This window comes from Idiomarina loihiensis L2TR (assembly GCF_000008465.1).
Lineage (GTDB): Bacteria > Pseudomonadota > Gammaproteobacteria > Enterobacterales > Alteromonadaceae > Idiomarina > Idiomarina loihiensis.
Map to the genome: position 1 here is coordinate 288358 of NC_006512.1, position 56175 is coordinate 344532.

63 protein-coding genes (2 of these 63 cut by a window edge) are annotated in these 56175 nt (G+C 46.9%); 49 read left to right on the forward strand and 14 right to left on the reverse strand.

Annotated features, from left to right (window positions below; translation table 11 throughout):
- Positions 1-588, forward strand: partial view of an ABC transporter ATP-binding protein gene (locus IL_RS01385; protein ID WP_011233536.1) — the 3' portion only. Its footprint begins 357 nt before the window's first position; 588 of the gene's 945 nt are visible here — the last part of the coding sequence; its start codon lies off the left edge, out of view; the stop codon is at positions 586-588.
- Entirely contained in the window at positions 585-1790 is a 1206-nt protein-coding gene (locus tag IL_RS01390; protein WP_011233537.1) for an ABC transporter permease, read from the forward strand. The genes IL_RS01385 and IL_RS01390 overlap by 4 nt, the downstream gene beginning before the upstream one ends.
- Before the next feature lie 69 nt (positions 1791-1859).
- On the opposite strand, the gene IL_RS01395 is transcribed toward IL_RS01390, so the two are convergent.
- Positions 1860-3878, reverse strand: a complete 2019-nt coding sequence (locus IL_RS01395) for a S9 family peptidase (RefSeq protein ID WP_011233538.1) — start codon at positions 3876-3878, stop codon at positions 1860-1862.
- 39 nt (positions 3879-3917) lie between these two features.
- Positions 3918-4538 carry an HTH-type transcriptional repressor FabR gene (gene fabR, locus IL_RS01400; RefSeq protein ID WP_011233539.1) on the reverse strand — a complete coding sequence of 207 codons (621 nt, stop codon included), beginning with the start codon at positions 4536-4538 and terminating at the stop codon, positions 3918-3920.
- A 153-nt stretch (positions 4539-4691) separates the two neighbouring features.
- Here fabR and IL_RS01405 point away from each other — a divergent pair, with 153 nt between their 5' ends.
- From IL_RS01405 to IL_RS01415, 3 genes are all read left to right on the forward strand, one after another.
- On the forward strand, positions 4692-5831 hold the full coding sequence (locus IL_RS01405) for a fatty acid desaturase (protein ID WP_011233540.1): 1140 nt from the start codon (positions 4692-4694) through the stop codon (positions 5829-5831).
- Between the two features lie 114 nt (positions 5832-5945).
- Positions 5946-6263: a flagellar basal body rod C-terminal domain-containing protein gene (locus IL_RS01410; RefSeq protein ID WP_011233541.1), complete on the forward strand. Its 318-nt coding sequence runs from the start codon at positions 5946-5948 to the stop codon at positions 6261-6263.
- Positions 6264-6332: 69 nt separating this feature from the next.
- Complete coding sequence (locus IL_RS01415; protein WP_011233542.1) at positions 6333-7112, forward strand: putative metalloprotease CJM1_0395 family protein; 780 nt, start codon at positions 6333-6335, stop codon at positions 7110-7112.
- A gap of 10 nt (positions 7113-7122) precedes the next feature.
- On the opposite strand, the gene IL_RS01420 is transcribed toward IL_RS01415, so the two are convergent.
- Both IL_RS01420 and greB read right to left on the reverse strand, forming a co-directional pair.
- Positions 7123-9453 carry a Tex family protein gene (locus tag IL_RS01420; protein ID WP_011233543.1) on the reverse strand — a complete coding sequence of 777 codons (2331 nt, stop codon included), beginning with the start codon at positions 9451-9453 and terminating at the stop codon, positions 7123-7125.
- Between the two features lie 63 nt (positions 9454-9516).
- A complete protein-coding gene (gene greB, locus IL_RS01425) occupies positions 9517-9996 on the reverse strand; it encodes a transcription elongation factor GreB (RefSeq protein WP_011233544.1) in 480 nt (159 codons plus the stop codon).
- 181 nt (positions 9997-10177) lie between these two features.
- Between greB and IL_RS01430 the strand changes: the two genes are divergently transcribed.
- Positions 10178-10393, forward strand: a complete 216-nt coding sequence (locus IL_RS01430) for a TIGR02450 family Trp-rich protein (protein ID WP_011233545.1) — start codon at positions 10178-10180, stop codon at positions 10391-10393.
- Positions 10394-10551: 158 nt separating this feature from the next.
- Here the strand turns inward: IL_RS01430 and IL_RS01435 are convergent, their stop codons facing one another.
- Positions 10552-12180, reverse strand: coding sequence for a hypothetical protein (locus tag IL_RS01435; protein WP_011233546.1), 1629 nt, complete (start codon positions 12178-12180; stop codon positions 10552-10554).
- A 274-nt stretch (positions 12181-12454) separates the two neighbouring features.
- On the opposite strand from IL_RS01435, the gene IL_RS01440 reads away from it, so the two are divergent.
- From IL_RS01440 to IL_RS01465, 6 genes are all read left to right on the forward strand, one after another.
- Positions 12455-12709, forward strand: coding sequence for a type II toxin-antitoxin system Phd/YefM family antitoxin (locus IL_RS01440; protein WP_011233547.1), 255 nt, complete (start codon positions 12455-12457; stop codon positions 12707-12709).
- Complete coding sequence (locus tag IL_RS01445; protein WP_011233548.1) at positions 12702-12965, forward strand: Txe/YoeB family addiction module toxin; 264 nt, start codon at positions 12702-12704, stop codon at positions 12963-12965. The genes IL_RS01440 and IL_RS01445 overlap by 8 nt, the downstream gene beginning before the upstream one ends.
- 195 nt (positions 12966-13160) lie before the next feature.
- A complete protein-coding gene (locus tag IL_RS01450) occupies positions 13161-13652 on the forward strand; it encodes a DUF6985 domain-containing protein (RefSeq protein WP_011233549.1) in 492 nt (163 codons plus the stop codon).
- 110 nt (positions 13653-13762) lie between these two features.
- Positions 13763-14317 carry a hypothetical protein gene (locus IL_RS01455; protein WP_011233550.1) on the forward strand — a complete coding sequence of 185 codons (555 nt, stop codon included), beginning with the start codon at positions 13763-13765 and terminating at the stop codon, positions 14315-14317.
- Positions 14318-14372: 55 nt separating this feature from the next.
- Positions 14373-14753 carry a hypothetical protein gene (locus IL_RS01460; RefSeq protein ID WP_011233551.1) on the forward strand — a complete coding sequence of 127 codons (381 nt, stop codon included), beginning with the start codon at positions 14373-14375 and terminating at the stop codon, positions 14751-14753.
- Positions 14754-14803: 50 nt separating this feature from the next.
- Positions 14804-15358 carry a YaeQ family protein gene (locus tag IL_RS01465; protein ID WP_011233552.1) on the forward strand — a complete coding sequence of 185 codons (555 nt, stop codon included), beginning with the start codon at positions 14804-14806 and terminating at the stop codon, positions 15356-15358.
- Positions 15359-15441: 83 nt separating this feature from the next.
- Here the strand turns inward: IL_RS01465 and IL_RS01470 are convergent, their stop codons facing one another.
- Positions 15442-16266: a hypothetical protein gene (locus tag IL_RS01470; protein ID WP_011233553.1), complete on the reverse strand. Its 825-nt coding sequence runs from the start codon at positions 16264-16266 to the stop codon at positions 15442-15444.
- Positions 16267-16383: 117 nt separating this feature from the next.
- On the opposite strand from IL_RS01470, the gene IL_RS01475 reads away from it, so the two are divergent.
- The 15 genes from IL_RS01475 to IL_RS01540 all read left to right on the forward strand — a co-directional run bounded on the left by IL_RS01475 (position 16384) and on the right by IL_RS01540 (position 28524).
- Entirely contained in the window at positions 16384-17496 is a 1113-nt protein-coding gene (locus IL_RS01475) for a DUF4241 domain-containing protein (protein WP_011233554.1), read from the forward strand.
- Positions 17497-17574: 78 nt separating this feature from the next.
- Complete coding sequence (locus IL_RS01480; protein WP_011233555.1) at positions 17575-18474, forward strand: lipid kinase; 900 nt, start codon at positions 17575-17577, stop codon at positions 18472-18474.
- A gap of 1 nt (position 18475) precedes the next feature.
- The gene (locus tag IL_RS01485) at positions 18476-18916 is read left to right on the forward strand and encodes a hypothetical protein (RefSeq protein WP_011233556.1); all 441 of its coding nucleotides are present in this window, start codon (positions 18476-18478) and stop codon (positions 18914-18916) included.
- A gap of 144 nt (positions 18917-19060) precedes the next feature.
- A complete protein-coding gene (locus IL_RS01490) occupies positions 19061-20065 on the forward strand; it encodes a sensor histidine kinase (RefSeq protein WP_011233557.1) in 1005 nt (334 codons plus the stop codon).
- A complete protein-coding gene (locus IL_RS01495; protein ID WP_011233558.1) occupies positions 20029-20751 on the forward strand; it encodes a LytR/AlgR family response regulator transcription factor in 723 nt (240 codons plus the stop codon). Before IL_RS01490 ends, IL_RS01495 begins: the two co-directional genes overlap by 37 nt.
- Before the next feature lie 12 nt (positions 20752-20763).
- A complete protein-coding gene (locus IL_RS01500; RefSeq protein WP_011233559.1) occupies positions 20764-22125 on the forward strand; it encodes an amidohydrolase family protein in 1362 nt (453 codons plus the stop codon).
- 93 nt (positions 22126-22218) lie between these two features.
- Positions 22219-23421: a GGDEF domain-containing protein gene (locus IL_RS01505; protein ID WP_011233560.1), complete on the forward strand. Its 1203-nt coding sequence runs from the start codon at positions 22219-22221 to the stop codon at positions 23419-23421.
- A 10-nt stretch (positions 23422-23431) separates the two neighbouring features.
- Positions 23432-24088, forward strand: a complete 657-nt coding sequence (locus IL_RS01510) for a YoaK family protein (RefSeq protein ID WP_011233561.1) — start codon at positions 23432-23434, stop codon at positions 24086-24088.
- Between the two features lie 77 nt (positions 24089-24165).
- Positions 24166-25215: a lipoate--protein ligase family protein gene (locus tag IL_RS01515; RefSeq protein WP_011233562.1), complete on the forward strand. Its 1050-nt coding sequence runs from the start codon at positions 24166-24168 to the stop codon at positions 25213-25215.
- A gap of 181 nt (positions 25216-25396) precedes the next feature.
- Positions 25397-25777: a type II toxin-antitoxin system RelE/ParE family toxin gene (locus IL_RS01520; RefSeq protein ID WP_081423213.1), complete on the forward strand. Its 381-nt coding sequence runs from the start codon at positions 25397-25399 to the stop codon at positions 25775-25777.
- Entirely contained in the window at positions 25774-26076 is a 303-nt protein-coding gene (locus tag IL_RS01525; RefSeq protein WP_011233564.1) for a helix-turn-helix domain-containing protein, read from the forward strand. The genes IL_RS01520 and IL_RS01525 overlap by 4 nt, the downstream gene beginning before the upstream one ends.
- 20 nt (positions 26077-26096) lie before the next feature.
- Complete coding sequence (locus IL_RS01530) at positions 26097-26723, forward strand: FMN-binding negative transcriptional regulator (RefSeq protein WP_011233565.1); 627 nt, start codon at positions 26097-26099, stop codon at positions 26721-26723.
- Between the two features lie 173 nt (positions 26724-26896).
- Positions 26897-27742: a metallophosphoesterase family protein gene (locus tag IL_RS01535; protein ID WP_231378616.1), complete on the forward strand. Its 846-nt coding sequence runs from the start codon at positions 26897-26899 to the stop codon at positions 27740-27742.
- 171 nt (positions 27743-27913) lie between these two features.
- The gene (locus IL_RS13730) at positions 27914-28075 is read left to right on the forward strand and encodes a hypothetical protein (RefSeq protein WP_155826281.1); all 162 of its coding nucleotides are present in this window, start codon (positions 27914-27916) and stop codon (positions 28073-28075) included.
- A 38-nt stretch (positions 28076-28113) separates the two neighbouring features.
- Complete coding sequence (locus IL_RS01540; protein ID WP_011233567.1) at positions 28114-28524, forward strand: nucleotide triphosphate diphosphatase NUDT15; 411 nt, start codon at positions 28114-28116, stop codon at positions 28522-28524.
- 164 nt (positions 28525-28688) lie between these two features.
- Here the strand turns inward: IL_RS01540 and IL_RS01545 are convergent, their stop codons facing one another.
- Positions 28689-29420 carry a FadR/GntR family transcriptional regulator gene (locus IL_RS01545; protein ID WP_011233568.1) on the reverse strand — a complete coding sequence of 244 codons (732 nt, stop codon included), beginning with the start codon at positions 29418-29420 and terminating at the stop codon, positions 28689-28691.
- Positions 29421-29627: 207 nt separating this feature from the next.
- On the opposite strand from IL_RS01545, the gene IL_RS01550 reads away from it, so the two are divergent.
- Genes IL_RS01550 through IL_RS01560 form a run of 3 tightly spaced genes read left to right on the forward strand, consistent with a single transcriptional unit; the run spans position 29628 to position 30866 of the window.
- Positions 29628-30050 (forward strand): DUF3617 domain-containing protein, encoded by a 423-nt coding sequence (locus tag IL_RS01550; protein WP_011233569.1) that lies wholly within the window; start codon positions 29628-29630, stop codon positions 30048-30050.
- Between the two features lie 9 nt (positions 30051-30059).
- Positions 30060-30524, forward strand: a complete 465-nt coding sequence (gene ybaK / locus IL_RS01555) for a Cys-tRNA(Pro) deacylase (RefSeq protein ID WP_011233570.1) — start codon at positions 30060-30062, stop codon at positions 30522-30524.
- Positions 30525-30533: 9 nt separating this feature from the next.
- Entirely contained in the window at positions 30534-30866 is a 333-nt protein-coding gene (locus IL_RS01560) for a hypothetical protein (RefSeq protein WP_011233571.1), read from the forward strand.
- Positions 30867-30949: 83 nt separating this feature from the next.
- On the opposite strand, the gene IL_RS01565 is transcribed toward IL_RS01560, so the two are convergent.
- Genes IL_RS01565 through IL_RS01575 form a run of 3 tightly spaced genes read right to left on the reverse strand, consistent with a single transcriptional unit; the run spans position 30950 to position 33711 of the window.
- A complete protein-coding gene (locus tag IL_RS01565) occupies positions 30950-32242 on the reverse strand; it encodes an amidohydrolase family protein (RefSeq protein WP_011233572.1) in 1293 nt (430 codons plus the stop codon).
- 13 nt (positions 32243-32255) lie between these two features.
- Positions 32256-32993 (reverse strand): ABC transporter permease, encoded by a 738-nt coding sequence (locus IL_RS01570; RefSeq protein ID WP_011233573.1) that lies wholly within the window; start codon positions 32991-32993, stop codon positions 32256-32258.
- Positions 32986-33711, reverse strand: a complete 726-nt coding sequence (locus IL_RS01575; RefSeq protein ID WP_011233574.1) for an ABC transporter ATP-binding protein — start codon at positions 33709-33711, stop codon at positions 32986-32988. Before IL_RS01575 ends, IL_RS01570 begins: the two co-directional genes overlap by 8 nt.
- Before the next feature lie 156 nt (positions 33712-33867).
- Here IL_RS01575 and IL_RS01580 point away from each other — a divergent pair, with 156 nt between their 5' ends.
- Positions 33868-34950: a sensor histidine kinase gene (locus tag IL_RS01580; RefSeq protein WP_011233575.1), complete on the forward strand. Its 1083-nt coding sequence runs from the start codon at positions 33868-33870 to the stop codon at positions 34948-34950.
- Positions 34947-35543 (forward strand): response regulator transcription factor, encoded by a 597-nt coding sequence (locus IL_RS01585; protein ID WP_011233576.1) that lies wholly within the window; start codon positions 34947-34949, stop codon positions 35541-35543. Before IL_RS01580 ends, IL_RS01585 begins: the two co-directional genes overlap by 4 nt.
- 26 nt (positions 35544-35569) lie before the next feature.
- Here the strand turns inward: IL_RS01585 and IL_RS01590 are convergent, their stop codons facing one another.
- Positions 35570-36568, reverse strand: a complete 999-nt coding sequence (locus IL_RS01590) for an NADP-dependent oxidoreductase (RefSeq protein ID WP_011233577.1) — start codon at positions 36566-36568, stop codon at positions 35570-35572.
- A 159-nt stretch (positions 36569-36727) separates the two neighbouring features.
- Here IL_RS01590 and IL_RS01595 point away from each other — a divergent pair, with 159 nt between their 5' ends.
- The 6 genes from IL_RS01595 to envZ all read left to right on the forward strand — a co-directional run bounded on the left by IL_RS01595 (position 36728) and on the right by envZ (position 43042).
- Positions 36728-37207 carry a hypothetical protein gene (locus IL_RS01595; protein WP_011233578.1) on the forward strand — a complete coding sequence of 160 codons (480 nt, stop codon included), beginning with the start codon at positions 36728-36730 and terminating at the stop codon, positions 37205-37207.
- 317 nt (positions 37208-37524) lie between these two features.
- Positions 37525-37779 (forward strand): DUF4282 domain-containing protein, encoded by a 255-nt coding sequence (locus tag IL_RS01600; protein ID WP_011233579.1) that lies wholly within the window; start codon positions 37525-37527, stop codon positions 37777-37779.
- 156 nt (positions 37780-37935) lie between these two features.
- Positions 37936-40488: an EAL domain-containing protein gene (locus tag IL_RS01605; RefSeq protein ID WP_011233580.1), complete on the forward strand. Its 2553-nt coding sequence runs from the start codon at positions 37936-37938 to the stop codon at positions 40486-40488.
- Positions 40489-40491: 3 nt separating this feature from the next.
- Positions 40492-40914, forward strand: a complete 423-nt coding sequence (locus tag IL_RS01610) for a potassium channel family protein (protein ID WP_011233581.1) — start codon at positions 40492-40494, stop codon at positions 40912-40914.
- Positions 40915-41006: 92 nt separating this feature from the next.
- Positions 41007-41732, forward strand: coding sequence for an osmolarity response regulator transcription factor OmpR (ompR, locus tag IL_RS01615; RefSeq protein ID WP_011233582.1), 726 nt, complete (start codon positions 41007-41009; stop codon positions 41730-41732).
- Positions 41732-43042 (forward strand): two-component system sensor histidine kinase EnvZ, encoded by a 1311-nt coding sequence (gene envZ, locus IL_RS01620; RefSeq protein ID WP_011233583.1) that lies wholly within the window; start codon positions 41732-41734, stop codon positions 43040-43042. The genes ompR and envZ overlap by 1 nt, the downstream gene beginning before the upstream one ends.
- Positions 43043-43048: 6 nt before the next feature.
- On the opposite strand, the gene sthA is transcribed toward envZ, so the two are convergent.
- On the reverse strand, positions 43049-44467 hold the full coding sequence (gene sthA, locus IL_RS01625; RefSeq protein WP_011233584.1) for a Si-specific NAD(P)(+) transhydrogenase: 1419 nt from the start codon (positions 44465-44467) through the stop codon (positions 43049-43051).
- A gap of 127 nt (positions 44468-44594) precedes the next feature.
- On the opposite strand from sthA, the gene nudE reads away from it, so the two are divergent.
- Positions 44595-45152: an ADP compounds hydrolase NudE gene (nudE, locus tag IL_RS01630; RefSeq protein ID WP_016341264.1), complete on the forward strand. Its 558-nt coding sequence runs from the start codon at positions 44595-44597 to the stop codon at positions 45150-45152.
- Positions 45153-45163: 11 nt separating this feature from the next.
- Entirely contained in the window at positions 45164-45976 is an 813-nt protein-coding gene (gene cysQ / locus IL_RS01635) for a 3'(2'),5'-bisphosphate nucleotidase CysQ (RefSeq protein WP_193330465.1), read from the forward strand.
- On the opposite strand, the gene IL_RS01640 is transcribed toward cysQ, so the two are convergent.
- Entirely contained in the window at positions 45948-46184 is a 237-nt protein-coding gene (locus IL_RS01640; protein ID WP_011233587.1) for a YheU family protein, read from the reverse strand. The two genes, cysQ and IL_RS01640, sit on opposite strands and share 29 nt — an antisense overlap.
- Positions 46181-48094, reverse strand: coding sequence for an ATP-binding cassette domain-containing protein (locus IL_RS01645; protein ID WP_011233588.1), 1914 nt, complete (start codon positions 48092-48094; stop codon positions 46181-46183). The genes IL_RS01640 and IL_RS01645 overlap by 4 nt, the downstream gene beginning before the upstream one ends.
- Before the next feature lie 81 nt (positions 48095-48175).
- Between IL_RS01645 and IL_RS01650 the strand changes: the two genes are divergently transcribed.
- The 9 genes from IL_RS01650 to hflK form a co-directional block, all read left to right on the forward strand.
- Complete coding sequence (locus IL_RS01650) at positions 48176-48379, forward strand: YheV family putative zinc ribbon protein (RefSeq protein WP_011233589.1); 204 nt, start codon at positions 48176-48178, stop codon at positions 48377-48379.
- Between the two features lie 20 nt (positions 48380-48399).
- Positions 48400-49920, forward strand: coding sequence for a bifunctional ADP-dependent NAD(P)H-hydrate dehydratase/NAD(P)H-hydrate epimerase (locus tag IL_RS01655; RefSeq protein WP_011233590.1), 1521 nt, complete (start codon positions 48400-48402; stop codon positions 49918-49920).
- Positions 49913-50371, forward strand: coding sequence for a tRNA (adenosine(37)-N6)-threonylcarbamoyltransferase complex ATPase subunit type 1 TsaE (gene tsaE, locus IL_RS01660; protein ID WP_011233591.1), 459 nt, complete (start codon positions 49913-49915; stop codon positions 50369-50371). The genes IL_RS01655 and tsaE overlap by 8 nt, the downstream gene beginning before the upstream one ends.
- A complete protein-coding gene (locus IL_RS01665; RefSeq protein ID WP_011233592.1) occupies positions 50368-51678 on the forward strand; it encodes an N-acetylmuramoyl-L-alanine amidase in 1311 nt (436 codons plus the stop codon). Before tsaE ends, IL_RS01665 begins: the two co-directional genes overlap by 4 nt.
- The gene (gene mutL, locus IL_RS01670; protein WP_011233593.1) at positions 51678-53411 is read left to right on the forward strand and encodes a DNA mismatch repair endonuclease MutL; all 1734 of its coding nucleotides are present in this window, start codon (positions 51678-51680) and stop codon (positions 53409-53411) included. The genes IL_RS01665 and mutL overlap by 1 nt, the downstream gene beginning before the upstream one ends.
- Complete coding sequence (gene miaA, locus IL_RS01675; protein ID WP_011233594.1) at positions 53404-54354, forward strand: tRNA (adenosine(37)-N6)-dimethylallyltransferase MiaA; 951 nt, start codon at positions 53404-53406, stop codon at positions 54352-54354. Before mutL ends, miaA begins: the two co-directional genes overlap by 8 nt.
- A 177-nt stretch (positions 54355-54531) precedes the next feature.
- Complete coding sequence (gene hfq, locus IL_RS01680; protein ID WP_011233595.1) at positions 54532-54789, forward strand: RNA chaperone Hfq; 258 nt, start codon at positions 54532-54534, stop codon at positions 54787-54789.
- A gap of 24 nt (positions 54790-54813) precedes the next feature.
- Complete coding sequence (gene hflX / locus IL_RS01685; protein WP_011233596.1) at positions 54814-56100, forward strand: ribosome rescue GTPase HflX; 1287 nt, start codon at positions 54814-54816, stop codon at positions 56098-56100.
- 46 nt (positions 56101-56146) lie between these two features.
- A protein-coding gene (hflK, locus tag IL_RS01690; RefSeq protein WP_011233597.1) for an FtsH protease activity modulator HflK crosses the window boundary here: on the forward strand, positions 56147-56175 show its start. Its footprint extends 1126 nt past the window's final position; 29 of the gene's 1155 nt are visible here — the first part of the coding sequence; the start codon lies at positions 56147-56149; its stop codon lies off the right edge, out of view.

The window sequence follows — 56175 nt, forward strand, 5'->3', positions numbered from 1 at the left end:
GAACTGACTGATCGTAAAGACGAGCCTTTGCGTCAGATGTCTAAGGGAAACCAGCAAAAAGTACAACTTATTGCCACGCTGCTGCACGACCCTCAACTGGTGATTCTGGATGAGCCCTTTTCGGGTTTAGACCCGGTAAACCAGGAGCATGTACTGACGGTATTAAACGAGTTGCGCGAACGCGGCAAAACGGTGGTGTTAAGTGCACACCAAATGGAGCTGGTTGAGCGTTTAGCCGACACCATGTTGTTAATGAATAAAGGACGCGCGGTAGCTCAGGGCAGCTTGCAGGAAATACGCGATACCTTGCTGCCTAAGCCGGTTTACCGGGTAACAACCAATGCTCAGCTTGCGTTAGATAGCTGGCAGGGCGTGGAGCAAATAGAGTCCATGCGTAAAGTGAATGATGAGCAAGTGGAGATAACTTTTGATGCGGATGCCGGTATAGATCAGTTGTGGCCACAACTGGCGCAGCAGGTTCCGATTAAAGCCTTTGCGCCTATTCAGCCCGGATTACACGATTTGTATCTGAATACGATTCGTCGGCAAGCGAGTGATGAGAAAAGCAGCGAGGAGGCGCAGTCATGAAACAGACGAGTCCGGGTTACTTTAAGCAGTTAAAAGCTATTTCGTGGTGGGAGTTTAAGCGCTTTTTTAAATGGAAGCAGGAACTTTTGTCTATTGTCATTTTGGTCGCCATTTTTGTCGTGAGCACTGGCTGGGGCGCAATAGCTCAACTTTTGTCGGATGAATATCACGGAGCTATTTTCTATGAAGAAGGCAAACCCCAGTCTTGGGAGTTTGAGGCCCCAAAAGACTTAAACCTTCGCAGTGCTGGCACCATGGAAGTAAAAAAGTGGAAAGCACAATTACCAGAAGAGCTAGATACATTAATTGTCATAACACCTGAATTAACCGCAAAAGTCTGGGTTAAGAAGTCTCAGACCTGGCAACAGGAATTGCGTAGCGAATTACAGGATCAACTGCAGGATCTGCGTATTCAGCAGTTACCACTGGCTCCGGAAGAAAAAGCGGTTATTGATGAAAAGCCGGATATAGCGTTTTCTATTGAAGAGAGCGAAGAAGCTTCTATTGATGATGCTACTGACAGCTCAGCCAGCATGTTATTGGTGGTTATAATGGTTGGCGTTTTTACCGGCTTCGGTTTGATGATGATGTCGATAACGGCAGAGAAACAACAGCGTGTAACTGAGCAGTTGCTGACTATCGTGACACCGACTCAGTGGATGGATGGCAAAATTATCGGCATTACCTTGCACAGCCTGAAATCGATGCTCTTTATTGGTTTAATGATTTTGGGCGTAAGCCTGGTGGTTGCGGCACTGTCCGATAAGAGCGGTTCAGGTCTGGACTGGGGTATTGGCACGGGTCTGTTGAGTCTTATCTTTGTTTTATTGGGCACGGTCTTAATTAACGCCTTACTAGCGGGCTTTTCCGCAACCATCGATGACCCTAACCACTCCTCCCGCAGTACGGTGATGCTGGTACCTATGTTGCCAATATTTCTCAGCTTTAGTGTGGTAAGTGCGCCTGACTCGACCTTAGCTACGGTGATGAGCATTCTGCCTATTAGCTCCTTTGCGATGATGCCCGCACGCTTACTGCAGACTGACGTTGCGGTATGGGAATGGTTGCTGAGCCTGGTGTTACTAGCGGCCTTTGTCTACTGGATGCGCAATGTAGCGGGGCGATTGTTCGCTATGGGTATTCAGTACTACGGAAAAGAACCGGGCTGGAAGGAAATTTGGCGAGCCGTGTCTGGTAAATAAGGAAGTTTAGGATAAAAAAAGCCGGGAGCTTCAAAATGAAGTATCCCGGCTTTTTATTCGGAGTCTGCTTTACTTAAGCTGTTCAGCGTGCGGCAGCTCAAACGATGGCTTCTCTTCTGCTTTTTCTACCAGGAAGGTATCCATCCAGCGCATAAAGCGCATGCTGTAGTCCAGCTGTGCCGCCACTTTGCGGTTACCATGGCCTTCGCCGGGGTATAACACCAAACGAACCGGTACCTTGCCGTGAGTTTTCAGATAACGGTACAATTCCATGGACTGTGATGGATGAACGCGGGTGTCCTCTTTACCATGCATAATAAGAATTGGCGTACGCGCCTTTTCTGCGTGATAAATTGGGCTGCGCTCTAAGTACCATTCCCACTTGTCCCACGGATAGCTACGGGCATGTACGGCATGCATTTCCTTGGCAATGTCGGTGGTACCAAACTTAGATAAGTTGTCGCTGATACCTACAAACATAACGCTGGCAGCGAAATGCTCGGTCTGTGCTGTTGCGCCCCAGGCCGACGCGTAACCACCGTAAGACCCGCCGGTAATACCCACGCTCGACTCATCGGCTAAACCGATTTCGACCAAGTGTTTCTTGGCATCGACAATGTCGTCAAACTCTTTACCGGCGTAGTCGTTCTGACCCAGCTTAGAGAACTCAACACCACGACCGGTACTGCCACGGTAATTCGGGAAGAGCAGGGCATAACCTTTGGCTGCAGCATGTTTAACCGGCGACGCATAGCGATCTAACCAGCCGTTGCTGTAATGCGACTCAGGACCACCGTGAATCACCATCATGGTCGGGTAGGTCTTGCCTTCTTCGTAGTTGGTTGGGTAAACCACAATACCTTCCAGCTTAAGCCCGTCGCGTGCTTTATAAGTCATGGTTTCCTGACGAGGCATATCGATCTCGGCCAGCCAGGGGTTAGAGTCGGTTAAACGCTCCAGACGACCATTGCTGTATTTGAATGCTTCGCTCGGGTGGCTAGGACGGTGACCGGTTAAAACAAATTCAGATTTGCCGGCTTCGCCGTCCAGGCTGGTGAAAATGGCTTCACCCAACTCTAACAGGCTGCGGCTTTCTAAAAACTTAAGCGTTAATGCCTGAACTTCGGTTTCGGTGCCACGATGACCCAGCCAGATAATTTCTTCATCGGTACGCCAGCTAAAGTCTTTGACTGCGCCTTTGTAGTCAGGCAACACGTTGCGGTGCTCTTGCTCGCGAGTGTCGTAAACAAATAAAGAACCAGCAGAAGGATCGTTGTAGTCAGCAGCGCGGATCATGGCCAAATAACGACCGTCCGGTGAAAATTCTGCACGACCAAGCTTGCTTTCACTTTCAAACGAAGTGACTACTTCGCCGTCCAGACTAATAAGCTGATATTGGCTGCTCATGTAATTGTCATCGATAAGCGAAGTTGGTGCGGTACGAACCAGTAGCTGTTCGTTATTCGGGTGGAAGCTAACCGAAAGCGCGTGCTGGTCGTCGGCGGTAACCGCTTTGGCTTCTGCGTCTTCCTCCCCCAATGAAACATGGTAAACCTGAGTATAGGTTAAGTCTTCTTCGTAGACTTCGGCTTTAAAGCCTTTCTTTTCAAGTTTTTCTTCATCGCTGTCTTTCGCGCCTGAAGACAAAAAGACCAGTTGCTCGCTGTCATCACTCAACGCGTAGCTGCCAATATTGCCGTCAAATTCAAACACCGACTGAATACCGCCGCCGTGCACAGGCATGCGGTAAAGCTCCTGATACTCATCGCCTTCTTCTTTGGCAGTAAAGTACAGGTATTCGCTTTGCGGACCAAAGCTGACCCGGCCGAACTTTTTGTCTTTACTCAGGTAAGACGTTTCTTCGCCTTCAGCGTTAATAAGCACTAACTCACTGTAGCTGGAGCCGTCGTCATCTTCGTACGGAGTACGGGGTGTTGAGCGGATAACCGCAGTGAACTGACCATCCGGCGACAGTTGAGCCGAACGAATGGCTTTGGTGGTTACGGTTTCCATTAGCGTCATCTCGCGGGCATCAATATCTGCCGCCCAGACCGCTAATGCCATACCGCCTACAGCACGTAAAAGCATAATGTTCTCCAGTTTCTTGTTCTGATTAAGATTGTTTTTTTATGACTCTCGTTTTAGTAATCGGCGAGTCGCTTCGGCGCCCCGGGCAACTAAGCGAACTTGCAGAATCGTTTTTTCGGTAATAATTTCGCGTTCTTCTTCGTCTACGTCAAAGCAGTCGGCTCCGGCGCTGAATACAATTTTGGCAATAGTGTCCGACTGTAACTCGGCCAATTCGCGGCTAAACGACTGCTCGTTAACTAAATAGTCCTCCAGTTCCGCCTTGAAGTGATCTATTTCGCGCACTACCGCCAAACGGAAACTGCGTGAACGACCGGAACGCTCCTGCAGCAATAATCTGAAGGTGGCGGTATTGTTTGCCACAAATTGCATAAAAGTTTCTATAGATACCCGAATAATAGAGCCGCCGGATTCAATGCGCTGACGCGCCTGGCGTAATAGTTGGCGTAAAGCCAGACCGCATTCGTCCACCAAAGTAAGCCCTAACTCATCCATGTCGCGAAAATGTCGATAAAAAGAAGTAGGAGCAATACCGGCTTCACGGGCAACCTCACGCAGGCTCAAACTGGAGAAACCGTTTTCGGCGCTTAATTGGTTCATTGCCGCGTTAATTAACGCCTGTCGGGTTTTCTCTTTCTGCTTTGCGCGAATTCCGGCCATAGTCGTATAGTCATCTTTGCGTGTATATTAAGAATGATAACACAGCTTTTTACACTTTTACCGCTTGTAATTTGAACACGAAACACGTACATTCAGCGTACAGGTGTACGCTATTAGACGCCTGCCTTTATTTGAATGTTTTAGGTTATATGCATGCAAAAGATTTCTGAAAAGCCCCCCATTATCTGGTTAAACACCCTGGTGTTCTCTATTACCTTTATTGTCGCCATTGTTGGTGTACCTTTATACGCATACAGCGTTGGCATTGGTGCCGCGTTTTGGTGGGTTATGTTGGGCACGGCGTGTTTCGCCGGCTTATCTATTACTGCGGGCTATCATCGCCTGTGGGCGCATCGTACATACGATGCAAACCCGGTAATTCGTTTTATTTTTGCCATTGGCGGTGCGGTTGCGCTGCAGAACAGTGCGCTTCACTGGTCTTCTGACCACCGTGAGCACCACAAGCACGTTGATGACAACGACAAAGACCCGTATTCAGCTAAGCGAGGCTTCTGGTACTCGCATATTGGCTGGATGATCCGTGAATATCAGGCGAGCCGTTATACTGACTACGATAACGTTAAAGACCTGCAGAAAGACCCAATTGTTATGTGGCAGCACAAGTATTACTTGCCGCTAACTCTGTTTGTGAACTTTGGCTGGCCAATTGCCGCCGGTTTCATGCTGGGCGACGTGTGGGCAGGATTGTTGGTTATTGGCGTGTTGCGCCTGGTGCTAAACCACCACACCACTTTCTTTATTAACTCGCTGGCGCATATTTGGGGTAAACAGCCTTATACCGACAAAAACACTGCGCGCGACAATGGCGTGCTGGCGTTTCTGACGTTTGGCGAGGGTTACCATAATTACCACCACATTTTTGCCGCGGATTATCGTAACGGTATTCGCTGGTGGCAGTTCGACCCAACTAAATGGCTGATCGTAGCCAGTAAATGGCTGGGTCTGGCGAAAAACTTAAAGCGCAGCTCGCCGTATCAGGTCGAGCGGGCGAAACTGCAAATGCAGTTAAAACGAGCTCAGCTGAAAGCTCAGGCAGCGCCGGAATCTTTGTTTGAAAGGGCTCAGGAACATTATGACCAGATGGGCCAGCAGTTGAAGGCATATTATCAGGCTCGTAAAAAGCTTCTGGATACTAAAGCTAAAGCCTTGAAAGAACATGTGCATCACGATATTGATGCGTTGAAGCGTCAGGTTGATGAAATGAAGGCTTCGCTGGAAATGCAAAAACGCTCCTGGAAAGCGCTATTAAATCAAATTCAGCAGCACGCGTAATTATTGGTTGAAATTGCGACGAATGGCATTTGTCAGTACTTGAAAATGTTTAAAATATAAACGATACTGACAAATACATTCGTAGTAACACGCCCTAGTGTGTGGGAGGAAACGATGGAAATTGGTGCAGCAATGAACTCAGGCCTGCAGGGTATGCAACGTGCAAACCAGCAGGTATCACAAGCGAGTCAGGAAATTGCGTCTGCTTCAACATCGGGTCGTAATGATGTTCAGCAGCAAAGTAATGCCGTTGCAAATGGTGCCCAGGCCGCAACAGAGACTGCGTCTGAAACCAGTCAAAGCGTTACGGCTGCCAATACCACTGATTCTCTGGTTTCACTAAACCAGGGGCAGACCAACTTTGAGTCAAACACCCGTACGGTAGAAACTGCCGACGAGATGTTGGGCACAATGATTGATACCAGCGCTTAATGTTCTAACATGAATATCTCACCAGCGTTACCGCCTATTCCTGTAACGTCGGCACCACCTGCGGAGTCGATGAACAGGGATAATTTGCAGCGGCCGTTGGTGAACGAACCTGCCAAATCTGATCAATCCAGTAATAAAGCCGATACCCAGGCTGACAGAAAACCCGACGCGAAAGCGGATGGAAAGCCTGACAGCAAAAAAGCCACCGACAAAGCTAGCAAAGAAGTTACTGACAATGCTGAAAAGAATCAGCAGAAGCTCAGTGAAGAAGAAGTTGAAAAAGTCGATGAGCTAAAAAGCCGTGATCAGGAAGTTCGTGTACACGAACAAGCCCACGCGGCAGTTGGCGGCCAGCATGCTGGCTCGCCTTCCTATGAATACGAACGCGGGCCTGACGGTAAGTCTTATGCTGTGGGCGGCGAAGTTCAAATAGATGTCAGCCCGGTTAACGGTGATCCGCAAGCGACCATTCAAAAAATGCAGTTGGTACGTCGCGCGGCATTAGCGCCGGCACAACCTTCTGCTGCCGACCGTTCAATTGCTGCCGAAGCGGCTAATAAAGCCACGCAGGCTCGGGCGGAATTAGCCCAAATGCAAGTTGAGGCAAGCGAAAGCGGTGAGGAAGGCGAGAAACAAAACCCCGATATCAGTATTAACGCGCCGTTTAATAAAAGTCTGGAAGGTGAAAATAAAGGCGGTTCTAGTAGCCAATCCGCGTCATCAGGTGCTGTAACACCTGCCGAAGAAGGTAGAAAAACGCTTTCATCGTCCGAACGTGGCGAAATGATTTCTTCATTTTACGATAAGCGCGTTCGTCCTTCCGTGGACTCATTCAGCGCTACCGCTTAACTATTCCTGTTTAATCTTTCTTCGCTTTTGCAAAGGCGTCTGCTAATGCACTGCCCATTGCTGAGTTTTGTGGCTGTGGCGCACGACCACCATTGCCTGAAGGTTTTTTCTTAGGTCCGCTTCCGGTTTTCGCTTTAGGCTTGTCGCTGCCTGCGGTATTGGCTGGGGCTTCATCGCTCAGGCGCATGGTTAAGCCAATACGTTTACGCTCAATGTCCACTTCCAGCACTTTTACCTTCACAATGTCGCCGGCTTTAACCACTTCGCGCGGGTCGCTGACGAACTTGTCCGCCAGTGCTGAAATGTGCACCAGACCGTCCTGATGCACGCCAACATCAATAAAGGCACCAAAGTTCGCCACGTTAGTTACCACACCTTCCAGCAACATGCCGGGCTTCAGATCACTGACTTTCTCAACGCCTTCTTTAAACTCTGCCATTTTGAATTCAGGACGCGGGTCGCGGCCGGGTTTTTCCAGTTCGGACAAAATGTCGGTAACCGTTGGCAGACCAAAGCGCTCATCGGTGTAGTCTTTAGCGTTCAAGGTTTTAATCAATTGCTGATTACCAATAAGTTCCTGTACCGGAATTGAATTGGTTTTGGCAATGCGTTCAACCACAGTATAAGCCTCGGGGTGAACCGAGGAGGCGTCCAGTGGTTGTTCGCCGTTACTAATGCGTAAGAAGCCTGCTGCCTGTTCAAAGGCTTTTGGTCCCATGCGCGCAACATCCAGCAATTGCTTACGATTACGGAACGCACCATGCGCATCGCGGTGCTCAACTAAGTTCTTCGCCAAAGTTTTCGATAAGCCGGATACGCGCTGCAGCAACGCGGCAGAAGCCATATTGGCATCTACACCCACGGCGTTTACGCAGTCTTCAACCACCGCATCCAGACTTTGCGCCAGTTGTGACTGACTCACGTCGTGCTGGTATTGGCCTACACCAATAGACTTAGGCTCAATCTTCACCAGCTCTGCCAACGGATCCTGCAAGCGGCGGGCAATAGAGACTGCACCACGTAGCGACACGTCCATATTCGGGAATTCCTGCGCAGCCAGTTCAGACGCCGAGTAAACCGAAGCACCGGCTTCGTTCACTATAACCTTAGTGGCTTTAATGTCGCTGTGTTGTTTCAGCATGTCGCCGACCATTTTGTCGGTCTCGCGCGAGTGGGTGCCGTTACCAATGCTGATAAGCTCCACTTTGTACTGCTTGCACAAGGTAGCCAGCGTACGCATGGCTTTGTCCATTTGGTTCTGCGGCTGGAACGGGAATACGGTGTTAGTGGCAACCGCTTTACCGGTTTCGTCTACCACCGCAACCTTAACACCGGTACGAACACCCGGATCTAAGCCCATGGTGGTTTTAGCCCCGGCAGGTGCCGCCATCAGTAAGTCTTTTAAGTTGCTGGCAAATACCTGAATGGCCGCTTCCTCAGCACGCTCGCGTACACGGGCCATTAGCTCTGTTTCCATATGCAGTGACAATTTCACCCGCCAGGTCCATTGAATAACCTGACGCAACCAGTCGTCAGCAGCGCGGCCTTTGTGTTCAAAATTCAGGAAGTCAGCAATAATCACTTCGCAATGCGAGCCCGAGGTTGTGTCTTCACTGCCAGGATCCGCGTCCATAGAAAGCTGTAAAAAGCCTTCGTTACGGCCACGCAACAAAGCCAGCGTGCGGTGCGAGGGGATGGTTTTAAACAGCTCAGAAAACTCAAAGTAGTCGCGGAACTTAGCGCCTTCTTTCTCTTTACCCGCCGCGACTGTGCTGGTTAAGTGTGCGTTCTGCCATAAGTGCGAACGTAAGCGTTTTAGTAACTCCGCCTGCTCGGCAAAGCGCTCCATTAAAATAGCGCGGGCACCGTCTAAAACCGCTTTCGCATCGGCAAAACCTTTGTCGGCGTCAATGTATTCTGCCGCGGCCTGTTCCGGGTTCTTTGTTGGGTCTTTCCACAGCAAGTCTGCCAGCGGCTCAAGCCCTGCTTCAATGGCAATTTGACCCTTGGTGCGACGCTTCGGTTTGTAGGGCAGGTATAAATCTTCCAGCTCGGTTTTAGAGTCAGCTGTTTTAATGCTCTGAGTTAGTTCGTCGGTCAGTTTGCCTTGCTCGTCAATGGACTTGAGTATCACCTGGCGGCGGTCATCCAGCTCGCGCAGGTAGTTAAGACGCTGATGCAGCTGGCGCAATTGCGTATCGTCTAAACCGCCGGTCACTTCCTTACGGTAGCGCGCAATAAAGGGCACCGTTGAGCCTTCATCCAGCAACTGGATAACAGACGAAATCTGGCGTTCATCAACCTTCAGTTCATTAGCAAGTAATTGCGGTATCTGGCTCATAGTACATCTCTTAGTTTAAAAACTTTACGGCAAATAATGGGGACGAATGCTATCACGAATTGACTACGCGGGCTGCTGGTAACTTATCTTATTAATGAACCAGGTCCTAGTACCCTGCTGTGTCGTTACTTCAGCCTCGTCGTCTACCTGCTTTTTCAGCAGGGCACGCGCCATGGGCGAATCAATAGACACCGCGTCTTTGCGATCATAAATTTCATCCGGTCCCACAATTTGGAAGGCGCGAACGTTCTCTTCCTCGTCCTCAATTTCCACCCAGGCACCAAAAAACACCTTACCGTCCTGTTGTGGCGAATAATACACCACCTTCACCTGCTCCAGACGCTTGGTTAAGTAGCGAATGCGGCCATCAATTTTGCGTAGCTTTTGCTTGTTGTATTTGTAGTCGGCGTTCTCTGACCGGTCACCCAGGCTCGCCGCCCAGGAGACCTTCTCCACCGTTTCGCGCCGCTCCACCCGCCAAAGGTGTTCAAGTTCCTGTTGCAACTTTTCATAACCGCCAAGGGTAATTAAATTGGTTTTCATACGCTGAATAGTTGTGCCTGCGTTGAATTATAGATGGGGATTTTACTGGGTTATTACTCCGAAGGAAATGGTGGTGAATAGAGCCTAAATATGATTTCTTGTTTTTGCGGCTATGTTACTCATTCATTAGAATAAGAAGGATGGGTAAAAATAAGTAAATTCAGTTTATTACGGAGTCAATATGAATGAAATTAACCCAGCCAAACTGCGTAATAGTAAGTGGACTGCAGTAGAGCCGCTTAATCGCGAGAAGCATTTTTTGGTATCAGAAGTTGAGTATGATGAAGACGGATCAGTAATTTCATGCAAAATTGAATCAGTGCTTTCGAGAAATGAATATTCAATCGATTGGCTTGAACTTAAAAGCGAAGAGAAATGGGTTCAAGGTTGGAAGTGAGGCACTTTCTATCCTTCTCTGCTTTAAACTCCTGGTCTGGTGAGAAAATAATGTAGGCGAGCAGAGAGTCTTTGAGTAATTGTGCCAACCCCCGCTTCTTCAAATACATCAAGCCGAGGTCGGAGGCGTCCGTTGAGGTAAGGCGAAACGGTCTTAGATTAAAACGGCTTTTTCGCAAAATGAAGCTTTACTTGTCTGACTTCCGCCTCTGGTGGTTCCAGGTAGTATGTTAAAGGAAACTTGTCGCTATTACCTTTAATAACAAACTGCTGGTACCAGGCCTCGGGAGCGTCTACTCGGCTAAGTTGTAGCTCTACTGACGGTTTTAAGTCATGAAAAGCTTTGTCGCTCCAGCGTCCTGATAATCCGGGGTAGTCGGCGTATTGGTCAAGAATATAGTAAGAGCGATCACTGGCTCTTGTTGCAATAATCCAGCCGTCATCTGTTGGGGTTGCGCTCGCCCGCGCATTTCCTTGTTGAATACTAGTGACGTCTTTGGCTAGAGGAAGAGTTACAGGAATAGGCTCTACCGCAGGCATGTAGTCCATAACTGCCGTTATGCTGGATATTTTGCTCAGGTCAGTCTTCTCCCAGCCAAGCGGAACTAAGTAAATGTTCATCTCGCTAGCCCCGGAGTAATTGGGCTCTATTGATCTAAGCATCATAGGAATATTGAGCTTATTTCCTTCATTGTCCATTAGAGTCAGGGAGTTAATGGAAGTTAGCCCCCCCATAACCTTGCCTTCGGGTCCAACAAATTCAAGCTTAAGCTCTAAGCTGTTATCCTTTGGGTTAATGGCGAATGCCGTTTCGGTATGAGCAACAGGGTCACTAACAAAATCAAAATCAGGCGACTCGCCAGTAGAGCTCATAGACAGCTCATATGAACCGTTATTCTCAGCGAGGAAAGTTGCCATTTCAAAAGGAGCCAGAAAATCATCCGTGGAACCAATTACCAGTTCGCTTTTTCGCCTTAATACGAGTGTCGTATCAATTTCTTTGGCGGGGGTATCTGTGACGGTTTTCTGAGTTGTAATAAGTACTAAGTTTTCAATCCAGCCGTCATCGCGGCTAATGCGCATACGGCCGTTAACTTCCGACCATCTTACCTTCAGGTTGGGGTTGTGCCCCATCATTGGCACGGCATCTGCTGGGGCTTTGGTCTCTCTGGTAATATCAACAGTAATGCTATTCTCATCAATGCTATCAACCTTGAGAACTAACGAGGGGATCCCTTGAAAGCTATTTAGAGTAACCGATTTCCCTTCAACCATCGGCAGAGCCCAGTTCACAACCGGAGACAGGATAACTTGCTGCAATTGCTCTACTCGTTGCTTGCTCGCTTCCTGGAGGTTTCTGCTTTCTTGTTTTGCACTTACTGTTGTTTTTCCAGTTTTCCGGTTCATCGTCTGGTCGAAGCCGGACGAAATCAGTTCTCTAACCGGCTTTTCCAAATTGCGTTTAGGATTTGAGTTGCTGAACTGAACGCTCTCATTAAACGAAAATGTTAGTGCCTGGGGAACGGCGCGGACATTAATATCAGGGTTCATCTTGTCTACACGGTAATCTAATATACTATGCAGGGATGCTGTGTCTGCTATTTGCCAGGCCCGGTTGTTTATCTCTAGTATCCGCGTACGCATATCTAAACGGTATTGTTCTTCTTTACCGATATCAGTCTCAAAACGGAGAAATTTTGTTTTCTCTGGCAAAAGAGCCGCTATGCTAATTGAAACGATTATAATTCCGACAAGAGCTAGAACGATTTTGCGTGACAAAAATTGCATATGACATCCTTGTTTAATGACTATTTTTATAGAGTAAAAAATCATAACAAATAATAGAGATGGGATGTGAAACTTTGCGGTTTCGAAGTCTTTATAGAGGCGGTGCTTAGAGACTCCCCAAAAAATAGTGTAGCTATGAAGTCTTGTAAGGGTCGCTCCTAATATCGAGTATCGAACTCTTGTAGCAAGTGTTAGCTACAGTTGAACAATATTCTGTACATGTACCAATACCTGTTTTATACTTGTTCAATAAATTGAACATGTTGAGGTGTATATGAGAATAGTCTCTTTTACTGAAGCCCGAAATGGCTTAAAAGCAGTGTTGGACAGCGTAATCAACGATGCTGATACAACGGTTATTACCCGTCGTGACTCGGAAGATGCCGTGGTTATGTCTTTAGATTACTACAATAGCCTAATGGAAACGGTTCATTTGCTCCGTTCGCCGGCAAATGCTGAGCATTTGAATAAATCTATTGCTCAATACAAAGAAGGGAAAGCCAAAAAGAGAGAGTTATTAGATGAGTAAGAGGTTGCTGTCATGGACTGATGAGGCCTGGAAAGACTATTTATATTGGCAGACTCAAGATAAAAAGACACTTAAACGTATCAACAGATTAGTTGCCGATGTTAAAAGATCGCCGTTCGAAGGTATTGGTAAACCTGAGCCGTTAAAAGAAAACCTGGCGGGTTTCTGGTCGCGGCGAATCGATGATACGAATAGACTGGTATACGCAGCCGACGACAGTGCAATTACAATTATTTCTTGTCGTTATCACTACTAATTAAGCATGCCAAAGCTAGGACGATGTGCAAGAGAGTCGGAAGGCGAAAAAGTGACTGTTAGCAATTGTCAACGAAATTGAGTTTAGAGCTAAGTCGCTTGTAAAGAGTTAGCAAAGCCAGGCTCGGCGATGGCTTTTCCGTTGCGGCTTCGCTACTATTCCAAGGCTGCGATCTGAACAGAAAGAGGATTGGCTGTGCAGTTAGAAAACCTTGCTGAGTGGCTTGAAGGACTTCGGAAGGAAGACGACCTTCTTGTTGGTGAGCTGCATGTGCCCTTCTTGCAACAAAAAGAATCTATAGAAGTCTGCTTTGTGGGCCAGAAGAGGGCAGTCACGGAGAGTCAGCAGAAGACGCTGCTGGGTTATCTTGAGCAACTTGATACCATTCATCAGCAGGCCGTGGAACGAATCTTTACTGACTACCAGACAAATGTCGACATCTATCGGAGAGCTTTTCAAGAGTGGGGTGAAGATCCCGATGAGCATGCTCCTCTCGTCAATTCTGCTGAAGACTTAGCCCCAGTTATGTTGTATCAGAGCTTATTTATTCCTTCCTGGAAGGATGTAGGGACTTTCGGCATGGGGTTTTGGGCTAAGTGGGAAGTTGAGCATGGCGTCGGAATAAAATTTGAGAGCTGGCGCCTACTTGAAGCAGGCGAAAACTCTGTTCATTTTTGTTTTGAATAAACAAGCCGTTAATAACCTCAGTCACATCGACATCTTTTTTCAAGGCAGCTTTATCTTTCGTTCTAAATTAACTTATGCAGCGGGCGTTCTGACTTTAGAGGTAATAAATCATGAAAAAAACAATAGTAATGTGTTTCCTTATTTTCAGCGGGCTGTTACAGGCTGATGAAAAAGTCACTAATTTTGAAGCAGTTGGTAATTTAGAGTCAAAGCATGATGTTGGCTGCATCAAATACATTGAGGCAAAAAATATTTATACCCCAGCTGATTTATTTAAATCATCGGCAGCTTGTGCTAACCAAAATAATGTAAAAGATGCGGCCAGATTATTTCTGCTTGCGAGAATTTATGGTTCCTACGACATAAAGCGAGTCAGTGACAGTAGTGCTCACCAAGGTATTATGGTTTTAGTTCAAAATACGTTTGCAGATATGGGCAAGAATGCAAATTCAGTTGAACAAGAGATTAACGAAAATCTGATAGGTAAAGATAAAGAATTTTCGGAGTTCTGTCGGGTAGTCAAAAGTATAGGTAAACCAAGCTACCACCCTCAGTATATGATAAGTCATGGCATGGGGGCATTTACTGACAGCAAAGGTAATGGGTTGGTTGAAAATTTTAATGAAGATCAAGCTTGGCTCGAAACATTGTCCCATTGCGGGTAAACCGTTATGTAACTGGCAATTGCCTTGTATGGCGGGCGTTAGGAGAGTTTAAAAAATGATAGAGCTGTACTTCTTAGTAAGCGTCTTTGTAGGAATAGCGGTAATTGTTGATGGTGTTGTTTTATATAAAGCCAAAGGCGTTTGCTGGACGAACAAAATACAGTCGTTCACAACCACTATTGAATTTTTATGGGTTATTGTTTCTATCATTACCTTTTTTACGCTAGAGTTATCACACTTCCAGATATTAATTCCTTCTCTTTACGTCGTGCATAATATTTTTGGCTGGGCGTACGGCTCTTATCTTGTGTCAAAGTCACCTGAAGTGAAGAATGGTACAAAAGCGTTGGTTGTACCTTACTGGTATCTTATTTTTGGCATGACCGTTGGTATCGTATTCAGTATAAGCAGTTTATGTGCACTCATACTCTTATAACCAATGGCTTAAATGGTTAATATGAACACGAAAACACTTAGGTACCAAAAATGGCATTACAAGCAACTCCTTATAAAATTTCACTGGATATATCAGATACTGATCGCGGTGTTTACGAGAGTGTGAAATTTACTGTTGCACGCCATCCATCTGAGACAGAGCTGCGTTTAGCCTCACGAGTACTGGCTTATGCGATGTTCTATCATCCGCATTTAGCCTTTGGCCGGGGGTTATCCGATACCGATGAAGCGGCACTTTGGGAAATAGATCTCACCGGTGAAATTCAGCATTGGATTGATGTTGGCCTACCGGATGCTGCGCGGGTTATTAAAGCCAGTCGACGTGCACCGAAGATGTCCGTAGTTGTGTATGGCAATGCGCGTTTGTGGCGAGAAAAAGTGCTACCGAAGTTTGCCCATTTAAACAACGTGAATGTGTTTGTTTTACCGCAAAATGAGCTAGCGGAAATTGCTGAAAAATTACATCGCTCAACACACTGGGGCGTAATGATAAGCGATGGTCAGCTGTATATCAGTGATGGTGATGAGCAGGTGATTGTTGCGCTTGAGTGTTGGCATGGTGAAATGCCCGAGGCATCGCTGTAGGTTAATGGGCATTACAAATAAGTGGTGCAGTGGTTCTTCGTTGCGGCTTTGAATGCACTCCAAAGCCGCGCAGCGTCATTTCGTTAACTTTTAGTCAGGTAGCCGAGTTCAATCAGTGTTTCGCGGACTCGCTTTTTGATGTATTTGGAATTCCGTATAAAGTACCGCTGAACAGAGGTGTTTTCTGCGTCGACTTTATCCAGCATCTCGTCTTTAAGCTTACGCGCTACATGAGCTGGCGCTAAAGGGTCTGTGACTATGCCGATAGTGTGACTGCTAAGCCTGTTTTGTATCGCCATTGTGTCGGCGTACCGGCCTGATTCAGCTACTTTGGTATAAACTTCGTCAGCTGGCAAATCATAGATGTCGGCATAAATTTCACGTAATTCGTCGAGGCCTTCCTGCTGTTCCTGATCGGTGTAATCTCGCATGCTCATCGCGTGCTCTACTGAAAGTTCCGCTGTGGTCAGCGGATTGATAACACCGTCGTAGATGTCGCGCGCTCCAATGGTTACGGTTTCCCAATACGGAGCCAGCGTTACTGTAATTTTAGGCAGAGGATTTTTTCTAGGCCAGGATGCAACTAAATTGTAACCTAGGTGAGGAGCTTCGGACTCCCAACTGAGCTCGTAACTGCCGTCGGGGTTGGTTGTGGTTTTAGGATCTTTTGAGTTGCATCTGAAGGTTTTTTTTAAATCGGCGCAGACTTCCACATTGCTAACTCCTTCTTCAAATATAACTTTGCCGGATACTTTAATGGTGCGGGTTTCTGGCTCGGCACTCGCCTGTTCAGTCGGGCTTTCATTGCTCTGAACCTGAGTCTCTTTAACTTCGGTTTCTGAATCGGAGTCGTTGCAACCGATTAAAACCGTACTCATTAAAATAAGACCAAAAAGTTTTGTTGGCATTTCAAAATCCTTTCGAAACAAAATGTAAGTATGTATATTCACATAGCGTAGTGGAAAGTAAAAGTTAAGAAAGCGTTAAGACAAGATGCCAGATGAAATTGGAGTTCAAAATCAAACATGCAAAATTCAAATAATGTTGTCGGCAAGCAGAGTAGTTACGACGAGCCAATGAATTTACCTGAAGAGAGGGTTAAGTCGTTTATTTCCCATTGGTATGAACAATGGTTGCAAGCCGAGGCAAAAAGCGAGACTGAAAAGAATAACGATCAGGGGTTTGATTTTGGCTACTGGCGTGATCTTATGTCCGCTGTCGATAAAGCTCACTTTGTTGCCGGCAGTGGTTCAGGGTCTGACAATTCGTTTGGGCCCGCCGACTACGACCCGAATAACGAAAAAATCATTGAATGTGATATTCAAGGCGACTTGGCTCAACTGCTTACCGAGCTGCATCAAGATGAGGGTAGGCCTTCAAATTATCATGCCTACGAGCTCAAGTTAGATGCAGAAAAAGACTGGAAAATAACGCGGATACATACTCTTTTTCATCCTCCCAAAAGCCCGGTTATTGCCCCTGAACAACATGCTGATATTCTTGCTATGTCGAGCTCCGCTGCTCCCCTTATGAATAAACAAGAGAATTTAAACCTTAATGAACAGACTCTTTTTCAGAAAAACCGGCGTGTCACAATCCCGCATTTAGATGAAGGAGAGACAAAACTGGAAGAGGTTGGAAAGCTCCAAATTAGCTCAGGTATTCTCGGGATTCTAGATTTTGGCTATGATATTTACCGGTTTGAACCGCTGCAACGGAGGGTAACGCCGGGCGAGTATCTTGTTGAAACGGTAACCACTCATGATCGAGTCGCTGGCATTCGGGTAAAGCTAAGTGAAAGCGAGCAGGCAGTAAAATGGTACGCGGCGAATACACCGAGCGGTAATGGAGTTTATGGTGTCGACGCTGGAAACTTGGCTATATTCGATGTTGCGAACCTTGTGGAACTAAGCCATTTCAGAAAAGAAAAACTCTTTAACGAATGGAGCCTGGAGGGGAAAACAGAGCTGTTATCAATGACCGGGCAAGATGACTGCGTTATTTGCACCAGCGGTTTCGGCGATGGCGCTTATCCCGCATTTTGGGGCGTTAATGAGCAAGATGAAGTGGTCTCGCTGTACATTGATTTCATGATCCTTGTACAAGAAACTGAAAACGGCTCATATGAGTCGATTTAAAATATTCTGTCAGCACTTTGCAGCCTTTGAACAAACCGCTTATATTGGAAGCAGCGCTTAATAGGAAGAGGTAAGTCATTGCAACATGCATTGTTAGTGGTGAATCCGAAGAGTCGGAATGGTCACTCTGAGGTGCTAACAGAAGCTATCGATTTGCTCAGAAACTCCGGCATTGAGGTAGAGGTTTGCGTCACTGAAAGCGCATCTCACATGGCTTCCTGCATCGAAAATTACCGTGAGCAAGATGGTGTAGTTATTGTTGCCGGTGGCGATGGAACTATCAGCTCCGCGTTAGAGTCAATCTATAAAAGTAACCAAACCTTAGCCATTTTACCTATGGGTACGGCGAATGATTTCGCGCGGTCGCTGGGGCTGCCACAGGACGTTGTCCCGGCCGCACAGGCTATTATTGACGACGAGCGGGAACGCATAAACCTGGCAAAGGTGAACGGTAATTACTTTGTGAATGTTGCTCATGTTGGCTTAGGCGTAGAGGTGACCCGCGAGCTGACATCAGAAATGAAGAAGTATTTCGGAGTATTTGCTTATCTGGGGGCCTTTACCAGCGTAATTAAACGCAATAAAAGTTTTAAAGTTGCTATAAAAGCCGATGACTGGGAAGACTCTGTAATAGCTATTCACCTAGCGGTTGGTAATGGCCGTTTTTACGGTGGCGGAAATATTGTTGATGAAGACTCCACATTGCTGGATGGACAACTGAACTTATTTTGTTTGAAGCCAATACGTTGGTGGCGGTTGCTATTGCTGGGGGTAAATTTCCGTCATGGTAATTTAGAAAAGGCAGAACGTGTGGTCTGTAAAAAAGCCCGGAAAATTAGCGTTAAAACTTCCAGGCCTAAGCGGATTCAGGCCGACGGTGAGTTTAAAACAGAGACACCGGCTGAGTTTGAAGTGATCCCAAAGGCGATTGAAGTTATTGTTGGCGATATGCCAGTGCCAAATAAAAACAAGGAATAATATGTCGATATTACGCACAGATAATCAGGCCGATAGCATGGAAATTCTGAAGCTCGTCATTGAGACAAAGGATTACTACCGTGAAATAGCGAAGGTGGTCGAGGATGATAGCCTTGCCAACGAGCTTGATAGTATTGCCAGTAAAAGAGCCTCCTTTATTGAGCCGTTTGAAAATATCGTTAAGGACTTCGGCGAGCTGCCGGCTAAACCCGACCCTGATAAAGAGCTGATGCAAATAATTGAAGGGGAGCTCACTCAATTTTTCTCTGCGGATTCTAAAACCGCTATTTTGGATAAGTGCCTGCAGGAAGATGAAGAGCTGGCATCTGTGGTAAATAGTACCAAACTGGGCGAAAAGTCGGCGGAGTCTCAGAAGCTACTCGACGCGTTGGCTGAGAACCTTAGTGACACAAAAAAATCAATTCAGGCGTTAAAAAATTAGTATGTAATACGGCGAGCGGGTAAATAACCTAACCTACGATTCAGAACCATTCACACCTGAATTCCTACCGCTCACGCATTCCTTGTTTGTATCTGCCGGGCGGCTGGGCTAGCTTAGCAGTCAGTTTCCTAACGGCACTGACACATGACTTTCAATAAAAAAGAAAAACTGTCGATAACGGCGCTGCTGATTATTCTCTACTTAATACCTGCAGGGCTAGAGTGGTTAGAGTTTGATAGCGAAAACTTACACGTTATTGCGATAAGCCTGCCAATTTGGCTGGCCTTTTTTTACCTCGGCCCGTTTTGGCTGTTCTACTGGACTCAACAGAACAAGCATGTTGCCCGCTTACACGTGGTGGCGCAGGGCGTGTTGTACGTTCTGATGATGTTTGCTGGCGCCAATATCGTCAGCAGACTGCATTCGATGGCGTTTCCGCAGTACCAGTTTCCGATAAAAGAGCAGGGGCTGTCGGCATTTCTGTGGGGTGTGTTCATCTTCTCGATGACGCACATGTACCTTTTATACCAGCGCTTTGTTCAGGAGCAACGGTTGCGTAAAGAAGCCCAGCTGGCTGATTTGACCAGCCGTTTAAATCCACATTTTCTGTTCAACTCGTTGAACACCATTTCCGCGCTTATCCACTCATCACCTGACAAAGCCGATGATGTGTTGCATAAACTATCCGACATACTGCGTTACTCCGTGGATCAGCAAAATAAGTGGGTGCCGCTGGAGCACGAGCTTGCTGTTTGTGAAACCTATCTAACGGTTGAGAAAGCTAGGTTCACCGACAACTTGAACATTAGCTGGCAAATTGCGTCTTCGGTCGATATGCGGCAATTGAAGGTGCCGCCGCTGTTACTGCAGCCGCTAATTGAAAACGTTATGAAGCACGTGAAGCGCCGACCTATTGAGTTGCTCATTAGCGTGCAAGCGGAGCAGGGCAAGCTTATATTCAAGGTAAAAGACAACGGTAAAGGTTTTTCTGAGCCGTCGTTGAATGAGCAATCGAAGGCCGGTCAGGGTCTCAATATTGTAAAACAACGTGTTGATATTGCAGGTGGTGAGCTGTCGCTTTTTAACGATACGTCAGAGCAAGGAGGTGCGGTGTGCGAAATCACCTTACCCATTCACGCCTGCGTGTAATTATTGTTGAAGACGAAGCGCCGGCGCGCTCGAAGTTAAATACGCAGCTTGCGCAAATGGAAGGCGTTGAGATTGTTGCGGAATGCGCTGATGCGCCTCAGGCAATACACGACATTAACTCGCTCAAACCAGATTTGGTTCTGTTAGACATTGAGTTGGGTGAGTTGTCAGGTTTTGACGTGCTGGAAGCAATGAAGCACCCCTGCCATGTGATATTTACCACGGCTTACAGCCAGTATGCCGTTAAAGCATTCGAGAAACAGGCGTTAGATTATCTACTGAAACCCTTTGATTTGTCTCGACTGCGTCATGCTTTAGAGCGCGTGGTATTAGCGCAGCCCCAGGCTGCAGAACCCGCCACCGTGCAATTCACCGCTAAAGTCGGCGATAAAATACGCATACTGCAATCATCCGATATTCGATTTGTGAGAGCTTCACAGGGACTGGTGGTAGCGCAATGCCTTGAGCGCGAACATCATTTGGATGACAGTCTGGAATCCCTGTTGAACCAGTTGCCAAGTTCCTTTTTGCGGGTGCACCGCAACAGCATCGTAAATACCCAACATATTCATCAAATAGAAAAGTGGCAAAACGGTGCACTTTTACTTCGTTTCGAGGGTGTAAACGACACCATTACGACCAGCAGACGTGGCGCCGCAGTGCTAAGAAAATATCTCAACCTATAACCGGAGAGCAACATGAAAAGATTATGGTTATTCGCCGCGTTGTTTATAACCACGCAGGCTTTGGCAAGTGACTTTGTAATAAACAATGTGTTGCTGCCAGACTTTCAGACACGCGAGTTAACGCCCGTTAACATTGAAGTCGCGGACGGGAAGTTCAAACAAATTGTTGATAGCTCGGTGCTCTTGTCGCATTCCGATGTGCGTGACGGTAAAGGGCAAGTAATAATGCCAGCCTTTATCGATATGCATTCCCACAGCATGGGCAATTCATCGCTGGATCGTAGCGACTATCAATACATTGGTATACGCGGCACCGCGAACGCCATGTTGTACGCAGGCGTACATGGCTGGCTAGATTTATATAGCGATGAGAATGATATTTTTGAGTATCGCGATCAGCAATTTCCACAGGAGCGCGATGAAGCCTATGTGTTTGCCGCAGGTCCCTGCTTTACCGTGCCAACCGGACACTGTGACTTTGGTGAAACGCGATTGATCAGCACACCAGAGGAGGCGGTTACAGAGCTGAGGGATTTAAGCGGTTCAAAGCCTAATGTGGTGAAAGTTGTATTTGATAATGCCGGCAGTAAACCCACCCTTGATAAGGCGACGCTTAAGGCCTTTTTGAACGAAGCAAGGCGTCTAAATATTAAGTCGGTGGTGCATATCGGTTCCTGGAGTGATATTCGCACGGCCTCAGAATTAGGCGCTGATGCTGTTACCCACTTGCCCTGGCACGCTATGCCTGACGATATTCCCGAACTATTGGTAAAACAGGGTACCGTCATTATTCCTACGGTGAGTGTTATAAACGAGCTACTGTATTTGCACGACTCAGGCTCTGATGAGATTGCAGCCTCTGTACTTTCCGTTCCAATGACGAACGCATTAGTCGAGAAAGATCTGTTGAGCGACTACCCGATAACCGCAGAAAACAAACTGTATTTCGACTGGATTGCAGGGTTAAAGGCAGATGGCGCTCTCGAAAACCGGAACGATGCGATTAAGCGTTTAGATGCCGCTGGAGTCAATATACTGGTGGGCTCCGACGGTGGAAATTTCGCCGTATTTCAAGGCGTAGGTTTCCATCGAGAAATGTACTTTCTGCAGCAAATGGGCATGTCACCCTGGGATATTGTGTTGGGCTCCACCCTAAAGGCCTACGAGTTCCTCGGCGTAGACTGGGGAATTGAAGAAGGCCGTCCTGCGCATTTCACGTTGCACGACAAGCACATTTTTGAAGACTTAAGTCTTTCAACTGAGGTGGAACAGATTTATCTGCATGGACGAAAAGTGAGTCGAGAACCTTTGCAGGATTACGCCAATCCTGGGTTCTTTCAGTACATGAAGTTGTTTTTTGGGTTTGAGGTGTAGGAGAGCGTAAAAAAGTACTGCAAAACGGTGCATAAAAGGTCAGAATTAGAAGATACCGGATGTACAAAATTACCGTTTAGGCAGGGAAAGACGTTGTCACAACAACAAAAACAATACGACATACATTGGCTGACGGGGCAGTTTTTCGATTCCAGCAAAGAGTCCCGGTATCGCGACTCCATTAAAGCGCGGGTACGTTTCGAGTCCCGTCTTGCATTGCCTCTGGTGTCGGTGGTTGTTGCCATGTTTGGCATTACCGATTACAACTTGCTGGGGTTAACCCGCGAGTTTTATTGGTTGCTTACTATGCGTATAGCCGTGGTGAGCTCTTGTCTTGTGCTGGCTTTCGCTATCGGGCGCTGGGGTGGTTATTCCCGTAACGCCTGGCTGCATAGTTTGCCGCTATGGATTCTGGCAACGGGCATTATTCTCATTGTTCCGTTGCGCCCGGAAAGTATTTCCACCCAGATAACCGCAGTGGTGGTTGCGATAATGGCTTTCTATCTTCTCATTCCAAACCTGCTCACAGTGGCAGCGTTAGCGAGCCTCTATTTAACCGTCGGATTTTTGTCTGCAGCGGCAGTTTATGCCGGAATTCCTTCAGAGAATGTGCTTCGCGTTAGTCTTTTGCTGATTATGGCCAATATTGTGGGCTACTGTGCTTTATTACGTATAGAGTTTCTGCAGCGCAAGCAATTTGCACTACTTCAGGATGAGCGTGATCAAAACCGTGATCTGCTCAAGGAAATAAAGCATCGAAAATCATTGGAAGCGCAATTGCGCATGGTGGCTGAGCGGGACGCTCTGACGGGGCTGGATAGCCGAAGCCATTTTATGAAGCGGGCCGAAGCTTTATTGCAACGAGCTCAGTTGGAAAAAACGCCGTTTTGCCTCTTTATGATCGACGTAGACCATTTTAAGCGCATTAATGATACCTGGGGTCATACTCGCGGAGATTTAATTTTGACCAAAATAGCCGAGGTTTGCGAACAGTCGCTGCGACCCACTGATGTTATAGGGCGCTTTGGTGGTGAAGAGTTCGTCGTAGGCCTGCCGCATACCAGCCCCAGCGAAGCGCAAACCATAGCCGAGCGTCTGAAAGAGAACGTTGAAGCACTGCCATTAACCGCTGAATTAAGTGAGCTGTGCCTGAGCGTGACCATAGGTATTGCGGCAGCACATGGTGAAGAGGATGACCTCGACGTCCTCATAACACGCGCGGATAACATGTTGTATGAAGGTAAGCGCGAAGGCAGAAACAGGGTGGTGATGTTTGGAGAGGGGATGGATTCTTGAGTAATCAGCATTGATATCTAAATTACCTAAATGGATTGAGTATGGGGCGTTTGTCGCCGGCTGTATAAACGCTATTGGCTTGCTTGGTTTTGAACACCAGGCGGTTTCTCATGTTTCAGGTACTGCCACTTTGTTTGGTACCAGTATGCTATCGGGCTCTTTCGATGAGGTGCTGCATTTGGCCGGTGTGTTGTTCTCGTTTTTTGTCGGTGCCGGTCTGTCTGGATATCTATTGCACGGCACACAGCTAAAGTTAAGCCGTCGTTACGACATTGCTCTCGCAGCTGAATCACTGCTGATATTTGCTTCGTTTTACTTACTGTCTGAAGGATCATTTTACGGTCATTTCACCGCATCATTAGCCTGCGGTATGCAGAATGCCCTGGCAACGACGTACAGCGGTGCCATTGTACGGACTACGCACCTCACCGGTATTTTTACTGACTTAGGCATTATGTTTGGGTCGGTTATGCGCGGCAAAGCTTTCGATAAAAGAAAAGCGGTATTGTTTGGATTAATCATTGCCGGCTTTGTTACCGGAGGAACATCCGGCGCCTATCTGTTCATGTTATTACAGTTCCAGGCGTTGTTAGTACCAGCCGTTATTTGTCTGGCGCTCGCGATCTTGTATCGTGTGCATTATAGAAGATCAGGCCAGCATAAATAAACTCGCCTAAAAGGTGGCTATGTGTCGTTAGAGCTTGGGTGGGTTAAAATTCTGAGATGAATTAATTGGGAGAAGTCATGCACGGAGAATATAAAGTACCAGGCGGTAAGCTAGTCGTTGCTGATGTTAATTTAGAAGAGGGCTGCTTGAGTGAGGTCAGTATTTCAGGCGACTTTTTCTTAGAACCTGACTCTGCGCTAAACCTAATCAATGAGGCTTTAACCGGACTACCCGAGACATCAAGCCATAAAACGCTGGCTGCCGCAATTGATGAAGCACTTGATGAAGACGTAATGATGTTTGGTTTTTCCGCCGAAGCTGTTGCTACAGCTGTACGACGTGCCTTAGGTAAGGCGAGCAGCTGGTTAGATCATCAATTTACTCTTATTCCACCAGTAACACTGCCCGCAGCAGAGCATGCCGCGTTAGACGAAGTGATAGCCGATTCAGTTGCCAAAGGTTTACGAGGCCCAACATTAAGATTTTGGGACTGGGACGATTCTGTGGTGGTGATTGGTTCTTTCCAGTCAGTAAAAAATGAAGTGGATATGGCCGCCGCGAAAGAGGCTAATGTACAAGTTGTACGCCGGGCGACAGGTGGCGGTGCTATGTTCATGGAGCCCGGTAATTGCATTACTTATTCATTAACGGTACCCACTTCATTAGTCGATGGTATGAGCATTGAAAAGTCTTATGAGTTTTTAGATGCCTGGGTTTTGGCTGCGTTAGCTGAGGTTGGTATCAAAGCCTACTATAAACCGCTAAATGATATAGCTTCTGCGCAAGGCAAAATAGGCGGAGCAGCACAAAAACGCTTTGCCAATGGTGTTGTCGTGCATCATGCGACTCTCGCTTATGATATCGACGCCAATAAAATGCTACAGGTATTACGTACTGGCCGTGAGAAACTCTCGGATAAAGGCATTACCAGTGCCAATAAACGAGTTGACCCTATGCGTAGCCAGACAGGCTTAACCAGAACCGCCATTATTGATGCTTTTATGAATCAGTTTACCCAGGCTTATCAAACCCAGGTCGACGACTATTTACCGCAAGAATTATCCGCGGCAAGAGCTCTGGTAGAAACAAAATATTTGACGGAAGAATGGTTATACAAGGTAACTTAAACATGGGAAGTTATTATAATTACCTTCCGTCCAGCTAAGAACCTGACTAGCGCTGCAGAGCTGACCCTTGCCAATACGTACACAAAAAAACTCTCTTTACAGACATAAAACTCCGCGCTCCATACTGTCTAGATTGCTATGTTTAGTTTAGAGTATTTGCACGCTTTTAAAATATACCCTAATGGAGTATACTTTGGTTTATAAGACAAAGGAATTTGCTTCTTTAATGAAAAAAGAAGCAATGTCTGACGAAGATCTGATTAATGCTTGCAAGGAAATGAGTAAAGGTCTTATTGATGCAGACTTAGGCGGTAATGTTTATAAAAAGCGTATTGCCTATAGCAATAAAGGAAAACGCGGCGGATATAGAACAATTGTTGGTGCTGTTATAGGTAACAAGTACTTTTTTCTCTATGTATTTGCGAAAAATAAAAAGACTAATATCAGTTCTAAAGAGAAGGTTGCTTTAAAAGAGCTAGCTAGAATGTTCATCAGCTTTGATGAAAAGCGGTTATGTAAGCTTGTCAATGAGGGTGAGCTTATTGAGGTAGGTGATTTATGAGTGATATTTTAAAGTCTGTTCATAAAACGGCTAAGGGTTTGAAAAACTCGGGTGTGATAGATAAGACAACGATGCGCAAGTTTGATGCGTTGTGCTTGACCACTGTCCATGAGTTTTCCGCTGAACAGGTTAGAGCTCTTAGACTGAAATATAAGTTATCACAGCCCGTATTCGCACAATATTTGAATGTCAGCGATAAACTGGTTAAGAAGTGGGAGCAGGGCGACAGTAAGCCACGCGGAGCGGCGCTTAAAATGCTTTCTATTGCTGAAAAAAAAGGTTTAGAAGTTATTGCTTAAACTAATTTGGAACCCTAAGAATGTACGTACCAAAGCATTTCGAGGAAGATGACAACGCAAAGTTGCACCAATATATTCGCGATTACGGTTTTGGCATATTAATTGTTGCCGATGAAGATGGCATTGAGGCAAACCACCTTCCTTTTCATTTAAGTCGCGAAGAAGGCGAATCTCTAGGAACGCTTCAGTGTCACGTGGCACGTAATAACTCGGTATGGCAGCGCCTTAAAAATGGTGGTCGCGTGTTAGCCGTTTTTCAGGGACCGGACGGTTACGTTTCTCCTTCGTGGTATCCCTCTAAAGCAGAATCAGGGCGAGTTGTACCAACTTGGAATTATCTGGCTGTGCATGCGGCAGGTAAAGCGAGAATCGTTGAAGATGCAACTTGGCTAAAGCAGCATTTAATGAAACTAACAGATCAGCACGAGTCAGGAATGAAAGAGCCCTGGCAGGTAAATGATGCCCCTGAGGACTTCACCGACCGCTTAGTTAAGGCTATTGTTGGTATAGAGATAGAAATTGAAACCCTGACCGGTAAATTGAAAGCGAGCCAAAACTTGCCAGAACGAAATAGAGCAGGAGTTAAAGCAGGTCTTGAAGGCAGTGATCAACCGCAGAGCTGCGCGATGTCTAAATTCGTTAGTTAGTAAAAGCTGATTTTAGCGATTCGACTGCGGTATCAGTGTACTCTCTGTCATTAAATCGTCATGCCATTGACACATTCATTCGATAGCATCCGGCCTCGTGATTAAACACCAACACAGAGCGTTGCTATATGTCCGTAACCCGAGTCTTATCTGTTATTTCCTTGCTAGTATGCATGACCTTAACCAGCGTTTTTGCTAATGGTGCTGAGGCTTCTCGTTCTGACGACAGTCTGGTATTGAAGTTTGCTGTACTGGGTGATGCTGAGCCTAAACCCAAAGCAGAATTCCCGGGTGTGTCAGCGGCCGTTGATGATGTAAACAAATTGGCGGAAGACGGCACTATGGATTTTGTTGTCGGGGTAGGTGACATTGCGCATAAAGGCACGGTGATTCAATACGAAAACGTGACACCGGTACTGCAGCGCCTGAGCCTGCCGTTCTATCCTATTATGGGCAACGAGGAGCATGGCTCTACTGTAGAGCGCTACCTGAAATATGCGAACTTGTGGAATGACGGTAAAATTTCCATAGAGAAACCAAGCTATGTTCTGGAGCGCGACTCTGTTGCTTTGGTGTTCGCTTCTCCGGATTTCGGTCGGGATTTTGGCGACGAGGGCATTGCCTGGATGAAGGAGCAAATAGAGCGTTTGGCTCCGAAACCTGTACTGCTTGTTGTTCACGGTGCACAAACGGGTGTGTACCCTGAAAATGCAGATAAAGGCGTGACGCATGAAGGGTTTAAAGACATTGTTGCGCAACCGAATTTAGCAGCAGTGCTGTCAGGCGACTTGCATATGGATATGGAGCGGGTTAATCACTCTAAACAGATTGACGGTGTTCATTATTTACATATGCCAGCACTGGAACGTACAAAAATACCGGACGAAACTCGTCACACACCGATGTTTCGTGTGTTCAGTATTTTTGATGACGGACAGGTACTGGTAGAAACCTACCAGGTAGACGTTGAAAAGCCGCTGGCGCGTCATGAATATCGGTTTGAACTCTCTGGTAAATAATGTTTTCAAAAGCCTGTCGGAATAACTACCGGCAGGTTTTCCTCTTTGTTTCTGCCCATCAACTAGCGTTTCTGATAAGTTGTAAAGATAAAGCAAACCTTCCCAAAAGTGCTTGAGGTATCGATAATATAAATAACTTCAACTATCTCATTAAACGCACAAGGGATTGTAATGACACACTTCAAAATGGATGAAAAACTACCCAACTCTTTGCGATGGTTTATGAGCCAAAACTTGCATAACTTTGCTCCCTGGACTTTGTTGGACAGGAACTCCCAATACGAAATTATTACCGAAGGTGTTGAAGGAGGGGCCGGTACTGGGAAAGAATAAAGGCGAGCTAACGCATTAACTACAAGGAGGTTTTATTTATGTCTTCACCGCAGGTTGGAGTGGGTGTTCTTATCATTCGAAATGGTCGTGTACTTCTGGGTAAAAGGAAAGGCGCTCACGGCGCTGGTACCTGGTCTGCGCCAGGCGGACATCTTGAATTTGGCGAGTCGATTGAAGACTGTGCACGACGTGAAGTTCTGGAAGAAACCGGGCTGGAACTCACAACTGTTCGGAACGGGCCTTTCACCAACAACGTGTTCCAGGCAGATAATAAGCACTATGTAACCATTTTTGCGCTGGCGGAGCCTTTGAACGGAGAAGCTAAAACTCTGGAGCCTGATAAGTGCGAGGGTTGGGACTGGTTTGACTGGAATACGCTTCCGCAGCCGTTATTTCCGCCATTAAAAACGCTTATTCGTGAGGGATACACTCTTACCGACTGGCTTTGAATTTAAAAGCTGTATGCAGTTGAGCAAAAAAGCTACCAATAATTGGTAGCTTTTTTGTTGTAGTCTGACTTATTCCGTAATCTAAATTAAAACGAGTAACGCACGCCCAATGCAAATGTGCGTGAATAAATGGCGTTATTAAAATTGAACAGATTATCGTTGTCTTAAACCGGTGTTTTGTGCAGTTCCGCCAGTGTGTGCTCCAGAGCATGTCTGGCGTTGACTAAAAGCGTCTGCATTTCTTCACGGGCGACTACCGGGCTCTGCTCTTTAATGGCCATGAACACTGCTTTATGACCGGGTAGTGAATCGACATATTCTTCCGCTATAGCACTGCTTAAACGAAATGAATTTTCCAGAGCAGTTTCAATGGTTACACCTAACGACGCCATAAATTCGTTATTAGTGGCTTCCAGTAAAGCTAAGTGAAACTCTAAGTCGCTTTTGTACACAGCGTCAGTACCAATTTGAGCCTCTTCCATTGCCTGGTAAGCTTCAGTTAATGCGGCTAACTGCTCGTCAGTACGGTGCATAGCTGCCAGACTGGCTGCATTAGGCTCAATAATTTCCCGCATTTCATACAGCGACATGTAAAACTTCGTGTCTGGGTTGCTGCTAAAACACCAGCGCAAAACTTCCGCGTCAAACATATTCCAGTTTTTACGCGGACGGACTCTCGTGCCCAGTTTCGGACGGGATTCGATTAGCCCTTTAGCGGTTAACAGCTTAAAGGCTTCACGTAATGCTGTGCGCGATACACCCAGCTCTGCACCAATGTCATTTTCATTCGGGATATACTGACCAGGCAAATAGACGCCACCCACGATTCGAGAACCCAGTTCCTGAGCAACCCAGGAGTGGATACTTTGTGGTCTGCTTCGGGTTGCGCTTTTCATGTGTCTTCCCTTGCATGTGGTGATGATGCGATTTTGTTCATATTAGCGTTTTTTCTCTGTAAGCGTAACCCGAATGAAATAGTGAGTGTAAATAAATGTAATTTTTGTACCTAAAGCTGGTGTGATGCATGCAAGTTAGTCTAAATACTCTAAGCTTTATCCAAAAAATGACTAACGGGCGTGCGCGCCCACTTAAAGGAGAAAATTATGTCACGGATTTTACTATCAGGCATGCTGCTTCTAGCCTGCTCATTCTCGGTTTTGGCAAATGACCTGAAACCGGGTTTATGGGAGGTCACTTCTTCAATGGAAGGAGAGGGGATCCCTAAGCAGCTTAAGCGTGAAAAAAATTCGCAGGAGTGCCTTACCGCCGAAGAGGGTGACGACATGGTCGCTACAATGCGCAAACGCTGGAATGAAATAGGATGTCAGGATATGGATATCTCCCGGGATGGTGATAACATTAAAGTCGCAGCTTCATGCGAAGCAGGTGGGCGAACCACGCAAGTCGATGCGTTGATTACGGTACACAGCAACGAACATTATTCCAGTGAGGTTACAACCACTAACGATAGCTCAGTAACGACCTATCGTGAGGCTACCTGGGTATCGTCGGAGTGCGAGCAATAAGAGGATGCTATGACTCCTGCAATTGATGTAGCGAAAGAGAATGAAATTTCTTTTAAAGTACACGAATATTCTCATGACCCGGCCAGTGAATCTTATGGGGGCGAAGCCGCCGAGAAGTTGGGCGTTCCGCAGGAACAAGTATTCAAAACCTTAGTTGTCAGTCTTGACGGTAAAGAATTGGCTGTAGGTATCATTCCGGTTTTGTCACGGCTAAGCCTTAAATTGATAGCAAAAGCTCTGGGTGCCAAGAAGGCTGCCATGGCAACCGGAAGCGATGTCGAACGTACTACGGGTTATGTTCTGGGAGGCGTTAGTCCGCTTGGCCAGAAAAAGCAGCTCAGAACCATAATTGATACCTCTGCAACTTATAACCCCACTGTATTTATAAGCGCCGGGCGTAGGGGGGTAGATATGGAATTAACCCCTGAAGATTTAAAAACGCTGGTGAGGGGGGAATTTGTTAATATTACTTAACGGAAAAGCATGTTTAAAAGGCTCCAGCGGCAAAGTCATCAGGTGGGCGATACGCAAATATTGGTATCTTATGACCGCCTGACCAGCCGGTTTCAAATCTCTAATGGAAATACTGTGGTATACAGCCGCTCTCTGCTGCTGTTGCCATTTATCCGTTCAAGTATCGTTATTTCCAACAGCACCTATTCTTTAAAGGTGATTTCTTTTGTTTTATGGCGCGCAAAGTTAGAGCAAGGCGGGAAGGTTGTTATTTCTGAGCTACTCCGACCTCGACGCGCCAAATCCATAGCTTCAATTGCGTACGGCGCAGTAATGAGTGTATTGCGGTTTTTTGTGGGTTAATTGTAAGACAAATAAATTAGCGCGGAGTGAGTGACTTCTGCGCGAGGCGTAGCTTTAACCATAATGTATTAGTAATTATTGATTTAATGGTTACGAGCTGAATCCTTGCTAGAGACTAGATAGCCATTTTTCCATACTCTTAGTGGCTCTAATATGGTTTTCAGATCCTTATAAGGCGATTTTTGAAGCAGTAAAAAGTCAGCTTTCATTCCTTCTCTAATGCGGCCTCGATCTGCTAGTGAGAAAGCATCCGCGGGTTTTGATGTAGCTGACTTTAAAATGGCTTCAGTTGGCATGCCTGCCTCCTGGAAAAGAAGCAGTTCAACTAATAATGACCAGCCATGAGCGGTATTAGGGTTGGGAGCATCGCTGCCAGCCAAAATAGGAATACCAGTATTGTGCATACGTTTTGTATTGATGAGTAAGTTGGTATAAAAGTGTTCAGGAAATCGGCCGCTGTTAGGAAAGTTACGATTGAGTGTCGATTTTGCGCTGGCACTTATTTTCAGCGTCTCGTTATTCAGTAGAATTTCATCATTGATGGAGCCGCGCAGCATCCCCTCATAAACTGTCATTGTTGGAATTACAAACACACCGTTGATTTTTAGAAGGGCGAGCAGTTCGTCAGAAACAGGCTGGTCAAAAAAGCTGTGTACCAAGCCATCGGCTCCGGCTTCAACTGCATCTAGAGCGGAATCATGATCGGCAATATGAACAACGGCTAAATAATTCTGTTTATGCGCAGCCCTAATAGCTGCCTGCAGACCTTGCTCTGAAATTGATGGTGCGTGTGCGTAGGCTGAACCGTTGCGAGTATACACTATCTTGATGAAATCTGAGCCTGCATTAATACGTTGTTTTATCAGTTTTTCGGCCTCTTGTGGTTTGGAAAGCGTAGATACCTCAATACCGTACTGTGTCCCATGCCCATTCGGTGCGGTTATTAGTAATCCGGCACCAAAAATATCAGCCTTACGACTAAACTTCGTTGTTGCTCTCTGGGGTTGATGTTGCCGCAGGAAGTTTGGATGACCAAACATATCAATAACGGTGGTTACTCCTCGTTCAAGGCTTTGTTCTAATGCATCGCCCCAGGTATGCACATGAGCATCGATGAGACCGGGAACAAGCCAACGGTTTTGTCCATCTACTTTCCGTAACTGACTGTCCGGTTGCTCCATGTGCAAGTCTTTGATATACCCATCGAGTACTTCAACATAAGCCGCTTTTGAAATGGTTTCCCCGTCAAAAATCTTAACCGGGCCCAGAATAAAACTGTTACTGTTTTCGGCGCTTTCTTGCCGGGGTGTTGGCAGCGAAAGAATGATCAAAGCAATAGCTGCTACAAAAAGTGCTGCGACAATTTTAATCTTCATTTATCTGAACCTTTTAACGAGAAAGTCGCTGATAACGCCAATAAATTACGGCGATTAATACGCCACAAAAAGCGACAAGATAAAGCCCGTGTAGCCATAAGTTATGGCCTTGATTTGTACCGATAACGGCATGTGCCAGTTGAGAATAGTGATACGAGGGAAGCCCATAAGCGATGTAACGAACGGTGTCGGGTAAGAATTGAATAGGAACCCATAGGCCGGATAAAAATGCCATGGGTAAATAAACTAAATTGACGACAGCAGGGGCCGCTTTGTCAGACAGGCACAGACCCATAAGTAATCCAATTAAGGCAAATGGCAGGGTTCCTATCAGTAACACAGTGAATAATGTGGCCCATTGCCATAACAAAAGCTGCACGTCGGCAAAAAGTGCTGCCGTAATAAACAACATTAAGGCAATGCAGGCGGCAAACACCAAACTGCTAAAGAATTTAGCGACCACATAAGCAGAAAGAGGCATGGGCGAAATGCGCTTCAGTGTAAGCCAGCCTTGTGCCCTGTCGCTAGCAACAGCTGTTGCGTAGTTAAATAATGCTGGCCCCATCATGCCAAAACAGGCGTATGAAACCAGCATATACTCGCCTTGTGCCGCGCTAAAGTTAAAGACAATACCGAAGAACACGTAAAACACGAGTGGAAATAACATGGCAGGTAAAAAGAATGCGGGCGTGCGCCATAAGCTGAGCAAGTCGTAGAGGCTTTCTTTTAAATAAATATCCGAATTAAGCATGAGCGGGCTCCCGAATAAGGTGTAAGTAGGCTGACTCCAGGGAACCGTGATTGGCAATAACCTCGTTGACTGAACCCTGTGCAATAATTTGTCCGTCCCGTAAGACAGCAACACGATCGGCAAGTCGCTCTGCTTCTTCAATGTAATGAGTGGTTAGTACTAAAGCGCAGCCATGCTGTCGACGCTTATTTATCTGCTCCCAAAGCAAGTGGCGCGCTTCAACATCCATCCCTACGGTAGGTTCATCAAGAAAAAGTAAGTCGGGGTTTCCGGCTACCGAGATGGCAAACAGAACTTGCTGACGCTGGCCCCCTGATAACTTACCGAAGCGTTGCTTAGCAATGCCAGTTAAATCAAATTCCCTCAGTAAAACTTCTGGAGTGGCGCCTGACGGATAATAGCTACAAAATAAATCCAGTTGTTCAGCGACGGTCAAGTTTGCGTTTAGGGTACCAAGCTGCATCATAACCCCAACACGCTGACGGATGGTTAACGGTCTATGCTGACTATTGAGTTGAGTTCCCAGAACCTCTAAATGCTGAGCCTCATAATCATGCATGCCAAGTATGCTGTGAATTAAGGTGGTTTTGCCTGCTCCATTTTTTCCAAGTACGGCAATGACTTCACCTGCATAGGCATTAAGGCTGACATTGGTCAGCGCCGCTTTTTCGCCATAGTGTTTATTAAGCGACTGTACTTTAAGGTTTATCTGACTCATTGGCGGTCTCTGTGAATTAATTCGCTGTTAATAAGTCTATTCAGCTAGCCTTTGAGCCGGTAGTTGCTTATGTCACCAATTAGGAATGACATTTGTCACTGGTGTGCTTACCTTGTAGCAGCCATAATAAAAAGAGGAACAGCAAAGAGCAGCGGTATGTCAGATAAGCAGCGGGTACGCGAACAAAAACATGCGTGGATTTACCTATTTAACCTCGGTTTCTATATTTTACCGATGGTGCTTTTTCCGTATCAGGTTTGGGAAATTGCTGTCATGGTGGCGGCGCTGTTGGTTTTTATTGGTCTCTATTACTGTTGTTATTCGGTACCGCGGCAGCAAATGCTGTGGCCTATCCTTGGCATGTACATTATTGCTTGCGCAGTGACGCCACTAAACCCCGGGTCTATTGCTCTTTTTAGTTACGCGGGATTTTTTGTTGGCTTTGCCTATAACTGGCGGGTTGCGCTTGCGGCTGTTGCCGGCATTATTCTTACCTTAGCTACATTCCACTTTGGCCCGGGAACCAGCTGGGATCTCTTTTTGCCCTACGGTATCGTCATTGTTGGCACTGTTTCTATTTTTGGTCGGGTTGAACGACTCAGACAGCAACATGCTGAAGAGCAAGAACGTGATGCTGAAGAGATTGAGCGTTTAGCAACCAGTGTCGAACGGGAGCGGATAGCAAGGGACTTGCATGACATTTTGGGTCACACGCTTTCCAGTATTATTTTGAAGTCGGATCTCGCCAAGGCGCAACTTTCTAAGCAGCGTTACGATGAAGCTTCTGAGCAGTTAGTAGAGCTAAGTGAAATTGCTCGCGAATCCCTTTCGCAGGTGCGGCAAAGTGTTTCGGGGTACAAGCATGGAGGGCTACAGCTTGAGCTGAGACGACTTGAGCAGCGTTTGACTGACGGAGGCTTCAGTACTCGGATAACCGGAACACCGCCGATAATAGATGAGCGACGGGAAACCTCATTGGTGTTAGCAATAACCGAATTGGTAACCAATATTATTCGTCACAGCAATGGTCAACAATGCTTGATCCATTTTGACGAAACAGCAAACACTTACTGTATTAAAGTTGTGGATAATGGTCGTTGTCATGACGTGAGTGTGGGCAACGGTTTGAGCGGCGTTGAGCTGAGAATACAGGAGCTTGGCGGCTCGATGTCCATCTCAACAAACAAAGGGTGCGAGGTGGCTCTCTTCTTACCAAAACTCGCAGAACAACAGCCATGAAAATTCTTTTAGCTGAAGATCAAACCATGGTGAGAACTGCGCTGGCAAGTTTGTTGCGACTGGAGTCTGATTACCACGTCGATGAAGCCGTGGATGGCGTTGATGCTCAGAAAAAATTACAAGAATCTGATTACGATGTGTTGTTGAGCGATATTGAAATGCCTAACCTTTCCGGTCTTGAGCTTGTCCAGTGGGCGCAGCAGCAACAACCAAACCTTCGTTCGGTTATTATCACCACCTTTAACCGTTCCGGTTATATTAAGCGAGCTATTGACTCAGGTGTTCGTGGTTTTCTACTAAAAGATGCGCCCATTAATGAACTGATCGCGTCGTTGCAACGGGTATGTCTGGGTGAGCAAGTGATAAGTAATGAGCTTCTTCTTCAGGCTCTGGGGCAGCATGACCCCTTGACAGAAAAAGAGCGTAAAGCACTACGTCTGGCAAGTCAGGGGTTAAGTACTCAAGCTATCGCAGAACAGTTATTCATTGCTCCAGGTACTGCTCGAAATTATCTTTCGGAGGCAATCAATAAACTGCATGCGAGCAACCGGACAGAGGCTGCTCGCATCGCTCATCAAAAAGGCTGGTTGTAATAAGCTATACGCCTTTTTTCAAAGGCTTAAAGCTTCACAATCAACTTACCTTTATTGTCGCCGGTAAAGAACATGTTCAGTCCCTCAATGGCTGATTCCAGCCCTTCAAGAATATGCGAACGGTGTTTTATTTTGCCGGACATAACGTAAGGCGTCAGTTGTTGCAGCAAGCTTGGAATTTGGTCGAAGTGATCTGGCATGGTAAAGCCCTGAATTGTCAGCCGCTTTTTAATAACAGGCACCCAGCTTGGTCCGGGGCTGGGCACTTCTTTATCGTAGTCGGCTATCATGCCGCAAACCACCACACGACCGTGCGCGTTCATACGTTCAACCACCAGGTTTTGAATGGGGCCGCCGGTATTTTCAAAGTATAAATCTACGCCATCAGGAGTCAGCTTAGTCAGTTGGTCGCGCAAATCATCAGTTTTATAATTAATCGCGCCGTCGAAACCAAGTTCGTTGACTATCCAGTTGGCTTTTTCGTCACTCCCGACAACACCTATCACTTTAAGGCCTTCGGCTTTTGCTATCTGACCGACAATTGAGCCGACTGAACCTGCAGCGCCTGTTACTACGATGGTTTCTCCATTTTTAGGTTTACCTACATTAAGTAACCCTTGCGTAGCAGTTAACCCGGGTAAGGCGAATACTGAGAGTACAGTTTCGTCAGGTACGTCGGCCTGAACCTTGTTAATACCTTTTCCGTCGCTCAGTGCATATTCCTGCCAGCCCATCATGCCCATAACCCGGTCGCCGACTTCAAACTCAGGATGGTTACTCTCGACAACCTCTCCAACACCCGAGCTGCGCATTACCGTGTTTAATTCAACTGGTGGTATGTAGCTCTCTGTATCGGGGCTCATCCAGCCAAACATCGCAGGATCAAGCGACATTTGCCGCTGTTTTATTAATATTTCACCGGAACCGGCTTTCGGGAGCTCCTTTTCCGTTACTTCAAAAATGTTCGCTGAGACTGGGCCCGGCTCAGGGCGCTTAACCAGTTTAATCGCTTTATAAGTAGTCATAGAATTTCCTTGTTAACTATATGATTTAGATATTTCTTTTTACGATTGAAATAGCTCTGAGATCAGGGGAGATTCATTTCTTTTAAAAAAAGTGTTATTTGAATTAACAATTTATTCTGTTAGTTGCTATATTGAAATTGCTGCTAAACAGGAGGCTTTATGAAACTAATAAAATTTTTTATATCTATTACTAGCATACTATCAATTGTGGCATGTTCTTCCTCGGTTGTTAAAGTAGGGCCGGATGGCTCGCATTGGAGGCTGCAAAGTTTTTTAGACGATGGACTACAAGAAACTGTCAAAGTCTATAATTACTGTTACAAAGGAAAGCAATCAAGCTTTGTTCCTGCGAGAGATTTCGAGAAGGGCTCGCATTCGGTTGTTGCGCACGTTATCAAGCAATTTCATAGTGTTGACTCCAAACCTCTGGACGCCTTTGCGACATTAGATGGTCGTTTTGAAAGTGGGAAAACTTACGTATTCCAAAATGCTATTGAAGATAATAAGGCTAAAGTATGGATTGCTAATGCCGAAACTGGAGAAGCTGTAACCTCGAAAGAAATGGTAAAGCTTACTGTTCCCGATGTTGTTGATAACAAGCAGTACCAAAATCGGCGTTGTTCTGCCAGTACTTTGTAGGTTTGCTCGATAAGCAGTGGTTGAAACTAAAATAAAGTAGCTACAGTCTCAACCACTGCGTCTATTTTAGTTATATTCTTTTAGAGCTTTATGAACTTCCCCGCTTTTCGTTATCCTGCTAGCGCTGTAAATACTTCTCTTTTGCTCCATTTTTTCAGAAGCTTTGAGCCATTATATTGTTAACTTTACCTAAGTCGATTAATATCAAACAGATAGTTGCTGTTCTGAAAAGGATGTCGGACATTGCGTAAACTCTGTCGGCTTATTCTTTTCTTACTATAAAAACTGTTTACGCCTATATAACAAGGAGATAAAAAATGAAAGACGTTCTATTTTTTAACAATATGCTGACACCGAAGATCATTACCTTTGTGTATTGGATTTTGCTTTTGGCCGCCGTTGTTGGTGGGGTAAGCACTATGTTTATGGGTTATGAAGGTTTTACCTTTGGTAACTTCCTTAAAGGGATATTTTACGCTCTGGCCGGAGGCGTTGGTGCCAGAATTTGGTGTGAGCTTCTTATTGTTCTGTTTAAAATGAACGAAGCTCTGCAGGATCTTCGTAAGAAGTAAATGATAGAAATAAAGACATGTAACGCTTCTAAGTGAAGCTTTCTATAAGTTGCGCGGCCCTCCTGTTGGAGGGCATTTTATTTTAGGTCTTTTCTCATGACTCAAATGAGCCTATTCTAGGGTTATACAACTCACTAACATCAGGTGCCACCCTTCTTGCGAAACCTTATTGCTATTGCTTTATTGCTACTTGCTTCGGGATCAATGGCTCAGGATGTAACATTGAAAGTGGGTGTTTATGACAACCCGCCCAAAATCATGTTCGATGAATACGGCCAGTTGAGCGGTATTCATGGCCAGCTTCTTATGAATATTGCACAGCGTCATAATTGGCAACTGGTGCCGGTCGAATGTGAATGGGATCAATGCTTAAAGCTCTTGCGCGAGGGGCGAATTGATATTTTCCCGGATGTTGTGAAAAACGATGAAAGAGAGACTTGGGCTAGTTTTCATAATGAGCCTGCTTTATTGAGTTGGTCACAGCTTTATGCGCCGAAAGAAGAAAAAATTACCAACCTTTTAGATTTGAACAACAAACGTGTGGCGGTACTGCGGGACTCTGTTCAGGAAGAGTATCTAAAACAATTAATTGAGAATTTTGATCTAAACAGTGAGCTTTATCCGGTGCAGAGCCTTGCCGAAGGGTTTGATGCGGTTGTTGCGGGAAAGGTCAACGCCACTTCGGCGGATCAGCTTTTTGGCGATAAGCAAGTGACAGAATATGCCATTGAAATGACCCCCATCATGTTTCTTCCTAATGAGGTTTTCTTTGCCGTTCCTAAAGGTTCTCATGCAGATATTCTGTCAACTCTGGACAGAGAGCTAAAGCGCTTAAAAGCCGATGAAAACTCCGATTACTATGAAATTATTGAGCGCTGGAGTTCAGGGCAAAGTCACTTAACAATTTCTGTTTACGTTTGGTGGTTAATGACGGCATTGGTCTTACTATTCTTGACTGTTGTTGGGTTTAATCTGCTTTTGCGTCGCAAGGTTACCGAAAAAACACAAGCGCTGGCTGAAAGTAAGTATCGTTTGAATACCATTTTAGACAGTGTTGAAGCTTATATTTTTATCAAAGATAAAGAGCTGAAGTATCAGTATGCGAACCAGCAGGTTTTAAAACTGTTTCAGTTAAAACTGGGTGATTTCATCGGAAAAACCGATGCCGATTTGTTTGATAAAAGCACCGCCGATACGCTTAAAGTTTTTGACAACAAAGTAATAAAAAGCGGTAAACGGGCGGCTCAGGAAGAAATTAGCTTTCTGCCTGACAAAAAAAAGCCGCTTCATTTTTGGTCTGTAAAAGTGCCGTTATATGATGCCAATAAGAAGGTTATTGGCTTGTGCGGAATTTGTACTGACATTTCAGAATACCAGAGCATGAAAGAAGAAATTCAGTCTCTTGCGTACTTCGACCCTTTAACCGGCCTGGCGAATAGACGTTTCATGCTGGAGCGTTTGAAAGACGAGTTTTATCGTTACCAGAATGGCGGAGATGATGGTGTGCTGGCAATGTTGGATATCGACCAGTTCAAGAAAGTGAATGACAGCGTAAGCCATGACGCGGGAGACGAGCTTTTGGTTCTGTTTGGCCAGAGACTGGAGTCTGAGCTGCTTCAGACTGAAACTGCCGGACGTCTGGGGGCCGATGAATTTATGGTGCTGTTAAAGAGTAAAAGCGGTATTAATCTGCTGGACGATAAGAATCTGCGTCAGCGCCTGCAGGTTTTGGTAGAGCGTTTAAGTGAGCCTTACCAATTAGGCGAAAAAACGGAGTCGATATCAGTCAGTATGGGCGTCACTTTGTTTTCCGATGCGCAAAACACCGGAGATCTACTTCAGGGAGCCGACCTGGCGCTGTCGCAGGCAAAAGAGACCAATGCATCAAAGCTGCAATTTTTTAATACGGGCATACAGCGCGAATTTAATTATCGGCAAAAGATGATAACTGGGTTACGACAGGCAATAACGACAGAGTCACTGGAAGTGTATTTGCAGCCGCAGTACCAACAGCTAACGGATGAGGCCAGCCAGCGTTGTTTGGGCTTTGAAGCGTTACTCCGTTGGTACGACGAAGAACTTGGTTGGGTGTCTCCCGCAGAGTTTATTCCGTTAGCCGAAAGTCAGGGACTCATGCCCGACCTGCATCGGTTGGTGCTGAATCAGGTACTGGCAGCCATTCCCAAATTGCAACACGCTATAAGTGATAAAGGCGGACGTGTTGCGATAAACGTCAGTGCCAGCCAGTTTAAATACCCCGGATTTGTAGAAGATATTGAGGCCCGTTTAACGGCGGCTGGTATTCCCGGAGAGTTGCTTGAGCTGGAAGTAACCGAGAGTTTACTCATTGATGATATTGAAAACACGGCTGCGAATATGGAAAGGCTAAAACGCCTGGGAGTGACCTTTGCGCTGGATGATTTTGGAACCGGTTACGCCTCTTTGGGCTATCTGAAACGTTTGCCCTTAAATTCGTTAAAGATAGATCAATCTTTTGTGCGAGACATGAAAAACGGCAACAGCGATGAAGCTATAGTAAGAACGGTGATAGCACTGGGCAAAAGTCTTGATTTAGCCATTATCGCAGAAGGTGTCGAAACGGAGGAGCACTTGCATAAACTACAGGAAATGGGGTGCTTTTGTTTTCAGGGTTACTATTTTGCCAGGCCAGAACCCAGTCATTTTTGGATGTCTGATGAGCGAGTTTAAGCAATGCTAATTTCCTTTATCTGTAACTCGATTATCGTCGGCTTAGCGGTTATTTTTCACTACGAAGCGCTTAACCGAATAGGTTGGCTGATCACTCACATGAGAATGTTCAGTCAAATTCGACTGATGTTTGGGGTCATGCTCGCAATCATCGCGCATACGGTAGAGGTTTCTATTTTTGCGCTTGCTTATTACTTTATGCATCACGAAGAAGGTTTTGGCACCTTAGTCGGTAATTTTGATGGAAGTTTTTTGGATGCTTTATACTTTTCTTTCACGGTTTTTAGTACGGTTGGTTTTGGCGATATAGAGCCTTCGGGAGCACTCCGCTTTTTAACTGGTGTGGAGAGTTTAACTGGTTTAGTTTTAATTACCTGGACGGCTTCGTTTCTATACGTTGAAATGCAGCGTTACTGGCACCGTTAACTGAAACATTTGCTAACAGAAGCCTGCTTCTATAAAGCTGTCAGGCGGTGTATCTTTATGGCTGAGGCATACCAGCTTGGAAAACAAAACTGATGATGCAGGAAACATTAAAAATTTTAGTGGTAGATGATGACGCACGGCTGCGAAGCTTGCTGGAGCGTTATCTTACTGAGCAAAACTTTCAGGTACGGGTGGCGCAGGACTCTGAGCAAATGGACCGCTTGCTGACCCGGGAAAACTTTAATTTACTCGTACTGGATTTAATGCTGCCGGGCGAAGACGGACTCTCCATTTGCAAGCGTTTGCGTAGCCAGGGAAACAATCTGCCGGTCATTATGCTAACCGCAAAGGGCGACGAAGTGGACCGTATTATTGGCCTGGAACTCGGTGCTGATGACTATCTGGCTAAGCCTTTTAACCCTAGAGAGCTGTTAGCTCGCGTCAGAGCGGTACTGCGCCGGCGGGGTACCGAAGCTCCTGGTGCTCCCTCGCAGGAAGATCAGGAAATAACCTTCGGTGAATTCCGGCTGAATCTGGGTACTCGCGAAATGTTTCGCGGCGACACACCTATGCCGCTGACCAGTGGTGAATTTGCGGTACTCAAAGCTCTTGTTAATAATGCACGGCAGCCACTTTCGCGCGACAAGTTAATGCATCTGGCTCGTGGTCGTGACTACAGTGCGCTGGAGCGCTCGATTGACGTGCAGGTGTCTCGTTTAAGACGTATGCTGGAAGTCGATCCGACTAAGCCCCGATATATTCAGACGGTGTGGGGTCTGGGCTACGTGTTTGTGCCGGATGGTCAACTGAAGTCCTGATGAAACTTTTTCCTAAGTCAGCGTTTGCCCGCACGGTTGCGCTGCTGGCTCTGGTGTTGCTTATTAACCAGCTCGTTTCTTACGTGATGGTAAGCAATTATGTTGTCAGACCCTCTATAGAACAAATTAATGAGCTGGTTGCTAAACACATCCGCACCATGTTTATCCCCCGTCAGCATTTAGCTGAAACCGAGCGCGAGCTCATGACCAGTTATACTGAAGCGACCGGCATTGAAGTCTTTAATGATGAAGCCGCTGAAAAGCAGGGCTTAGGTAACTCAACCTATTATGGTTATTTATCGGATGACATGAGTGATATGCTGGGTGGTGAAGCGCAAGTACGGGTAGCTCAGGGCAATAAATTCTATTTGTGGGTAAAACCTCCGCGTGCGCCTGACTTCTGGATACGCGTGCCCCTGGATAGTATGCAGCAGGGCCGCTTCTCGCCATTGGTGATGTACCTGGTACTCATTGGTTTGCTGAGCGTGTTCGGCGGTATGCTATTTGCCAACTGGTTAAACCGACCGTTAAAAGCTCTGGAGGACTCCGCCCGAAGAGTTGGACGGGGAGAGTTCCCTGAGCAGCTGTCTGAAAAAGGGGCGACCGAAATTGTGGCGGTGACTCGCGCTTTTAATCAAATGTCGCGCGGTATTCGCGAGTTGGAAAATGACCGCAACCTTTTAATGGCCGGTGTTTCTCACGACTTAAGAACCCCTCTTACTCGCATTCGTCTGGCTGCGGAAATGATGCCGCAGGGCGAAGACTGCCTGGCTCAGGGCATTATTGAAGATATAGACGACATGAACGACATTATTGATCAGTTTATTGATTACGTTCGTCTTGATCAGCAGGAGTCGAGCAGCAGAGAGTCGCTGAATGAGCTGATAGAGCAAACTGTGGCGAATGTTCCGGATAACTGGCAAAAGCAGTTTGAGCTGGATTTAGGCAAGTTGCCCAGAGTCTGGTTACGGCCCTTGTCTATGAAGCGAGTCATTATTAATTTGCTGGAAAATGCCGAACGTTACGGGAAACATCAAGTGGTGGTCAGCTCCGGGCATGATAAAAAGCAAAAACGTGTTTGGTTTAGAGTAACGGATGACGGCCCGGGCATTCCCGAAGAGCAGCAGGCCACATTATTTGAGCCTTTTACTCAGGGGGATAAAGCGCGTGGTGGCGTTGGGTCCGGTCTGGGGCTGGCTATTATTAAGCGCATTGTCGACCGGCACGACGGCAGTATAAAACTGCAAAACCGCCCGGAAGGCGGCTTGTGCGTGCGGATTGAACTGCCGCTGAATCAGCAACGGCAGTAATCTTGATTACAGCAACAGGCGGTTAATACCGTTAAGAGCCGCAACCCGGTAGGCTTCCGCCATGGTCGGATAGTTAAAGGTGGTGTTGACGAAGTAGTCGATGGTGTTACCACCGTTTTTCTGCTCCATAATAGCCTGACCAATGTGGATAATTTCTGAAGCTCGCTCGCCAAAACAGTGAAGCCCCAGCAGTTCTCGCGTTTCACGGTGGAATAATAATTTCAGACAACCCACGTCGGCACCGGAGATTTGCGCCCGTGCAAGGTGCTTAAACTGCGCACGGCCGACCTCATAAGGTACTTTCATTTCAGTCAGTTCTTCTTCAGTTTTACCAACCGAGCTGATTTCCGGGATGGTGTAAATACCGGTAGGGATATCGCTGATAAGTGCTTTGTCGCAATTACCGTTAATAATAGCGGAAGCACAGATCCGTCCCTGATCGTATGCTGCGCTGGCTAAACTGGGGTAACCAATAATGTCGCCAACTGCATAAATATTATCGACACTGGTCTGGTAGTTTTCATTTACCTCCAATTGGCCGCGATAGTTGGGTTCAAGCCCCACCGCCTGGCAGTCAAGCTGTTCAATGTTACCGGAACGGCCATTAGCAAAAAGCAGACAGTCGGCAGCCATGGTCTTACCAGACTTAGTTTTCAGCACCACTTTGTCATCGTGCCCGGTAATGCTTTCGTATTCTTCATTGTGGCGAATGACAACGCCACTGTTGCGCAAGTGATAACTCAGCGCATCTGAAATTTCAGCATCCAGAAAAGAAAGCAGGCGTTCACGCTGGTTTATTAAGTCAACTTTAACGCCCATACCCCGGAAAATACTGGCGTATTCACTGCCCACCACACCTGCACCGTATATCAGAATGGTTTTAGGTTCATGAGACAACGACAACACTTTATCTGAGTCGTAAATGCGCGGATGCGAAAAGTCGACGTCTTTCGGGTTGTATGGGCGTGACCCTGTAGCGATAACGACATGTTTTGTGATCAAGTCATCGACAGAGCCGTCCAGTTTGGTGACCCGAATGCGGTTCTTGTCTAAAAAAGAAGCTGTACCGTGCACCACAGTAACGTCGTTACGGTCGTAAAACGAACTGCGTAATTTCACCTGTTTACGAATAACCGATTCTGCATAGTGCAGTATGTGACTGAAAGTCATACCGCTCTGCCAGCCAGGGCCGGAAAACAATGGATTATTATTGTATTCAATTAGACGACTGACGGAGTGTCGCAAAGCTTTGGATGGAATGGTTCCCCAATGCGTGCAACCGCCGCCAAGGGCTTTATGTTTTTCTACTATGGCAACGTTGTAGCCGCTTTTGGCCAATTGCATGGCAGCGCCTTCGCCGCCGGGACCAGTACCGATGACAACGACATCGAATTCTGTTTCGGTTTCAGGCTTTATTGCAGTCATATTACTCGCTTCACTACCGGTGTACGGGCTTTAGATAGTAGCACTGTATAAGAAAAGCGTAAATTGACACTGTTTTCTGTGCGCAGAGTCGTTATAGTAAAGAGAGACAATGACTTGGAACCGTTGTATGAGTAAAGAAAAACAAGTCCCGCAAATTCTGGCTCGTCGTGTCGTAGCACAAAGCCGCTTAATGCGTATTGAGGCCGTCGACCTTAAATTTAGCAATGGTGAGCAGCGTCAGTTTGAGCGCATGAAAGGCAGCGGTCGCGGCGCGGTGATGATTGTTCCCTGCCTGGATGAAGAAACTTTGTTACTGATTCGGGAATACGCTGCAGGCCTTCACGACTATCAACTCGGTTTTCCCAAAGGCCTGATTGACCCGGGCGAAACCCCGGAAGAGGCTGCTCAGCGTGAGCTAAAAGAAGAAGTTGGTTACGGCAGCCGTCAACTTGAATTCTTAATGGAAGTGTCTCTCGCGCCTCAGTTTTTCTCCGCCAAAATGAGTGTTTTCGTAGCTCGCGATTTATACCCCGAAAGCTTGCCGGGCGACGAACCTGAGCCGTTGGAAAAAGTGACCTGGCCATTAAACGATATTGACAACCTGCTGGCTCAACCCGATTTTTCTGAAGCGCGAAGTGTTGCGGCGCTGTTAATGCTTTTGCGTAATCTGAGTGAGGCACAGTAGTGGCAGAAACAATGCTGGAGAAACTGAAGGAAATAGCATTCGAAGCAGGTGGCGTTATTCTGTCAATGTACGAGCGGCGTGACTATAAAACGGCCGAGAAAAAAGACGATTCTCCAGTGACTACCGCAGATCTTGTTGCCAGCGAACTAATAGAAGATCGACTCAAGCAGTCATTCCCTGATATTCCGGTTATTTCTGAAGAAAGCGAGCATCAGGACTATAATGAGCGCCGTCAGTGGAGAGCCTATTTTATTATCGACCCGATAGATGGTACTCAGGAGTTTATTTCCCGCTCCGGAGACTTTGCTGTCAACATTGCTTACGTAGAAAACAACGAGCCTGTCATTGGCGTTATTTTCTGGCCGGTCGGGGAAACGCTTTACTATGCTCGCAAAGGTGCTGGCGCCTTTAAACAAAAAGAGAACGAAAAGCAGTCCATAAGCGTGCGCAAGTTTAGTGACCCTCAGGCTGACCCTATTATTATTGCAATAAGTCGGCAACAGGCACGAGAGCCTGTGTTTAATCGTTTGCAGACAAAACGTGATATTCAGCCTTTACCAACGGGTAGCTGTTCACTAAAAGCCTGTTTTATTGCCGAGGGCAAAGCCGATTGTTTTTTACGTCTGGGACCTACCGGAGAATGGGATACCGCTGCATCGCAAGTTATTGTAGGAGAAGCTGGCGGTCGCATAGTGAATGAGAACTTTGAGCCCATTACCTACAACCGCACGGTTAGCCTGCTGAACCCGAACTTCTTAGTTCTGGGTGACCAAAATGTTCCCTGGGAAGAAGTCTTTATTGCCCGTCAGGCTCGTTTCCGGTAACACTGTCTTTGTTGACTACATCGACACTTTCATGCAACTCAGAGTAAACAATGACGGCTTCGCCGGACTTCAGGCGTTGCTTCAGTTGCTCCACTTTCGTTTCAAAGCTGAGCTCCTGACTGCCGTAATCGGTTCCTTCGCGCAGTACAATAGATTCCATTAAATTGTTCAGGGTTTCCTGATCAATTTCCTGCCAGGGAATGATCATTTATCCTCCGCTTGCTGCAATTCTTCTGTTAATTCTGCCAGTTCTTCTTCTGCTGTCATCCAGAGGTTTTCCTGTTGTTGCAGATCTTTTTGCGCCTGTGCCTGCTGGTCTAACAGCTTTTGCAATTTGGCTTTATTGGCATCGTCATACAAGGTGCTGTCACTCAGTTGCTCGTGAATATCGGCTAGCGTCAGCTCCAGCGAATGAATATTCTTTTCTGCCTTCTCTATTTGTTGGCGCAAAGGCTTGGTTTTTTGTCGTGCTTCGGCTTCTTTGCGTTTTTGCTGTTTGCGGTCATCGCGTTGGCGAGTAGCGGGTTGCTCGCTACGTTTGTCATTAGCCGCCTGTTGTTGTAACCAATCGTGATAGGCATCTAAATCGCCGTCGAAAGTTTCTGCTTTGCCGTCGGCAACCAGACAAAATTCATCTACCGTAGTACGTAGCAAATGTCTGTCGTGCGAAACGACAATTAGCGCGCCTTCGTATTCCTGCAAAGCCGCAACCAGTGCGTCCCGTAAGCCGAGATCCAGGTGGTTGGTTGGCTCATCTAGCAGTAACAGGTTAGGACGCTGGTAAATAATGAGGGCTAATGCCAATCGGGCTTTTTCCCCACCGGACATGGGTTCGACCGACCGTGTGGCCTGATCACCGGAAAATCCAAAGTTGCCTAGAAAGTCACGCAGCTTTTGTTCAGTCGCTTGTTTATCAATGCGCTGCAAGTGCAGCAGAGCTGAGGCTGCCAAGTCCAGAGTTTCCAGCTGATGCTGAGCAAAATAACCAATGCTGAGACCTGGGTTAACCAACCGCTCACCAGCCATCGGCTCCAATTCACCCGCCAGCAGTTTAATCAGCGTTGATTTACCGGCGCCGTTTCGGCCAAGCAAGCCTAACCTAGTTCCCGGCACCAAATTTAGCTTAATCTGCTCAAGAATGGTGGTGTCACCATAGCCAGCTTTGGCGTCGCGCAGCGTTAGCAGTGGATTTGGCAGCTTCTCTGGTGTTAAAAAGTGAAAGTCGATACCACTTTCGGCGCGTAGTGGTGCCTGGTTAGGCAGCTTCTCAATAGCTTTTAAACGGCTCTGTGCTTGTTTGGCTTTGCTGGCTTTATAACGAAAACGGTCAACGTAAGCTTGTAAGTGCTGACGCATAACCTGAGCTTTTTCGTACTCGCTTTGTTGCTGAGCCATGTGCTCGGCGCGCTGCCGCTCAAACAGAGAGTAGTTACCGCGGTAGCTGTTCAGTTTTTTATGCTCAATATGCGTAATGTCGGTAGTGACCGAGTCGAGAAAGTCACGGTCGTGCGATATCAATAGCAGGGTTCCGTCGTACTGTTTTAACCAGCTTTCCAGCCAGAAAATGGCATCAACGTCCAGGTGGTTGGTTGGCTCATCCAGCAGCATTAAGTCGGCGCGGGCTATGAGTACCTGTGCCAAATTAAGGCGCATACGCCAACCACCAGAAAATGCTTTTACCGGCTGTTGCAGTTGTTCCTGAGTAAAACCAAGGCCAGCCATTAAACTGGCGGTTCTGGGCTGAATATCATAAGCTCCGATGGAAGCCAACTTGTCGTGACAGTGCGCAATGGCTTCGCCGTTGTTATCGCTTTCGGCCTGCGCGAGTTGCGCTTCCAACTGCCGAAACTCGGCGTCACCGTCCATTACGTAATCGATAGCGGATTTATCCAGTGCGGGAGTGTCCTGGGCTACGCTGGCAATTCGCCACTCCGCTGGCAGGTGAATATTACCGCTGTCGGCACTGAGTTCACCACGCAGCATGGCAAACAGCGAGGACTTGCCGCAGCCATTACGGCCTACTAAGCCAACGCGATGTCCCGGGAATACTTGTAAGTCACTGTCTTCAAATAAAACATCACCGCCACGCAATAAGGTGATAGCTTCAGCACGGATCATAAACTACTCTTCATTTTGTACAGCTGTTCAGCTGCGGTATCATAGACGTGTTCTGCTCACAATTCTAACACAGGAGCTGTTGTGGCTAGAGAAAAGAAGCGATTTATTGCCGGGGCCGTTTGCCCCAAATGCGATGCCATGGACACACTCATGCTCTTCATCGAAAACGATACCGAACAAGTTGAGTGCGTGCAATGTAAGCACCGGTTTAGTGAACCTAAAGAGCAGGGTGGTGGTAGCCAGCGTCAGTTTGATCAGGTCATTGGGGTGTTTAAGCCAGACTAAACAAATTGTAGGGAACCATTATGACAGACACCGACGGCAGCCGTTTTAGCAATTGTCTTTATCGCGTTGAGCAAGTACAGCAGGGCGAACAAAAAGCCGCTGAAGCCTGCTCGATGAACATGACGCAACTGATGTCGGCGGCCGGGAAAGCCGTTTTTCATCAGCTGCAGTCGTATTTTCCGGCACCGGCACGCATTGCGGTCTGTTGTGGTGAAGGCAATAACGGTGGTGATGGCTATATTGTCGCCCGGCTGGCTCAAAAAGCCGGTTATCAGGTGCAAGTTTTTGCGCTCAAACCCAATGTTGAATTGCCGGAACCAATGGAGTCTGACGCGCACAAAGCCCGCGCTGCGTGGCGTGAACAAGGGGGCAGTGAAAAGCCCTTGTTGGATTGCTCACCCGAGCAGTTTGATGTGTTGGTTGATGCTTTATTTGGTGTGGGTTTGAATCGTGCTCTTGAGGGCGACCCGGTAAGCTGGGTTCAGCGCGTGAATGGCAGCACGACGCCGGTGGTGTCAGTGGACGTGCCGTCGGGGTTAAATGCTGATACAGGTCATGTGCCCGGTGCTGCGGTTCGCGCTCATCTTACCGTCTGTCTGGTGGCGTTAAAGCGTGGTTTGCTGACCGGGAAGGCTCAAGAGCACACCGGTGAGTTAAAACTTGAAGATTTAGGTATTGGCAGCACGTTTAAACAGCAAAACGAAGCTAACTGGTTCAGAGTCAACGCCGGCCGGGTTGGTGGCTGGCTGGCGCCGCGTTCACGCTGCACTCATAAAGGTGAACAGGGGCATGTGCTAATTGTCGGTGGCCAGCCGGGTATGTCCGGAGCTGTGATACTGGCAATGCAGTCGGCGCTGCGTGCGGGAGCGGGCAAAGTGTCAGCGGCGTGTCATCCGCAGGTGCAGGCAATTGTTGCGGCAGCGCAGCCTGAAGCAATGGTACATGGCATAAAAGAAACCGATTCTCTTGAGCCGCTGCTGCGAGAAGCTTCTGCTGTTGCTTTGGGGCCCGGACTGGGACAAGGCTCCTGGAGTCAGGAGATTTTTTCGCAAGTGATGGAAACCGATGTGCTGAAAGTTATTGATGCCGATGGTTTAAACTTATTAGCGAGTAACCCTGTTCGTTCACCCAAATTATTACTAACTCCGCACCCTGGTGAAGCTGCACGGTTACTGCAAATGACGACCGACGAAATAGCGTCGGATCGTTTTGCTGCGGCAACAAAACTGCGCGAAAAATACGGTGCGCAGGTATTACTGAAAGGTGCAGGATCTTTGCTGGTAACCGACAGAGGAAGGTGTTTGATAGACCGCGGTTCTCCGGCAATGGCTTCCGGTGGTATGGGCGACTTGTTAACCGGACTAATCGCGGGCTTATTAGCGCAAAGAATGGCTCCGGCACAAGCGCTTATTGCAGGTAGCCTATGGCATGCTATAGCGGGCGAAGAGGCAGGAAAAGATGGTGAGAGGGGAACCTTAGCTTCGGATCTGTTGCCTCATATACGACAGTTGGTGAATGGATATGGAAGGGACGATGGCTGAGGTACACCAATGTGAACTGGCTAACGAAGAGGAAACGTTAGCACTTGCTAAGAAATTTTCACAAGTTTTACAGGCCCCTTTAGTGGTTTATCTGGAAGGTGAGTTAGGTGCTGGTAAAACGGCATTTTGTCGCGGTGTTATTCAGGCTATGGGGCATTCAGGGGCAGTGAAAAGCCCGACCTATACTCTTGTCGAGCCCTACCAGTTGCAAGGCTGGCGTATTCATCATTTCGATTTATACCGACTGGCCGACCCGGAAGAGCTCGAATATATGGGAATTCGTGATTATTTTTCTGAAGATACGTTAAACTTTATAGAGTGGCCCGATAAAGGCTATGGTTGGCTTCCCGGTGCGGACATTGAGATAAGAATCGAGTATGCTGGCACGGGTCGTAAACTAACTTTCAGTGCGCTAACTGAAGCCGGACAAAAAATAATTAAAACATTATGATGAAGCGATTTTGGGTGTTTTTGTTTGCCTGTGCTCCTTTGTGGGCCTGGGCTGACAACAGTGTAGACAGTGTGCGTGTATGGCCATCTCCGGATAAAACGCGGGTGGTTTTCGACTTGTCGGACACTCCCGATTATTCTTACTTTACTTTGTATCAGCAAAAGCCCTACCGGCTGGTTATTGATTTTAACAACACCTCGTTAAAAGCCGGCCTGGAGAATTTGGGCAAAGAATCGCTGCTGGTCGATAAAATTCGTACAAGTTCGCCTAAAAATGCCAACAGTACCCGTATCGTTATTGAGCTGGACTCCAAAAGCGATGCGAACTTGTTTACCCTGCCGGCGAATGAGTCTTATAAAGACCGGCTGGTCGTTGACTTACCCGGTAAGTCTATTGAGCGCAGCGGGCCGGCTAAATCCGTTTCTGAATTAAAAGACAGACGCGTAACTGTGGCTATTGATGCCGGGCATGGTGGTGATGACCCTGGTTCTATTGGTCCGCGCGGAACCTATGAAAAACACGTTGTCATTCGTATAGCTACTGCTCTGGCTAAGTTAATTAACGACGACCCGGGTATGCAGGCATATTTGATTCGCACCGGTGACTACTATGTTGGCCTTAACGAGCGACCGCAAAAAGCCTGGGATGCTAAAGCCGACTTTTTTGTTTCTATTCATGCAGACGCTTTTCGAACACCACAGCCCAGCGGTGGCTCGGTCTGGGTGTTGTCCAAACGCCGGGCAGAATCCGAAGTTGGTCGCTGGTTAGAAAATCGGGAGCAGCAATCTGAGTTATTGGGTGGCGTTACTGATATTTTGCGGAAGAACGGGCACGAACCCTATTTGGCAGAGACTCTGTTGGATATGTCAATGGACAGTTCCATTGCCGGGGCCTACAGTGCCGCGAAACATATAATCGACGAGATGTCGGCGGTGACAGAAATGCATAAGCATGCTCCACAGGCAGCTAGCCTTGCTGTGCTCAAATCGCCGGATAAACCGTCATTGCTGGTGGAAACTGGATTCATTTCAAATCCGCGTGAAGAGCAGTTGTTAACCAGTAATGCTCATCAGCAAAAGCTGGCGCGGGCTCTTTATAACGGGATCCGCCGTTATTTTGTCAGTAACCCAATAGACAATACCTACTTAGCTAACCAAAGCAGTTTTACTTATACCGTTAAGTCCGGAGATTCCTTATCGGTGCTGGCACAGAAGTATAATACTACCGTCAAAGCCATTAAAACCGAGAATAACCTGACCACCAGTAGCTTGAAAATTGGTCAGAAACTGACAATTCCGAGTCGCTGATGGCCATTCAACAATTACCGATAGAGCTCGCGAACCAAATTGCTGCGGGCGAAGTGGTTGAGCGCCCTTCGTCGGTAGTTAAAGAACTGGTAGAAAATGCATTGGATGCCGGGGCTACGCAATTAATTCTGGATATTGAGCAGGGCGGTAGCAAACGCATTCGAATTCGCGATAACGGCGGTGGTATTGTTAAGCAGGAGCTGACACTGGCACTGAGCCGTCACGCCACCAGTAAAATTCAGAGTCTGGACGACTTAGAGCATATTGGTAGCCTGGGATTTCGGGGGGAAGCTCTGGCCAGTATCAGTTCTGTGTCGCGATTGCGCTTAATATCCAAGCCGCCGGAGCAGGAAGAAGCCTGGCAGGCGTGGGCCGAAGGTAGGGATATGCAAGTGACTGTTGAACCAGCTGCGCATCCGGACGGCACAACCGTCGATATACAGGATCTATTCTTTAATACGCCAGCCAGACGTAAGTTTTTACGCACAGAAAAAACTGAATTCAGCCACATAGATGAAGTTATAAAACGGATTGCGCTTAGCCGTTTTGAAGTTGGATTCCAGCTTAATCATAACGGCAAATCGGTAAGAGCGTTTCCTTCTGCTCAGACTGAAAAACAGCAGTTACAACGGTTGGCGAAAATTTGCGGCGGTGGATTTGCTGAGCAGGCTTCAGCAATTGACGCTGTTGATGGTGACTTCCACTTAAGTGGCTGGTTAGTCCCGCCGGAGCATTGTCGGCATCAGGGGGATATTCAGCATTTTTTTGTCAACGGCCGAATGATGCGCGATAAATTGTTATCGCATGCGGTACGTCAGGCCTACGAAAAATATTTGCCGAACGAGCGCGTTCCGACGTTTGTGCTTTATTTTGAACTTCCTGCTGAAGAAGTCGATGTGAATGTACATCCGGCAAAGCATGAAGTCCGTTTTCACCGCCAGCGACAAGTGCATGACTTTATTCTGACTCGCATTGAACAGGCTTTAAATCAGCTGGTTGCCATAGAAAATGAACAACCTGCGATGAGTCATCAGCATTCTTACAGCTCGCAAGAACGGTCATCAGGGGCCACGTCGGACCCCTATCGGGGGGCGTCAGGTGCGAGCTTTCTAGGCGAGAGAAAAGCATCGGGTTCGTTGTTGCCGAATGCTGCCAGGGTTCCTCATGGTAATGCGGGAGCGCAGCTAAGCACCGAGCCAGAGGCAAAGTTAAAGGCGGAACAAAACTGGCGTGTTCTGTCTGTGTTTAATGATGTTTATGCCCTTATTCGCAATGAGTACAGCCTGGCTTGGCTTAATCTGGCTAAAGTTCATACTGAATGTGTCAGCAAAAAACTTACTCAGCAATTGCAGGACGGACTGAACGGGCAGCCTTTACTGGTTCCTGTGGCAGTCAGTTTGGCGAACCTGCCCGGGCCTGCGAGCCAGTGGCCGCAACAGCAATTAAACCAGTGCGGTGTGGTGTATAAAATTCAGCGTGAGCAGGCAATTATTGAGCAAATGCCGGAAATGTTACGTCAGGGCAATGTGGTGAGTGGTTTTACTGACTTATTAACCTTACTGACCGAAGATGCTGAAACTGACCAACTGGCTCGTTGGTTGGCACAGTTTGCTGGTCTTGAGTCGTACAGTCTGACTCAGGCGGAGCACTGGCTTATTCAGTGGCGTTCGCAATTGGCTGAAAGCGCGGATGCGTTACAAAAGTTGCCGTTACCCGGAGAGAATAATGCATAGCAAGGACGCCGTTATTGCCATTTATGGGCCAACAGCTTCAGGCAAAACAGCGTTGTCGCTGGCGCTTTGTGAGCAACTGGATTGTGAGATTATTTCTGTCGATTCCGCGTTGATTTATCGGGGAATGGATATTGGTACCGCGAAACCCAGCGCCGAAGAGCAAAACTTAGTTCCTCATCACTTGCTGGATATTCGCGACCCTGCCGAAACTTATTCGGCGGCCGACTTCCAAAAAGACGCTTTGGCTTTAATTGATGATATTCAGCAACGTGGCAAGGTGCCTTTGTTGGTTGGCGGAACCATGTTGTACTTTAAGGCGTTGCTGGAAGGGCTTTCCCATTTGCCCGAGTCCGATACCAGCGTGCGTGAGAAACTGACCGCCGAACTGCATGAGAAAGGTTTAGCCGAACTGCACAGTCGGCTGCAAAAGGTTGATCCCACAAGTGCGAAACGCATTCACCCTAACGATCCTCAGCGAATTCTGCGAGCTTTGGAGGTTTATGAAATTGCGGGCAAACCTCTGACAGAACTTACCAGGGAGCGTCATGGTCAGTTAACTAAACCCATTTATCAGTTTGCGGTGGCGCCAGTTGAACGGAAAGTTTTACATCAGCGTATAGAACAGCGTTTCGACCATATGTTGGCGCAACCTTTTAAAGAAGAAGTTGCAACTTTGTTTGCCAGACCCGATTTGCATCCGGATCTTCCGTCTATACGCAGTGTTGGCTATCGGCAAATGTGGCAGCACCTGGCCGGAGAGCTAAGCTATGATGAAATGCGCGAACGCGGAATTATTGCTACCCGACAGTTGGCGAAAAGACAAATGACCTGGCTGCGGGGCTGGCCGGGAGTGCACTGGCTGGAAACCGGCGACCTCAATATGCAGGCGAAAGTCATGACAGCAATGCAGCAGCCCGCAAAGATTTTTAATAGTAAGGATTGAAATTAGACGACCAAGGCCGCAGATCCAATTCTGGACTAAATGAGTAATTCTTAACGTTTTTCTTATTGCAAAAATTCTTTACTGGTCTAGTGTGTCTTTACAGGGAACTGCAAATTGGCAGTGCTGTAGCTTACTATTTACACATTGGATATTAATAACGATAAAAAGGAATCCAAGATGGCTAAGGGGCAAACTTTACAAGACCCATTCTTAAATGCGTTACGTCGTGAGCGCATACCAGTATCTATTTACTTAGTTAATGGCATTAAACTGCAGGGACAAATTGAGTCTTTTGATCAATTCGTTGTCTTATTAAAGAATACGGTTAGCCAAATGGTGTATAAGCATGCAATTTCAACAGTTGTACCTGCGCGTATTCCTCAAAATTATTTGCCGCAACAAGCTGGCGAAGATATGGCTGAAATAGAAGATTAATGGTGAAAGAGAGGTCTGAACAACTTGTTCGATAGGTATGAAGGTGGCGACTACGCAATATTGGTTCATGTGGATTTACCCGCGGAAGTTGACCGAGAAGATCTCTCCGAATTACAACTTTTAGCTGATTCTTCGGGCGTGAAAACTATGGGAGTGATGACTACAAGTCGTAACTCCCCAACCCCCAGATACTTTGTTGGTAGTGGTAAGGCAGAAGAAATTGCCGAGCAGGTAAAGCTGCTGGACGCTAACATTGTTATCTTTAATCACGCGTTATCACCAACGCAAGAGCGAAATCTGGAAGCCATTTGCAAATGTCGGGTGTTAGATCGTACGGGTCTTATTCTAGATATTTTTGCGCAGCGGGCACGAACCCACGAAGGTAAGTTGCAGGTTGAATTAGCGCAACTGCGTCATATATCGACACGACTGGTGCGAGGCTGGACTCACCTTGAGAGACAAAAAGGTGGTATTGGTTTACGTGGGCCAGGTGAAACCCAGCTTGAGACCGACAGGCGCTTAATTCGCGGACGTATTAAAAATATTTTAAAGCGCCTGGAGAAAGTCCAGAAACAGCGGGAGCAGGGGCGTCGGGCTCGTAAAAAAGCGGATATTCCTACGGTATCGCTGGTGGGTTATACCAACGCAGGTAAGTCGACGCTATTTAATCGCCTGACTGAAGCCGGCGTTTATGCCGCGGATCAGCTATTCGCAACACTTGACCCAACCCTTAGAAAACTTGCAGTAGAAGATATTGGTGAAGTGATTCTGGCTGACACCGTTGGTTTTATTCGTCACTTACCTCATGACCTAGTCGCAGCTTTTAAAGCGACGCTACAGGAAACTCAAGAGGCCGATTTATTGTTACATGTGGTTGATGTCAGCGACGAACAGCAGCAAAATAATATTGATCAGGTTGCTGAGGTGTTGGAAGAAATCGATGCTGGCGATGTACCACAGTTAATTATTTGTAATAAAATAGATCAAGTGGAGGGGGCAGAACCCCGAATTGACTACGATGATAACCAAAAGCCAATAAGGGTCTGGGTTTCGGCGCAGCAAGGCCTTGGCATTGAAGAAGTGCTGGAGGCTCTACGGCAGATACTTGGCCCGCAAATGGTCGAGTTGACTCTGAAAATCCCCCACTCAATGGGTAAATTACGTGGTACATTATACCGTTGGAATAGCGTGACATCGGAAGATGTTAACGAAAACGGCGAACTTGCGTTGCAAGTGCGTATGTCATCGGTAGACTGGCAGCGTTTACATAAGGCTTATGGCAATCAACTGGACGACTTAGTCGTGCAGTAATAGAATTTTTATAGCAACAGTTTTCTTAAAAAACTTGGAGCACTCAATGGCTTGGAATCAACCGGGAAACGGTAA

Bases quoted from the DNA above. Each gene is read 5' to 3' on its own strand.
- IL_RS01390 (WP_011233537.1), top strand. From the start codon at position 585: ATGAAACAGACGAGTCCGGGTTACTTTAAGCAGTTAAAAGCTATTTCG.
- IL_RS01395 (WP_011233538.1), bottom strand. From the start codon at position 3,878: ATGCTTTTACGTGCTGTAGGCGGTATGGCATTAGCGGTCTGGGCGGCA.
- fabR (WP_011233539.1), bottom strand. From the start codon at position 4,538: ATGGCCGGAATTCGCGCAAAGCAGAAAGAGAAAACCCGACAGGCGTTA.
- IL_RS01405 (WP_011233540.1), top strand. From the start codon at position 4,692: ATGCAAAAGATTTCTGAAAAGCCCCCCATTATCTGGTTAAACACCCTG.
- IL_RS01410 (WP_011233541.1), top strand. From the start codon at position 5,946: ATGGAAATTGGTGCAGCAATGAACTCAGGCCTGCAGGGTATGCAACGT.
- IL_RS01415 (WP_011233542.1), top strand. From the start codon at position 6,333: ATGAACAGGGATAATTTGCAGCGGCCGTTGGTGAACGAACCTGCCAAA.
- IL_RS01420 (WP_011233543.1), bottom strand. From the start codon at position 9,453: ATGAGCCAGATACCGCAATTACTTGCTAATGAACTGAAGGTTGATGAA.
- greB (WP_011233544.1), bottom strand. From the start codon at position 9,996: ATGAAAACCAATTTAATTACCCTTGGCGGTTATGAAAAGTTGCAACAG.
- IL_RS01430 (WP_011233545.1), top strand. From the start codon at position 10,178: ATGAATGAAATTAACCCAGCCAAACTGCGTAATAGTAAGTGGACTGCA.
- IL_RS01435 (WP_011233546.1), bottom strand. From the start codon at position 12,180: ATGCAATTTTTGTCACGCAAAATCGTTCTAGCTCTTGTCGGAATTATA.
- IL_RS01440 (WP_011233547.1), top strand. From the start codon at position 12,455: ATGAGAATAGTCTCTTTTACTGAAGCCCGAAATGGCTTAAAAGCAGTG.
- IL_RS01445 (WP_011233548.1), top strand. From the start codon at position 12,702: ATGAGTAAGAGGTTGCTGTCATGGACTGATGAGGCCTGGAAAGACTAT.
- IL_RS01455 (WP_011233550.1), top strand. From the start codon at position 13,763: ATGAAAAAAACAATAGTAATGTGTTTCCTTATTTTCAGCGGGCTGTTA.
- IL_RS01460 (WP_011233551.1), top strand. From the start codon at position 14,373: ATGATAGAGCTGTACTTCTTAGTAAGCGTCTTTGTAGGAATAGCGGTA.
- IL_RS01465 (WP_011233552.1), top strand. From the start codon at position 14,804: ATGGCATTACAAGCAACTCCTTATAAAATTTCACTGGATATATCAGAT.
- IL_RS01470 (WP_011233553.1), bottom strand. From the start codon at position 16,266: ATGCCAACAAAACTTTTTGGTCTTATTTTAATGAGTACGGTTTTAATC.
- IL_RS01475 (WP_011233554.1), top strand. From the start codon at position 16,384: ATGCAAAATTCAAATAATGTTGTCGGCAAGCAGAGTAGTTACGACGAG.
- IL_RS01485 (WP_011233556.1), top strand. From the start codon at position 18,476: ATGTCGATATTACGCACAGATAATCAGGCCGATAGCATGGAAATTCTG.
- IL_RS01490 (WP_011233557.1), top strand. From the start codon at position 19,061: ATGACTTTCAATAAAAAAGAAAAACTGTCGATAACGGCGCTGCTGATT.
- IL_RS01500 (WP_011233559.1), top strand. From the start codon at position 20,764: ATGAAAAGATTATGGTTATTCGCCGCGTTGTTTATAACCACGCAGGCT.
- IL_RS01515 (WP_011233562.1), top strand. From the start codon at position 24,166: ATGCACGGAGAATATAAAGTACCAGGCGGTAAGCTAGTCGTTGCTGAT.
- IL_RS01520 (WP_081423213.1), top strand. From the start codon at position 25,397: ATGGAGTATACTTTGGTTTATAAGACAAAGGAATTTGCTTCTTTAATG.
- IL_RS01525 (WP_011233564.1), top strand. From the start codon at position 25,774: ATGAGTGATATTTTAAAGTCTGTTCATAAAACGGCTAAGGGTTTGAAA.
- IL_RS01530 (WP_011233565.1), top strand. From the start codon at position 26,097: ATGTACGTACCAAAGCATTTCGAGGAAGATGACAACGCAAAGTTGCAC.
- IL_RS01535 (WP_231378616.1), top strand. From the start codon at position 26,897: ATGACCTTAACCAGCGTTTTTGCTAATGGTGCTGAGGCTTCTCGTTCT.
- IL_RS13730 (WP_155826281.1), top strand. From the start codon at position 27,914: ATGACACACTTCAAAATGGATGAAAAACTACCCAACTCTTTGCGATGG.
- IL_RS01540 (WP_011233567.1), top strand. From the start codon at position 28,114: ATGTCTTCACCGCAGGTTGGAGTGGGTGTTCTTATCATTCGAAATGGT.
- IL_RS01545 (WP_011233568.1), bottom strand. From the start codon at position 29,420: ATGAAAAGCGCAACCCGAAGCAGACCACAAAGTATCCACTCCTGGGTT.
- IL_RS01550 (WP_011233569.1), top strand. From the start codon at position 29,628: ATGTCACGGATTTTACTATCAGGCATGCTGCTTCTAGCCTGCTCATTC.
- ybaK (WP_011233570.1), top strand. From the start codon at position 30,060: ATGACTCCTGCAATTGATGTAGCGAAAGAGAATGAAATTTCTTTTAAA.
- IL_RS01560 (WP_011233571.1), top strand. From the start codon at position 30,534: ATGTTTAAAAGGCTCCAGCGGCAAAGTCATCAGGTGGGCGATACGCAA.
- IL_RS01565 (WP_011233572.1), bottom strand. From the start codon at position 32,242: ATGAAGATTAAAATTGTCGCAGCACTTTTTGTAGCAGCTATTGCTTTG.
- IL_RS01570 (WP_011233573.1), bottom strand. From the start codon at position 32,993: ATGCTTAATTCGGATATTTATTTAAAAGAAAGCCTCTACGACTTGCTC.
- IL_RS01575 (WP_011233574.1), bottom strand. From the start codon at position 33,711: ATGAGTCAGATAAACCTTAAAGTACAGTCGCTTAATAAACACTATGGC.
- IL_RS01580 (WP_011233575.1), top strand. From the start codon at position 33,868: ATGTCAGATAAGCAGCGGGTACGCGAACAAAAACATGCGTGGATTTAC.
- IL_RS01585 (WP_011233576.1), top strand. From the start codon at position 34,947: ATGAAAATTCTTTTAGCTGAAGATCAAACCATGGTGAGAACTGCGCTG.
- IL_RS01590 (WP_011233577.1), bottom strand. From the start codon at position 36,568: ATGACTACTTATAAAGCGATTAAACTGGTTAAGCGCCCTGAGCCGGGC.
- IL_RS01595 (WP_011233578.1), top strand. From the start codon at position 36,728: ATGAAACTAATAAAATTTTTTATATCTATTACTAGCATACTATCAATT.
- IL_RS01600 (WP_011233579.1), top strand. From the start codon at position 37,525: ATGAAAGACGTTCTATTTTTTAACAATATGCTGACACCGAAGATCATT.
- IL_RS01610 (WP_011233581.1), top strand. From the start codon at position 40,492: ATGCTAATTTCCTTTATCTGTAACTCGATTATCGTCGGCTTAGCGGTT.
- ompR (WP_011233582.1), top strand. From the start codon at position 41,007: ATGATGCAGGAAACATTAAAAATTTTAGTGGTAGATGATGACGCACGG.
- envZ (WP_011233583.1), top strand. From the start codon at position 41,732: ATGAAACTTTTTCCTAAGTCAGCGTTTGCCCGCACGGTTGCGCTGCTG.
- sthA (WP_011233584.1), bottom strand. From the start codon at position 44,467: ATGACTGCAATAAAGCCTGAAACCGAAACAGAATTCGATGTCGTTGTC.
- nudE (WP_016341264.1), top strand. From the start codon at position 44,595: ATGAGTAAAGAAAAACAAGTCCCGCAAATTCTGGCTCGTCGTGTCGTA.
- cysQ (WP_193330465.1), top strand. From the start codon at position 45,164: ATGCTGGAGAAACTGAAGGAAATAGCATTCGAAGCAGGTGGCGTTATT.
- IL_RS01640 (WP_011233587.1), bottom strand. From the start codon at position 46,184: ATGATCATTCCCTGGCAGGAAATTGATCAGGAAACCCTGAACAATTTA.
- IL_RS01645 (WP_011233588.1), bottom strand. From the start codon at position 48,094: ATGATCCGTGCTGAAGCTATCACCTTATTGCGTGGCGGTGATGTTTTA.
- IL_RS01655 (WP_011233590.1), top strand. From the start codon at position 48,400: ATGACAGACACCGACGGCAGCCGTTTTAGCAATTGTCTTTATCGCGTT.
- tsaE (WP_011233591.1), top strand. From the start codon at position 49,913: ATGGCTGAGGTACACCAATGTGAACTGGCTAACGAAGAGGAAACGTTA.
- IL_RS01665 (WP_011233592.1), top strand. From the start codon at position 50,368: ATGATGAAGCGATTTTGGGTGTTTTTGTTTGCCTGTGCTCCTTTGTGG.
- mutL (WP_011233593.1), top strand. From the start codon at position 51,678: ATGGCCATTCAACAATTACCGATAGAGCTCGCGAACCAAATTGCTGCG.
- miaA (WP_011233594.1), top strand. From the start codon at position 53,404: ATGCATAGCAAGGACGCCGTTATTGCCATTTATGGGCCAACAGCTTCA.
- hfq (WP_011233595.1), top strand. From the start codon at position 54,532: ATGGCTAAGGGGCAAACTTTACAAGACCCATTCTTAAATGCGTTACGT.